The 56,159-nt window shown below is 70.4% G+C and carries 57 protein-coding genes and 1 tRNA gene (2 of these 58 running past the window's edge); 20 read left to right on the forward strand and 38 right to left on the reverse strand.

Annotated features, from left to right (window positions below):
• The 13 genes from OWR29_RS21020 to glyA form a co-directional block, all read right to left on the reverse strand.
• Positions 1–279, reverse strand: the 5' portion of a protein-coding gene (locus OWR29_RS21020; protein ID WP_267564718.1) for a DUF2550 domain-containing protein. It extends 189 nt beyond the left edge of the window; the window shows 279 of its 468 coding nt (coding positions 1–279); it begins with the start codon at positions 277–279; its stop codon lies off the left edge, out of view.
• Between the two features lie 8 nt (positions 280–287).
• Positions 288–569 carry a F0F1 ATP synthase subunit epsilon gene (locus tag OWR29_RS21025; protein WP_203381246.1) on the reverse strand — a complete coding sequence of 94 codons (282 nt, stop codon included), beginning with the start codon at positions 567–569 and terminating at the stop codon, positions 288–290.
• A 93-nt stretch (positions 570–662) separates the two neighbouring features.
• Positions 663–1,784 carry an LCP family protein gene (locus OWR29_RS21030; RefSeq protein WP_438872631.1) on the reverse strand — a complete coding sequence of 374 codons (1,122 nt, stop codon included), beginning with the start codon at positions 1,782–1,784 and terminating at the stop codon, positions 663–665.
• Between the two features lie 156 nt (positions 1,785–1,940).
• Complete coding sequence (gene atpD / locus OWR29_RS21035) at positions 1,941–3,383, reverse strand: F0F1 ATP synthase subunit beta (protein ID WP_267564721.1); 1,443 nt, start codon at positions 3,381–3,383, stop codon at positions 1,941–1,943.
• Entirely contained in the window at positions 3,383–4,312 is a 930-nt protein-coding gene (locus OWR29_RS21040) for a F0F1 ATP synthase subunit gamma (protein WP_267564723.1), read from the reverse strand. The genes atpD and OWR29_RS21040 overlap by 1 nt, the downstream gene beginning before the upstream one ends.
• A 2-nt stretch (positions 4,313–4,314) precedes the next feature.
• Complete coding sequence (atpA, locus tag OWR29_RS21045) at positions 4,315–5,964, reverse strand: F0F1 ATP synthase subunit alpha (protein ID WP_267564724.1); 1,650 nt, start codon at positions 5,962–5,964, stop codon at positions 4,315–4,317.
• Between the two features lie 89 nt (positions 5,965–6,053).
• Complete coding sequence (locus OWR29_RS21050) at positions 6,054–6,875, reverse strand: F0F1 ATP synthase subunit delta (protein ID WP_267564726.1); 822 nt, start codon at positions 6,873–6,875, stop codon at positions 6,054–6,056.
• Positions 6,875–7,438 (reverse strand): F0F1 ATP synthase subunit B, encoded by a 564-nt coding sequence (locus OWR29_RS21055; RefSeq protein ID WP_267564727.1) that lies wholly within the window; start codon positions 7,436–7,438, stop codon positions 6,875–6,877. Before OWR29_RS21055 ends, OWR29_RS21050 begins: the two co-directional genes overlap by 1 nt.
• A gap of 25 nt (positions 7,439–7,463) precedes the next feature.
• Positions 7,464–7,694 (reverse strand): ATP synthase F0 subunit C, encoded by a 231-nt coding sequence (locus OWR29_RS21060; RefSeq protein WP_221375849.1) that lies wholly within the window; start codon positions 7,692–7,694, stop codon positions 7,464–7,466.
• 80 nt (positions 7,695–7,774) lie between these two features.
• Positions 7,775–8,569 (reverse strand): F0F1 ATP synthase subunit A, encoded by a 795-nt coding sequence (gene atpB / locus OWR29_RS21065; RefSeq protein WP_267564730.1) that lies wholly within the window; start codon positions 8,567–8,569, stop codon positions 7,775–7,777.
• Positions 8,570–8,583: 14 nt separating this feature from the next.
• Positions 8,584–8,817 (reverse strand): AtpZ/AtpI family protein, encoded by a 234-nt coding sequence (locus tag OWR29_RS21070; RefSeq protein ID WP_267564732.1) that lies wholly within the window; start codon positions 8,815–8,817, stop codon positions 8,584–8,586.
• Positions 8,818–9,026: 209 nt separating this feature from the next.
• Entirely contained in the window at positions 9,027–9,428 is a 402-nt protein-coding gene (locus tag OWR29_RS21075; RefSeq protein WP_267565105.1) for a hypothetical protein, read from the reverse strand.
• A gap of 172 nt (positions 9,429–9,600) precedes the next feature.
• Positions 9,601–10,890, reverse strand: coding sequence for a serine hydroxymethyltransferase (gene glyA / locus OWR29_RS21080; protein WP_267564733.1), 1,290 nt, complete (start codon positions 10,888–10,890; stop codon positions 9,601–9,603).
• A gap of 80 nt (positions 10,891–10,970) precedes the next feature.
• On the opposite strand from glyA, the gene OWR29_RS21085 reads away from it, so the two are divergent.
• Entirely contained in the window at positions 10,971–12,425 is a 1,455-nt protein-coding gene (locus OWR29_RS21085) for an SDR family oxidoreductase (RefSeq protein WP_267564735.1), read from the forward strand.
• On the opposite strand, the gene OWR29_RS21090 is transcribed toward OWR29_RS21085, so the two are convergent.
• From OWR29_RS21090 to prmC, 4 genes are read right to left on the reverse strand one after another with little or no spacing between them, the layout of a single operon-like run.
• On the reverse strand, positions 12,418–13,365 hold the full coding sequence (locus OWR29_RS21090) for an L-threonylcarbamoyladenylate synthase (RefSeq protein ID WP_267564737.1): 948 nt from the start codon (positions 13,363–13,365) through the stop codon (positions 12,418–12,420). The genes OWR29_RS21085 and OWR29_RS21090 overlap by 8 nt on opposite strands.
• Complete coding sequence (locus tag OWR29_RS21095; protein WP_267564739.1) at positions 13,362–13,955, reverse strand: arsenate reductase/protein-tyrosine-phosphatase family protein; 594 nt, start codon at positions 13,953–13,955, stop codon at positions 13,362–13,364. The genes OWR29_RS21090 and OWR29_RS21095 overlap by 4 nt, the downstream gene beginning before the upstream one ends.
• Before the next feature lies 1 nt (position 13,956).
• On the reverse strand, positions 13,957–14,601 hold the full coding sequence (locus tag OWR29_RS21100) for an L-threonylcarbamoyladenylate synthase (protein ID WP_267565106.1): 645 nt from the start codon (positions 14,599–14,601) through the stop codon (positions 13,957–13,959).
• Positions 14,602–14,639: 38 nt separating this feature from the next.
• Positions 14,640–15,488: a peptide chain release factor N(5)-glutamine methyltransferase gene (gene prmC / locus OWR29_RS21105; protein ID WP_267565107.1), complete on the reverse strand. Its 849-nt coding sequence runs from the start codon at positions 15,486–15,488 to the stop codon at positions 14,640–14,642.
• 90 nt (positions 15,489–15,578) lie between these two features.
• Here prmC and OWR29_RS21110 point away from each other — a divergent pair, with 90 nt between their 5' ends.
• The gene (locus OWR29_RS21110; protein WP_267564741.1) at positions 15,579–17,102 is read left to right on the forward strand and encodes a GGDEF domain-containing protein; all 1,524 of its coding nucleotides are present in this window, start codon (positions 15,579–15,581) and stop codon (positions 17,100–17,102) included.
• A gap of 8 nt (positions 17,103–17,110) precedes the next feature.
• Positions 17,111–18,454 (forward strand): outer membrane protein assembly factor BamB family protein, encoded by a 1,344-nt coding sequence (locus OWR29_RS21115; RefSeq protein WP_267564743.1) that lies wholly within the window; start codon positions 17,111–17,113, stop codon positions 18,452–18,454.
• A 21-nt stretch (positions 18,455–18,475) separates the two neighbouring features.
• On the opposite strand, the gene prfA is transcribed toward OWR29_RS21115, so the two are convergent.
• Together prfA and rpmE are read right to left on the reverse strand one after the other, a co-directional pair.
• Positions 18,476–19,567: a peptide chain release factor 1 gene (prfA, locus tag OWR29_RS21120; protein WP_267564745.1), complete on the reverse strand. Its 1,092-nt coding sequence runs from the start codon at positions 19,565–19,567 to the stop codon at positions 18,476–18,478.
• 79 nt (positions 19,568–19,646) lie between these two features.
• A complete protein-coding gene (gene rpmE / locus OWR29_RS21125) occupies positions 19,647–19,871 on the reverse strand; it encodes a 50S ribosomal protein L31 (protein ID WP_267564747.1) in 225 nt (74 codons plus the stop codon).
• A 219-nt stretch (positions 19,872–20,090) separates the two neighbouring features.
• Here rpmE and OWR29_RS21130 point away from each other — a divergent pair, with 219 nt between their 5' ends.
• Positions 20,091–20,555 (forward strand): AAA family ATPase, encoded by a 465-nt coding sequence (locus tag OWR29_RS21130; protein ID WP_267564749.1) that lies wholly within the window; start codon positions 20,091–20,093, stop codon positions 20,553–20,555.
• On the forward strand, positions 20,552–21,154 hold the full coding sequence (locus OWR29_RS21135; protein ID WP_267564750.1) for an RNA ligase family protein: 603 nt from the start codon (positions 20,552–20,554) through the stop codon (positions 21,152–21,154). Before OWR29_RS21130 ends, OWR29_RS21135 begins: the two co-directional genes overlap by 4 nt.
• Here OWR29_RS21135 and OWR29_RS21140 read toward each other — a convergent pair.
• The 5 genes from OWR29_RS21140 to OWR29_RS21160 all read right to left on the reverse strand — a co-directional run bounded on the left by OWR29_RS21140 (position 21,138) and on the right by OWR29_RS21160 (position 30,224).
• Positions 21,138–22,304, reverse strand: coding sequence for a nitric oxide synthase oxygenase (locus OWR29_RS21140; protein WP_267564752.1), 1,167 nt, complete (start codon positions 22,302–22,304; stop codon positions 21,138–21,140). The two genes, OWR29_RS21135 and OWR29_RS21140, sit on opposite strands and share 17 nt — an antisense overlap.
• Before the next feature lie 134 nt (positions 22,305–22,438).
• Positions 22,439–24,472 (reverse strand): transcription termination factor Rho, encoded by a 2,034-nt coding sequence (rho, locus tag OWR29_RS21145; RefSeq protein WP_267564754.1) that lies wholly within the window; start codon positions 24,470–24,472, stop codon positions 22,439–22,441.
• Between the two features lie 329 nt (positions 24,473–24,801).
• The gene (gene thrB, locus OWR29_RS21150) at positions 24,802–25,704 is read right to left on the reverse strand and encodes a homoserine kinase (protein ID WP_267564756.1); all 903 of its coding nucleotides are present in this window, start codon (positions 25,702–25,704) and stop codon (positions 24,802–24,804) included.
• Between the two features lie 26 nt (positions 25,705–25,730).
• Complete coding sequence (locus OWR29_RS21155; protein WP_267564757.1) at positions 25,731–26,951, reverse strand: MFS transporter; 1,221 nt, start codon at positions 26,949–26,951, stop codon at positions 25,731–25,733.
• Between the two features lie 63 nt (positions 26,952–27,014).
• On the reverse strand, positions 27,015–30,224 hold the full coding sequence (locus OWR29_RS21160; protein WP_267564759.1) for an efflux RND transporter permease subunit: 3,210 nt from the start codon (positions 30,222–30,224) through the stop codon (positions 27,015–27,017).
• A gap of 146 nt (positions 30,225–30,370) precedes the next feature.
• Between OWR29_RS21160 and OWR29_RS21165 the strand changes: the two genes are divergently transcribed.
• The gene (locus OWR29_RS21165) at positions 30,371–30,808 is read left to right on the forward strand and encodes a MarR family winged helix-turn-helix transcriptional regulator (protein WP_267564761.1); all 438 of its coding nucleotides are present in this window, start codon (positions 30,371–30,373) and stop codon (positions 30,806–30,808) included.
• Here the strand turns inward: OWR29_RS21165 and thrC are convergent.
• The 4 genes from thrC to argS all read right to left on the reverse strand — a co-directional run bounded on the left by thrC (position 30,794) and on the right by argS (position 36,289).
• On the reverse strand, positions 30,794–31,843 hold the full coding sequence (thrC, locus tag OWR29_RS21170; RefSeq protein WP_267564763.1) for a threonine synthase: 1,050 nt from the start codon (positions 31,841–31,843) through the stop codon (positions 30,794–30,796). The genes OWR29_RS21165 and thrC overlap by 15 nt on opposite strands.
• Positions 31,844–31,929: 86 nt before the next feature.
• Positions 31,930–33,240, reverse strand: coding sequence for a homoserine dehydrogenase (locus OWR29_RS21175; RefSeq protein WP_267564764.1), 1,311 nt, complete (start codon positions 33,238–33,240; stop codon positions 31,930–31,932).
• Positions 33,237–34,622, reverse strand: a complete 1,386-nt coding sequence (gene lysA / locus OWR29_RS21180; RefSeq protein ID WP_267564766.1) for a diaminopimelate decarboxylase — start codon at positions 34,620–34,622, stop codon at positions 33,237–33,239. The genes OWR29_RS21175 and lysA overlap by 4 nt, the downstream gene beginning before the upstream one ends.
• 2 nt (positions 34,623–34,624) lie before the next feature.
• Positions 34,625–36,289: an arginine--tRNA ligase gene (argS, locus tag OWR29_RS21185; RefSeq protein WP_267564767.1), complete on the reverse strand. Its 1,665-nt coding sequence runs from the start codon at positions 36,287–36,289 to the stop codon at positions 34,625–34,627.
• Positions 36,290–36,374: 85 nt separating this feature from the next.
• On the opposite strand from argS, the gene OWR29_RS21190 reads away from it, so the two are divergent.
• From OWR29_RS21190 to OWR29_RS21205, 4 genes are all read left to right on the forward strand, one after another.
• Positions 36,375–37,184 carry a thioredoxin-like domain-containing protein gene (locus OWR29_RS21190; RefSeq protein WP_267564769.1) on the forward strand — a complete coding sequence of 270 codons (810 nt, stop codon included), beginning with the start codon at positions 36,375–36,377 and terminating at the stop codon, positions 37,182–37,184.
• Positions 37,181–37,843, forward strand: coding sequence for a DUF305 domain-containing protein (locus OWR29_RS21195; protein ID WP_267564770.1), 663 nt, complete (start codon positions 37,181–37,183; stop codon positions 37,841–37,843). The genes OWR29_RS21190 and OWR29_RS21195 overlap by 4 nt, the downstream gene beginning before the upstream one ends.
• Positions 37,844–37,904: 61 nt before the next feature.
• Positions 37,905–37,976: transfer RNA gene (locus OWR29_RS21200), tRNA-Arg, on the forward strand.
• Positions 37,977–38,025: 49 nt separating this feature from the next.
• The gene (locus OWR29_RS21205) at positions 38,026–39,273 is read left to right on the forward strand and encodes a restriction endonuclease (protein ID WP_267564771.1); all 1,248 of its coding nucleotides are present in this window, start codon (positions 38,026–38,028) and stop codon (positions 39,271–39,273) included.
• A gap of 77 nt (positions 39,274–39,350) precedes the next feature.
• Here OWR29_RS21205 and OWR29_RS21210 read toward each other — a convergent pair whose 3' ends face one another.
• Complete coding sequence (locus tag OWR29_RS21210) at positions 39,351–39,665, reverse strand: hypothetical protein (RefSeq protein WP_267564772.1); 315 nt, start codon at positions 39,663–39,665, stop codon at positions 39,351–39,353.
• Positions 39,666–39,827: 162 nt separating this feature from the next.
• Between OWR29_RS21210 and OWR29_RS21215 the strand changes: the two genes are divergently transcribed.
• Positions 39,828–40,799 (forward strand): AraC family transcriptional regulator, encoded by a 972-nt coding sequence (locus tag OWR29_RS21215; RefSeq protein WP_267564774.1) that lies wholly within the window; start codon positions 39,828–39,830, stop codon positions 40,797–40,799.
• 42 nt (positions 40,800–40,841) lie between these two features.
• Here OWR29_RS21215 and OWR29_RS21220 read toward each other — a convergent pair whose 3' ends face one another.
• Positions 40,842–42,494, reverse strand: coding sequence for a serine/threonine-protein kinase (locus OWR29_RS21220; RefSeq protein WP_267564775.1), 1,653 nt, complete (start codon positions 42,492–42,494; stop codon positions 40,842–40,844).
• Between the two features lie 118 nt (positions 42,495–42,612).
• On the opposite strand from OWR29_RS21220, the gene OWR29_RS21225 reads away from it, so the two are divergent.
• Positions 42,613–44,313, forward strand: coding sequence for a CocE/NonD family hydrolase (locus OWR29_RS21225; protein WP_267564776.1), 1,701 nt, complete (start codon positions 42,613–42,615; stop codon positions 44,311–44,313).
• On the opposite strand, the gene OWR29_RS21230 is transcribed toward OWR29_RS21225, so the two are convergent.
• Positions 44,314–44,676, reverse strand: coding sequence for a nuclear transport factor 2 family protein (locus OWR29_RS21230; protein ID WP_267564777.1), 363 nt, complete (start codon positions 44,674–44,676; stop codon positions 44,314–44,316).
• A 20-nt stretch (positions 44,677–44,696) separates the two neighbouring features.
• Positions 44,697–45,869 (reverse strand): serine hydrolase domain-containing protein, encoded by a 1,173-nt coding sequence (locus OWR29_RS21235; RefSeq protein WP_267564778.1) that lies wholly within the window; start codon positions 45,867–45,869, stop codon positions 44,697–44,699.
• Between the two features lie 34 nt (positions 45,870–45,903).
• Between OWR29_RS21235 and OWR29_RS21240 the strand changes: the two genes are divergently transcribed.
• The 5 genes from OWR29_RS21240 (at position 45,904) to OWR29_RS21260 (ending at position 49,743) form a co-directional block, all read left to right on the forward strand.
• The gene (locus OWR29_RS21240) at positions 45,904–46,368 is read left to right on the forward strand and encodes a hypothetical protein (RefSeq protein ID WP_267564780.1); all 465 of its coding nucleotides are present in this window, start codon (positions 45,904–45,906) and stop codon (positions 46,366–46,368) included.
• A gap of 48 nt (positions 46,369–46,416) precedes the next feature.
• Positions 46,417–46,785: a VOC family protein gene (locus tag OWR29_RS21245; protein ID WP_267564782.1), complete on the forward strand. Its 369-nt coding sequence runs from the start codon at positions 46,417–46,419 to the stop codon at positions 46,783–46,785.
• A gap of 25 nt (positions 46,786–46,810) precedes the next feature.
• A complete protein-coding gene (locus OWR29_RS21250) occupies positions 46,811–47,371 on the forward strand; it encodes a dienelactone hydrolase family protein (RefSeq protein WP_267564783.1) in 561 nt (186 codons plus the stop codon).
• Positions 47,372–47,440: 69 nt separating this feature from the next.
• A complete protein-coding gene (locus tag OWR29_RS21255) occupies positions 47,441–48,061 on the forward strand; it encodes an acyl-CoA-like ligand-binding transcription factor (protein WP_267564784.1) in 621 nt (206 codons plus the stop codon).
• Positions 48,058–49,743, forward strand: a complete 1,686-nt coding sequence (locus OWR29_RS21260) for an MDR family MFS transporter (RefSeq protein ID WP_267564785.1) — start codon at positions 48,058–48,060, stop codon at positions 49,741–49,743. The genes OWR29_RS21255 and OWR29_RS21260 overlap by 4 nt, the downstream gene beginning before the upstream one ends.
• 17 nt (positions 49,744–49,760) lie before the next feature.
• On the opposite strand, the gene OWR29_RS21265 is transcribed toward OWR29_RS21260, so the two are convergent.
• Positions 49,761–50,117, reverse strand: coding sequence for an STAS domain-containing protein (locus tag OWR29_RS21265; protein ID WP_127497678.1), 357 nt, complete (start codon positions 50,115–50,117; stop codon positions 49,761–49,763).
• Positions 50,118–50,404: 287 nt separating this feature from the next.
• On the opposite strand from OWR29_RS21265, the gene OWR29_RS21270 reads away from it, so the two are divergent.
• Entirely contained in the window at positions 50,405–51,409 is a 1,005-nt protein-coding gene (locus OWR29_RS21270) for an AraC family transcriptional regulator (RefSeq protein WP_267564786.1), read from the forward strand.
• 13 nt (positions 51,410–51,422) lie between these two features.
• Here the strand turns inward: OWR29_RS21270 and OWR29_RS21275 are convergent, their stop codons facing one another.
• Positions 51,423–51,788: a hypothetical protein gene (locus tag OWR29_RS21275; protein WP_267564787.1), complete on the reverse strand. Its 366-nt coding sequence runs from the start codon at positions 51,786–51,788 to the stop codon at positions 51,423–51,425.
• A gap of 363 nt (positions 51,789–52,151) precedes the next feature.
• Between OWR29_RS21275 and OWR29_RS21280 the strand changes: the two genes are divergently transcribed.
• Positions 52,152–52,442: a hypothetical protein gene (locus OWR29_RS21280; protein ID WP_267564788.1), complete on the forward strand. Its 291-nt coding sequence runs from the start codon at positions 52,152–52,154 to the stop codon at positions 52,440–52,442.
• Positions 52,443–52,448: 6 nt separating this feature from the next.
• Here the strand turns inward: OWR29_RS21280 and OWR29_RS21285 are convergent, their stop codons facing one another.
• The 4 genes from OWR29_RS21285 to OWR29_RS21300 form a co-directional block, all read right to left on the reverse strand.
• Positions 52,449–53,906, reverse strand: coding sequence for a molybdopterin-dependent oxidoreductase (locus tag OWR29_RS21285; RefSeq protein WP_267564790.1), 1,458 nt, complete (start codon positions 53,904–53,906; stop codon positions 52,449–52,451).
• A complete protein-coding gene (locus OWR29_RS21290) occupies positions 53,906–54,544 on the reverse strand; it encodes a fasciclin domain-containing protein (RefSeq protein WP_267564791.1) in 639 nt (212 codons plus the stop codon). Before OWR29_RS21290 ends, OWR29_RS21285 begins: the two co-directional genes overlap by 1 nt.
• Positions 54,545–54,619: 75 nt before the next feature.
• Complete coding sequence (locus OWR29_RS21295; RefSeq protein WP_267564793.1) at positions 54,620–55,357, reverse strand: anti-sigma factor; 738 nt, start codon at positions 55,355–55,357, stop codon at positions 54,620–54,622.
• Entirely contained in the window at positions 55,354–55,971 is a 618-nt protein-coding gene (locus tag OWR29_RS21300; protein ID WP_267564795.1) for a sigma-70 family RNA polymerase sigma factor, read from the reverse strand. Before OWR29_RS21300 ends, OWR29_RS21295 begins: the two co-directional genes overlap by 4 nt.
• Before the next feature lie 142 nt (positions 55,972–56,113).
• Here OWR29_RS21300 and OWR29_RS21305 point away from each other — a divergent pair, with 142 nt between their 5' ends.
• Positions 56,114–56,159, forward strand: the 5' end (the start) of a protein-coding gene (locus tag OWR29_RS21305; protein ID WP_267564796.1) for a SigE family RNA polymerase sigma factor. Its footprint extends 455 nt past the window's final position; the window shows 46 of its 501 coding nt (coding positions 1–46); it begins with the start codon at positions 56,114–56,116; its stop codon lies beyond the right edge, outside the window.

Below are 56,159 nucleotides of genomic sequence, written 5' to 3' on the forward strand. Positions count from 1 at the left end.
ACCCTCGGGCAGCCGGCGGCCCGCGACAGTGGTCGACGAGCGGTCGAGCGTGCGCTTGGGGCGGAAGGCGAAGCTGAACATGCGGTGGATCCGCAGCGTGCCGCCGGCGAACTGGCCGATCGCGGTGGACCAGCCCCGGCCCGGCACGAGCGTGCTGACCCGGATCTGCAGGCGAATGGTTCCGCCGCCGGCCATGAGCAGCCGGCGGCGGAAGAAGACCAGGAAAAGAAGCGCGAGCAGCGCGACGACGCAGATTCCGAAGACTTCCAGAATCCGCATCGCCGGAGTCAGTGGGACTCGGGGGTGGCGGGCGTGGCGCTCTCGGCCAGGACGGTCACGCCGTCGGCGTCGATCGAGAGGAAGCCGCCCGATACGTCGTAGGTGAGCTGCTCGCCGCCGGCGAGCTTGACGCGCACCTGAGACGGCTCTTTGAGCAGGCCCAGGAGCGGCGAGTGACCCGGCAGCACACCGATCTCACCCTCGGTGGTGCGCGCGACGAGCATCTCGGCCTCGCCGGACCAGACACGCTCCTCGACGGCGACGACCTTGACGGGCAGCTGGTTGGCCACGCTGTCTCCCTGTTCAGGCTGCTTCAACTATTGGGTGAAGTCTAAACGGCGCCCCCGGCCGCGGTGGTAGGGGGTGGCGACTACCACAAGTGATCAGCTGTTGGTGTTGATGTATTCGGGGTTGCGGAAGATGAAGTCACGCACCGTGTCCTGCCGGACGGAGGCGAAGAACTGCTTCGCGGTCGCGTCCAGTTCCTCGCCCCGGTACTTGCCGTTGTCGATGATCGAGCTGCCGGGCAGCTTGATCAGTGTCATGTCGTCGGAGCGGATGTTCTTCATCGCGAACGCCCAGTCGACCACGCTGTGGCCGTTGCCGTCGAAGATGAGCGCCTTGCCGGCCGCCTTGAGCACCTTGTCGAGCTTGGCCGGGTTGGTGACCACGTTCTTGCTGAGCGCCTGCTTGGCCATCGCCTTGATGAACTGCTGCTGGTGCCGCTGACGGTCGTAGTCGCCCCGGGGCAGGCCGTAGCGCTGCCGCACGAAGTCGAGGGCCTGCCACGCCTCGAGGTGATAGGTGCCCTTCTTGTATTCCGCCTGCGGGCCGTAGTACGGGTGCGCGCACGAGTTGTCGGCGCAGCGGGACAGGCGCGGGCGGGGCTTGCCGTTGGGCTGCAGGTGTTCCGACTTCACGTTCTGGTCGATGGTCATGGTGACGCCGCCCATGGCCTCGACGATGGCCTTGAAGCCGTTGAAGTTGATGATCGCGCCGGCGTCGAAGGTGGGGATGCCGGTGAGCTGGCCGACCGTCTTGGCCAGCAGGTCGAAGCCTTGGACGACGTCATGCTTGCCGTTGCCGACGGCGCTGCCGTAGCCCATGGCCGCGTTGATCTTGGAGCGGCCGCCCTTGAAGCCGGTCTTCTCGAACGGCGGGATGTCGACCACCAGGTCGCGCGGGATCGAGAACAGGTACGCCTGCTTCATGTCGGCCGGGATGTGGGCCACGATGATCGAGTCGGACAGCGGGGTCTGCTCGTCGGTGCGCGGGTCGATGCCGACCAGCAGGATGTTCAGCGGGCCCTTGATGTCTGACACCTTCTGCTCGGCGCCGGCCGCGGCCGCATTGCCGAACAGATCCTGCGTCTCAATGGCGCCGGCGTAGCGCGACACCAGCACCTGCTGGGCCACCAGGGCCCCGCCGGCCACGACCATGAGCACGCAGCCGAAGATGGCGCACAGACGGGCCCACAGGGGCGTCCGCTTCGAAGACTTCGCCACGTGCTCCCCTTCGATCCAGGCCGATGGTCAAGAGTAACCAGCACCGGCGACCCCCGCGCGCTACAACCACCACAAATCGGACATGGTTACGGCCGTAAACGCGAAACCGCGCCGACCATCACGGTCGGCGCGGTTCCGGTAACGCTGAGGCTGAGGTCAGCCCTTCATGAGCTCGTGCGCGTTGCGCTCGAGGTCCTCGAGGCCACCGCACATGAAGAAGGCCTGCTCGGGGAAGTTGTCGTACTCGCCCTCGCTGATCTTCTTGAACGCCTCGATGGTCTCCTTCAGCGGGACCGTCGAGCCGGCGACACCGGTGAACTGCTCGGCGGCGTACGTGTTCTGGGAGAGGAAACGCTCGATGCGGCGAGCCCGCTGCACCGTGACCTTGTCCTCTTCCGAGAGCTCGTCCATGCCGAGGATGGCGATGATGTCCTGCAGGTCCTTGTACTTCTGCAGGATGCGCTGCACCTCACGGGCGACCGCGTAGTGCTCGGCGCCGACAAACTCGGGCGCCAGGATCCGCGAGCTGGAGGCCAGCGGGTCCACGGCGGGGTAGATGCCCTTGTCGGAGATCGACCGCTCGAGGTTCGTGGTCGCGTCCAGGTGGGCGAACGTGGTGGCCGGCGCCGGGTCGGTGTAGTCGTCGGCGGGCACGTAGATCGCCTGGAGCGAGGTGATGGCCTTGCCCCGGACCGAGGTGATCCGCTCCTGCAGCTCGCCCATCTCGTCGGCCAGCGTGGGCTGGTAACCCACGGCCGACGGCATGCGGCCGAGCAGGGTGGAGACCTCGGAGCCGGCCTGGGTGAACCGGAAGATGTTGTCGATGAAGAGCAGCACCTCCTGGTTCTGGACGTCCCGGAAGTACTCCGCCATGGTCAGGGCGGACAGGGCGACCCGCAGGCGGGTGCCCGGCGGCTCGTCCATCTGGCCGAAGACGAGGGCGGTCTTGTCGAGAACGCCACCCTCCTCCATCTCCAGGATGAGGTCGTTGCCCTCGCGGGTGCGCTCACCCACGCCGGCGAACACCGACGTGCCACCGAAGTTGCGGGCAACCCGGATGATCATCTCTTGGATGAGCACCGTCTTGCCCACGCCCGCGCCGCCGAACAGGCCGATCTTGCCACCGCGCACGTACGGCGCGAGCAGGTCGAGCACCTTGATGCCGGTCTCCAGCATCTCGGTCTTCGGCTCGAGGTCGGCGAACGCCGGGGGCTTGCGGTGGATCGACCAGCGCTCCTGGATGTCCAGGGTCGACGCGTCGGCGTTGAGCACCTCGCCGAGGGCGTTGAACACGTGGCCCTTGGTCACGTCACCGACGGGCACCGAGATCGGCGAGCCGGTGTCGGAGACCTCGGCCCCACGGATCAGACCGTCGGTCGGCTGCATCGAGATGGCGCGGACGATGTTGTCACCCAGGTGCTGGGCGACCTCCAGCGTCAGCGTCTTGGTGCCCTCGGAGAGGGTCACCTGCACGTGCAGCGCGTTGAAGATGTCGGGCATGGCGTCGCGGGGGAACTCGGCGTCGACGACCGGGCCGATGACCCGGACGACGCGGCCGACACCGGTCTCCGCCTTGGTGGGCTCAGCTACAGCAGTCATCACGTATCACTTCCTGCCGAGGACAGCGCCTCGACGCCGCCAACGATCTCACTGATTTCCTGGGTGATCGCGGCCTGCCGCGCGGAGTTCATCTCGCGCGTGTACCGCTTGAGCAGGTCGTCCGCGTTGTCCGACGCGCTTTTCATCGCCCGCCGCCGGGATGCCGACTCGCTGGCCGCCGAGTCCAGCAACGCCGCGTAGATCCGCGTGTTGAGGTACTTCGGCAGCAGCGCGTCCAGCAGCTCGTCGGCGTCCGGCTCGAACTCGTAGGCCGGGCGCAGCCCGGGCTCGACCTCGCGCTCCTCGACCTGCATCGGCGCCAGGAAGTGCGCCTCGGCGCTCTGCGTCATCAGCGACTTGAACTGCGTGCTGACGATGTGCAGCTCGTCGACGCCCTGGATGCCGTCCGGGCCGTAGGTCGCGTCGGTGTCATCCGCGCCGGCGACGAACGCCTCCAGCAGGGCGTCACCGATCGTCTTGGCGTCGGAGAACGACGGCCGCTCGGAGAAACCCGTCCAGCTGGCCTCGATCGGCCGGTTGCGGAATCGGTAGTAGCCGACGCCCTTGCGGCCGACGACGTACAGAACCGGCTCCTTGCCGTCCGCCTTGAGCCGCTCGATCAGCTGCTCGGCGGTGCGGATGGCGTTGGCGTTGTAGGCGCCGGCCAGGCCGCGGTCGCTGGTGACGAGCAGGACACCCGCCCGCCGGACCCGCTCGCGCGGGACCAGCAGGGGGTTGTCGATCGACGCGTTGGACGCCAGGGCGGTCAGGACCTGGGTGATCGCCTCGGAGTACGGCTTGGAGGCGGCCACCCGCTCCTGCGCCTTGGCGATGCGGCTGGTGGCCACCAGCTCCTGCGCCTTCGCGATCTTCTTGGTCGACTTGACGGTGCGGATGCGCCGCCGGAGAGCCTGTACCTGACCGGCCATGACTACTTGTCTTCCGTCGCGCGGGGAACCTCGCGGGTCACCGTCTCGCGGGTCTGGCGGCCCTCTTCCAGCGGCTCGGCCGGGTTCTCGTTGACCGCGGAACCCGTCTCGCCGCGCTTGAAGAGCTCCTTGAACTCGTTCACGCCGCTCTGCAGGTTCTCGACGTCGTCGTCCGACAGCAGGCCGGTCGAGTCGATCGCCGTGTAGGTGTCGCTGCGGTGCCGCTTGATCCAGCCCAGGAAGTCCTGCTCGAAGCGCCGCACGTCGCCGACCGGGATGTCGTCGAGCTGGCCGGTGGTGCCGGCCCAGATCACGATGACCTCGTCGACCACCGAGTACGGCGAGTACTGCGGCTGCTTGAGCAGCTCGACCAGGCGGACGCCCTTTTCGAGCTGCGCCCGCGACGCCCGGTCGAGGTCGGAGGCGAAGGCGGAGAACGCCTCCAGCTCGCGGTACTGGGCCAGGTCGAGGCGGAGGCGGCCGGAGACCGAACGCATGGCCTTGACCTGCGCCGAGCCGCCGACGCGGGACACCGAGGTGCCGACGTTGATGGCCGGGCGGACACCCGAGGCGAACAGGTCGGTCTCGAGGAAGATCTGGCCGTCGGTGATCGAGATGACGTTGGTCGGGATGTAGGCCGAGATGTCGCTGGCCTTGGTCTCGATCAGCGGCAGACCGGTCATCGAGCCGCCACCCAGCTCGTCGGAGAGCTTGGCGCAGCGCTCGAGCAGACGCGAGTGCAGGTAGAAGACGTCGCCCGGGTAGGCCTCGCGGCCCGGCGGGCGGCGCAGCAGCAGCGACACCGCGCGGTAGGCCTCGGCCTGCTTGGTCAGGTCGTCGAAGACGATCAGGACGTGCTTGCCGTTGTACATCCAGTGCTGTCCGATGGACGAGCCGGTGTACGGGGCGATGTACTTGAAGCCGGCCGGGTCGGAGGCCGGGGCGGCGACGATCGTCGTGTACTCGAGCGCGCCGTTGTCCTCCAGCGTGCCGCGGATCGAGGCGATGGTGGTCGCCTTCTGGCCGATCGCGACGTAGATGCAGCGGACCTGCTTGTCCGGGTCGCCGGACTCCCAGTTGGCGCGCTGGTTGATGATCGTGTCGATCGCGACCGTCGTCTTGCCGGTCTTGCGGTCGCCGATGATCAGCTGGCGCTGGCCGCGGCCGATCGGCGTCATGGCGTCGATCGCCTTGATGCCGGTCTGCAGCGGCTGCTTCACCGGCTGCCGGGCCATCACGTTGGGGGCCTGGAGCTCGAGCTCGCGGAAGCCCTCGTTGGTGATCTCGCCACGGTCGTCGATCGGCCGGCCCAGCGGGTCGACCACACGACCGAGGAAGGCGTCGCCGACCGGGACCGAGAGAACACGGCCGGTCCGCTTGACCTGCTGGCCCTCCTCGATGCCGGCGAAGTCACCCAGGACCACGACGCCGATCTCACGGACGTCGAGGTTCAGGGCGACACCCAGCGTGCCGTCCTCGAACTCGAGCAGTTCGTTCGCCATCGTCGAGGGCAGACCCTCGACGTGCGCGATGCCGTCGCCCGCATCGGAGACGATGCCGACCTCTTCGCGGGTGACCTCATGCGTAGCGGACGAGACGTAGCGCTCTAGCGCCCCCCGGATCTCGTCCGAGGAGATGGTCAGCTCGGCCATCCTCTGCCTTCTCTGTCTAGCTCGGGACGTTCCCGCCACCGAGGGGCCTGCTCAACCGGGCTGCTTCCGCGACCGGCCGAGGGAAAAAACTACTTCGCGAATGCCTGCTTGGCGGCGTTGAGCCGGCGCAGGATCGTGCCGTCGTAGAGGTCGGAGCCGACCCGGACACTGACGCCGCCGATGATCGCGGGATCGACGTCGACCTTCAGCGAGACCGCACGGCCGTAGATGTCGGACAACTTGGCAGCCAGCGCCTGCTCGTCGGCGTCGGTGAGCGGCTTGGCGACCGTCACGTACGCGACCTCACGGTCGCGCTTGGCGGCGGTCAGCTCCACCAACCGGGTCAACGACGACTCGAAGCCACGGCCCCCGAAACCCTCGAGGGCGATCTCGGCGAGCCGCACCGTGGCCGGCTGGGCCTTGCCCTTGAGCAAGTCCTCCACCAGCTTAACGCGGCGTTCGATCGGCGCACCTGGATCGCTGAGCGTGACGGCGAGCTGGGAGTTGCCCGAGACGATCTGCCCGAAGCGGAACAGCTCGTCCTCGATGTCGGCCAGCTTGCCGTCCTTGCCGGCCGCGTCCAGCACGGCGTCGGCGCCGAGCCGCTCCACGCTGTCGAGCAGCTCGGCCGGCCGGGAGAACCGGCCCGCCACGAGGGTGCCCACCGTTTCGAGCACGACCTCGGAGACCTTGCCCGACAGCAGCGAGCGGACCAGCCCGGCCCGGTCGGCGCCCGGGCGCGACGGGTCGATCAGCGCCCGGCGCAGCCGAGGCTGGGCCCGGAGCAGGCCGGCCACCGACAGGATCTCGTCGGCGGCCGTCGCGACCTGCGCGGCCGTGGCCGAGGCGGTGCCGGCGGCGAACTTCGCGCTGGCCTCGGCCGTGGCCTGCTGGCTGACGCTCGACGCCATCAGCGCCGCCCGCCCGCCGAGCCGGCCGTGCCGAGCTCGTTGATGAACCGCTCCACGGTGCCCCGGCTGCGCGCCTCGTCGGCAAGGCTCTCGCCGACGATCTTGCCGGCCAGGTCGACCGCCAGCGATCCGACCTCGGAGCGGAGCTCACGCACGATGCTCTCGCGCTGCGCGGCGAGCTGCTCCTGGCCCGCGCCGATGATCCGGTCGGACTCTTCCCGCGCCTTGGCCAGGATGTCCTGCCGGATGCCCTCGGCGTCGGCCCGGGCCTCGTCGCGGATGCGCGCGGCCTCGGTGCGAGCCTCGGCCAACTGGGCCTTGTACTGCTCGAGGAGCTGGTTGGCCTCGGCCTGGGCGGCCTCGGCGCGCTTGATGCCGCCCTCGATCGCGTCCACCCGCGCCGCGAAGGTCTTCTCCATCATGGGGAAGACGAACTTCATCAGGACGAAGCAGAGGATGGCGAAGGCGATGGTGCCAACAACGATCTCCTGCCAGAGCGGGATGATCGGGTTGTGCTCCGTGGCGCCCTCTTCGGCGGCGACGGTCAGAACTTCGGTGATCATGGACACCTCCTAACGAGGCTGCACGTCAGACAGAGCCGGCCCAGATGAAGCCGAAGGCGATACCCAGCAGGGCGAGCGCCTCGATAACCGCGAAGCCGATCCAGACGTACGGCAGGGTCAGGCGGGACGACTCCGGCTGACGGGCAGTCGACTGGATGTAGGCCGAGAACACCAGACCCACACCGATGCCGGGGCCGATGGCGGCGAGGCCGTAACCGATGGCGGCGGTGCTACCGACAACTTCGGCGAGAAGCATTTCAGGATCCTCCTGGTATCTCGCGTGACGTGTTCACGCGGGACGACAAACGGGGTGTTGCGGGGTGAAGCGGGAACTGCTCAGTGCTCGTCGGCGAGCGCGCCCTGGACGTAGCTCGCGGTCAGCACCGTGAAGACGTAGGCCTGGAGGCAGATGACCAGGAACTCCAGGAAGGTCAGGGCGATGGTCATCGCCCACGAGACGATCGAGAACGGCGCGAACCAGACGTTGGCGTTCAGCATCGCGAAGCCGCCCAGCGTGAACACCAGCAGCAGCATGTGGCCGGCGAACATGTTGGCGAAGAGACGGACGGCGAGCGAGAACGGCCGCACGAGGAACGTCGAGAAGAACTCGATCGGGATCAGCAGCGGCAGGATGAACCACGGCGCCGGCGGGATCAGCGCGTGCTTGAAGTACTTCAAGCCGCCGTGGTGCTTCATGCCGACGTAGATGAACATGACGTAGCTGATGACCGCGAGGATGGCCGGGAACGCGATGTGCGAGTTCGGCGAGATCTGCGCGAGCGGCACGATGGCCCAGAAGTTCATCAGCAGGATGAACACGAACAGCGACGTGAGGTAAGGCGCGAAGTTGACGCCGCGCTTGCCCAGCATGTCGACCGCGATGTTATTGCGGACGAAGCCGTAGATGCTCTCGGCGAGCCACTGCTTCTTGGTCGGCACCAACTGCGGCTTCCGGTACGTGACCAGGAAGAAGATGATGATGGCGGCGACCGACACCCACATCAGCGCCGTGATCTTGGTGAACCAGTACGAGTTGTGCTCGTTCCACGGCAGGATGCTGGGCAGGTAGAAGTCCTCGACACTCGGCGGGAACGGAACATCCGCTGCGAGGACGATCGACTGACCGATCACCGTAGCCCTTCCTGTCAGGCGCCAAGACGGCGCACGATGAGGTAGACACCGCCGCCGACACCGAGGACAGCGCCGATACCGGCGAAGATGCCCGAAGTGCCGACCCAGTGATCAACCAGCCAACCGATCGCTCCCCACACCAACATGCCCGAGAGAAGGTAAGCGACCGCCGTCATTCCCATGCCCGTGTCGGGCGGGGGCTGGTCGTCGTCACCGCTGGGTTTCCTGGGAGGTTCTTGACCGGTCATGACGGCCCGAACGATATCAGCAGGAAAGACAAGGCTAAGCGGGACCCCCCGCACAACCGAAGCTGTCCAGGCGTCAGGGATCCCGCAACTGGAAGGACACGGTACTCCCCCTTCGCCATAACCCGACAAGCCATAAGCGTTCACGTCACCGTTTCGTGGTCAACAAACCACGAATGGTGCGCTGACGAGGCGAAACGCCCGCAAGACGATCAGTTCGGGCGACTCACTTTGTGGAACCACCACGCCTGGACCGCCGTCCAGACCACCACGCCCGCGACAATTCCCCACCCGAGCGCGTTCTTGCCCGGCCATTGGGCCGAAACCCCGAATGCCAGCACGACGCCCAGCGCGCTGTATTTGAGCACGTAGGTGAACAACGCCAGCGGCATCAGCAGGGCCGGTCGCACGGTGTCGGCCCACGCAATGACGAGCGTCGACATCGTAAAACTAACCGTCACAATCAGCACGCCGGCGGCGGCGCCCAGAGCCGCGGGCGCTCCCCCGGCGAAGAAGCCGGCCGACGCGGCGCACATCAGCAGAGCGAACGAGACGGCGCTGAGGAACGGCAGGTGGGCCACCCGCCAGCGCGGGTCGGCGGGCAGCGGCGGCAGGTCGGGCAGGGGGAGGTCGTCCTCCTCCTGCTGCTTCTTCGCCTGCTCACGCTGGAAGGCCAGCGCCCGCTGTCGTTCCAGCTCGAACTCGTCGATCTCGGTATTCACGCTGAGCCTCCTGCGGCATGCCCTCCTGGCCCGACAACCGCTTCGCTCATTCCGGTGCAGTCGCTCATGCCATCACCTCCTGCCGGCCGTACGCCGGGAACCGGCGCACCAGGCCGGCCACCTCGTCCGCGGCGTCGGCCAGCCGGGCGGCCCCGGCCGTCGTGTCCGGATCGCTGCGCACGGCGACGCCGATCAGACCGGCGATCTGCCGCATCTCGCCCTCGCGCATGCCCTGGGTGGTCACGCCGGCCGTGCCCACCCGGATGCCCGAGGCCACCGCGGGTCGCTCCGGATCGTACGGGATGGCATTTTTGTTGATGGTGATGCGGGCCAGCTCGCACCTCGCCTCGGCGTCCCGGCCGGACACGCCGAGGCCGCGCAGATCGGCCAGGGCCAGGTGGGTGTCGGTGCCGCCGGAGACGGGCCGCATGCCCTCGGCGGTCAGCCCGGCGGTGAGCGCCTGGGCGTTGCGGACGACCTGCTGGGCGTACGTGCGGAAACCCGGCAGCGACGCCTCGCGCAGGGCCACCGCCTTGGCCGCGACCACGTGCATCATCGGGCCGCCCTGGCTGAACGGGAAGACGGCCTTGTCGATCCGCTGGGCCAGCTCGGCCCGGCACAGGATCATCCCGCCGCGCGGGCCCCGCAGCACCTTGTGCGTGGTGCAGGTGACCACGTCGGCGTGCGGCACCGGCGACGGGACGGCCCGGCCGGCCACCAGGCCGATGAAGTGCGCGGCGTCGACCACCAGGTAGGCGCCCACCTCGTCGGCGATCTCGCGGAACCGGGCGAAGTCGATCAGGCGGGGGTACGCGGTGGCCCCGCACATGATGATCTTCGGGCGATGGGCCCGGGCGAGGTCGCGTACCTCGTCGTAGTCGATCTGCTCGGTGTCGGGGCAGACCCGGTAGCCGATGGGGTGGAACCACTTCCCGCTGAAGTTGACCCGGCTGCCGTGGGTCAGGTGGCCGCCGTGCGAGAGCTCCATGGCCAGCACCGGGTCGCCCGGCTCGGCCAGGGCCGCGTACGCCGCGAGGTTGGCCGCCGCCCCCGAGTGCGGCTGGACGTTGGCGTGCTCGGCGCCGAACAGCTCTTTCGCGCGCTCCACGGCCAGCCGTTCGGCGCGGTCGGCCTCGCCGCAACCGCCGTAGTAGCGCTCGCCCGGATAACCTTCGGCGTACTTGTCGGCCAGGGTCGAGCCGAGCGCGGCCAGCACGGCCGGGGAGGTGAAGTTCTCGCTGGCGATCAGCTGCAGCCCGCCGCGCTGACGGTCGACCTCGGCCAGCAGGACGTGGGCGATCTCCGGATCGGCACGCTCGAGCGCGGTGAAATCCGGCCCCCAGAAGGTGTCCACGTGCCCTCCCCGAGTAGGCAACGTCGCCGGTTTCGAGCATATGGCTTACCAGGGGCCTTTCGAGGGCACAGTCTGCGTTTATGCGGTGCTTGGTGACCGGTGCGACCGGATACATCGGCGGGCGGCTCGCGCCCCGCCTGCTCGAGGCCGGCCACGAGGTGCGATGTCTGACCCGGAGTGTGGGCCGCCTGCGCGACGTCCCGTGGGTGGGCCAGGTCGAGGTGGCGGAGGGCGATCTCAACAAGCCGGAGACGCTGACCGCGGCCATGGAGGGCGTCGACGTGGCGTACTTCCTGATGCATTCGCTGGGCCAGAAGAATTTCGAGGAGCTGGACCGGCAGGCGGCGGAGATCTTCGCGGCGGCGGCCAAGGCGGCCGGCGTCTCGCGCATCGTCTACCTGGGCGGTCCCGAGACGCCGCCGGACGAAAAACCTTCCCCGCACCTGCGGTCGCGGGCCGAGGTGGCGCGGATTCTGCTGGCCAGCGGGGTGCCGACGGCCGTGCTGCGGGCTCCGGTGATCATCGGCTCCGGCTCGGCGTCGTTCGAGATGCTGCGCCACCTCACCGAGCGCCTGCCGATCATGGTGACCCCGCGCTGGGTCAGCAACCGGATCCAGCCCGTCGCCGTCCGGGACGTGCTGCGCTACCTGATCGCCGCGGCCGGCCTGCCGCCCGAGGTCAACCGCGGCTTCGACGTCGGCGGCAAGGACGTGCTGACGTACGCCCAGATGATGCAGGGGTACGCCCATGTGGCCGGCCTGCGCAAGCGGGTGATCCTGCCGGTGCGCCCGCTGAGCCCGTGGCTGTCGGCCCACTGGGTCGGCGTGGTCACGCCGGTGCCCAACTCCATCGCCCGCCCGCTGGTGGCCAGCCTGATCCACGAGGCGGTGGCCCACGAGGACGACATCCGCGAGTACTCGCCGGAGGAGCCGCTCGGCTTCGAGCAGTCGGTCCGGGTCGCGCTCGGCAAGATCCGCGACGCCAACGTCGAGACCCGCTGGTCGAACGCGGCCGGCCGGGACTGGGCGGCCGAGCCGCTGCCCTCGGACCCGGCCTGGTCGGGCGGCAGCATCTACGTCGACGAGCGCTGCCGCGAGGTGAAGGCCCCGGTCGATGCGCTGTGGCGGGTCATCGAGGGGGTCGGCGGGGACAACGGCTGGTACTCGTTCCCGCTGGCCTGGTCGGTCCGCGGCTGGCTCGACCGGCTGGTCGGCGGGGTCGGGCTGCGCCGGGGGCGGCGCGACCGGCAGCACCTGCGGGTGGGCGAGGCGCTGGACTGGTGGCGGGTCGAGGAGGTCGAGCCGGGCAAGGTGCTGCGGCTGCGGGCCGAGATGAAGGTGCCGGGGCGGGCCTGGCTCGAGATGTGCGCGTCGCCCGACGGCAAAGGCGGCAGCGTCTATCGGCAGAAGGCCATCTTCCTGCCGCGAGGGCTGGCCGGGCACGCGTACTGGGCCTCGGTGCTGCCCTTCCACGGGTTCATCTTCAACGGCATGGCCCGCAACATCGCCCGGGGCGCCGAGTCCCCCGCTACTTAGCGGCGGCTCGGCCCAGGCGGTCGCGGACGGCCAGCCAGTCCTCGGTGCCGGGCGGCTGCTGAACCAGGATCGTCGTCACGCCGGCGTCGTCGAGGCGGTGCAGGGCGGCGTAGAGGTCGGCCGCGTACTCGCGCGGATCGCCGGAAAGAACCTCGGCGCCCTCGACCCCGGCCGTCTCATAGGTGAGGACACCGACCGATTCGTCGCGGGCTTCTTCCCGTACGTCATCAACCAGCACCAGCCGGGCCCGGGGCGCATAGTGCCGGCGGCTCATGCCCGGCGACGGGCGAACGGCCCCGTCCGACGGCCCGTCGTCCTCGGGCAGGATGATCGGCCCGGCGATGTCCCGCAGCTCCCGCAGCGGAATGGCGCCCGGCCGCAGCAGCCGCGGGTCGTCGCCGGTCACGTCGATCACCGTCGACTCGATGCCCCACGACGCCGGCCCGCCGTCGAGCACCAGCGGCACGTCGGGCAGGCTGCGCAGCACGTGCTCGGCCGTGGTGGGCGAGATGCCCTCGGACCGGTTGGCGCTGGGCGCGGCCAGCGCGAGCCCGGACTCTTCGAGCAGCCGCAGGGCCACCTCGTGGTCGGGGATGCGGATGGCGATCGTGTCGTTGCTCGCGCCGACGCCGGACAGGTGCCGGGCCCGGGGCAGCACCAGGGTGAGCGGGCCGGGCCAGAACTGCGCGGCCAGCTCGTTGGCCGAGCGCGGCCACGACTCGGCCAGCTCACGGGCGGCCTCGACGTTGGCCACGTGCACGATCAGCGGGTTCCAGGACGGCCGGTTCTTGAGCCGGTAGATCTCGCCCACCGCCTTCTCGGAGAACGCGTCGGCGCCCAGGCCGTAGACCGTCTCGGTGGGGAAGGCGACCACCGACTCGGCCCGCAGCACCTCGACGGCGCGCCGGAACCCGTCGGCGTCGGGCCGGACGATCGTCACGGCAGCAGGAGCACGGCGAACGGGACCGTCGTGTCCTCGATCTCGTCGCCGATGCGCTGGAAGGTGGAATCGCCCCGGCCCCACGGGTCGTCGAGGTCGTCGCCCGGGCGCGGACCGTCGTCGCCGCGCAGGACGCGCACGGCCTCGACGATGGCGACCCCGCGGGCGTGCACGGCGTCGGGCTTCGGCTCGGCCGCGGGCAGCGCGTTCGCGTCGACCCCGGCCAGCAGCCGGCCGAACTCGCCGGTGACGAACGTGCGGGCGGCCGCGTCGGGGCGCAGGGCGACCACGTAGTCGTACTGGTCGGCGGTGGCGGTGAGGATCAGGTCGGCCTCGTCGATGAAGTCGCCGCGCAGCTTGCGGGCCTCGAAGCCGTCGTCGGAGCCGCCCCGGGCCAGCACCTGCCGGGCCGCGGGCGGGTTCATCTCCTCACCCTCGTGCCAGCCACCGGTGCCCGCGCTGACGCTGCGGACCAGCTGTTCGCCCTGCTCACCGGCCCGGTCGCGGACGGCCCGGGCCAGCAGCCGCTCGGCCATGGGCGACCGGCAGATGTTGCCCATGCAGATGTGCAGGACGGTGAAGGGGGCCACCTCAGGCCTCCGGAGCCAGCAGCTCGGGCACGACGTCGCGCAGCTTCTCGATCGGGATCGCGCCCGCCCGCAGCACCTGCGGCGCCTCGCCGCTGACGTCGACGATCGTGCTCGGCGCCGGGTCGTGCGCGGGGCCCGCCTCGAGATAGACCCGGACCGCGTACTCGAGCTGGTCGCGCGCCGCCTCGGCGGTGGCCGGCGCGGGCGAGCCGACCTTGTTGGCCGTGGTGACCGCCATCGGGCCGACCGCGCGCAGCACCTCGAGCGCGACCGGGTGCAGCGGCATGCGCACGGCGATGCGGCCGCCGGTCTCGCCCAGGTCCCACTGCAGGCTGGGCGAATGCTCGACGTAGAGGGTCAGCGCGCCCGGCCAGAACGCGTCGGCCAGCTCACGGGCCGCCTTGGGCAGCGAGTAGACCAGGCCGTCGAGCGTGTGGCGGGAACCGACCAGCACGGGCGGCGGAACGAAGTCGGTGACGCTGCGCGCGTGGTGCAGCGCGGTGATCGCGTGCGGGGTGAACGCGTCCGCCCCGACGCCGTACACCGTGTCGGTCGGCATGACGACCAGCTCACCGCTCTTGACCGCCTCGACGGCGGCGGCGATGCCGCGATCCCGGTCCGCGGTGGTACGGCAGTCGTAGAGCATCACACCGTGCAGTCTGCCATGCGAAGAGAGCGCATCGATCAGGTGCGCCGGGCCGTCGCGTAGCGCGGCCGCCCGGTGAGGTCGTCATGGGCGGCCACCTCGGCGAACCGGCCGTCGGCGCGCAGCAGCGCGGGGACCGCCTCGCCGTGCACGTCGTCGTGCTCGATCCCGACCACGCCGCCCGGCTCCAGCAGGGCCGCGGCCAGCGCGATGACCGGCCGGATAACCTCGAGGCCGTCCCCGCCGCCGAAGACCGCCTCGGCCGGGTCGAGGCCGACCTCGGCCGGCACCTCGGTGGCCGAGGGAACGTAGGGCGGATTGCAGAGCACCACGTTCACGGCGCCGCGCAGCTCCGCCAGCACGCCCGGATCGGTCACGTCACCCTCGACCACCTCGACGACCGGATAGCCGGCCGCGTTGCGGCGCAGGTAGGCCAGCGCCGCCGGCGACCGCTCGACCGCGACCACCCGGGCCGGCCGGGCCTCGTCGGCCACGGCGAGCGCGATCGCTCCCGACCCGCTGCACAGGTCGGCCACCGTCGCGCCCGGCGCGGTGTGCTCGATCCCCCAGCCGGCGAGGAGTTCCGTCTCGGGTCGTGGGACGAAGACGCCGTCGCCCACCTGAAGTTCGAGATGCCGGAAGGCGGCCGTGCCGACCAGATGTTGCAGCGGGATCCGCTTGACCCGCTCGGCCACCAGGGCGGTGAACCGGCTCAGCTCGTCGGCCCGCAACGAGTCCATGAGCAGCAACCGCCCACGTGGGACGCCCAGCACGTGCGCGGCCAGCAGCTCGGCATCGACCCGGGGCGATGCGATCCCGGCGGCGGCGAGATCGGCCACCGCGCTTGCCAGGGCGGCGCTCAGCGAAGATCGGGAGATGTTTTCCAAGTCCGGCACGGCATAATCATCTCCACGTCACGTGCGACGCCGACCGGCCGGGTCGGCGACCTGACGCGCGGCACCGGTGGGAGGCGCCTGGTGAGTTGGTTGGACCGGCTCGCGGAAAACGTCGACGAGCTGCGCCGGGCCAACGGGCTGCAGCAGAACGGCCGCTCGGCCGAGGCGCTGCCGATCCTGGACGACGTGCTGGCCGTGGCCACCGACCCCATGACCCGGGCCTACGCGCTGGTCCAGCGGTTCGGCGCGCTCATCAACCTGGGCCGCATCGCCGATCTCGCGGCCGCCATGACCACTGCCGACAATGCCGTCCGCGAGCTCCCCGACCCGTATCTGCGCGGCCAGATGCACGCGTTCGCGGCGCTCGGCGCCCACCTCGAGCGCAATCTGGACCGTGGGGTGACCCATCTGGTGCAGGCGTCGCGCGCGCTCGCCGCCGTCCGCGAGAACGACTCCGAGACGGCCTGGGGCTGGCACGACCTGGCCATGGCGTATTCCTATCTGGGCTTTCACGGCCACGCGCTGACCGCCATCGAGCAGGCCCGCCAGGTCGGCGTGGCGGCCGGCATCGCCCCCGAAATCTTCGCGGCGCCCGGCATCCGGCTGCGCAACGCGGTCTCGCTCGACCATCAGGGCGACACCGACGGCTGCCTGCGGGTGCTGCGCGACATCGACGTCGAACTGGCCCGCTACGTGTCGATCGGGGCCGACCAGCTGCGTCCCGGCAGCCGCGCGGCCTACGGCTACTCGCTGGCCCGCCGGGCCGCCCTGGGCGAAGAGACCAGCGCCGACGCGGCCGCCTGGCTCACCGGCGGCGGCGACAGCATCCGCACCCGCGACCTGCGCCACCTCGGCCAGGTCTGCCTCACCCTGGCCGGCGGCAAACCGGAACTGGCTCTGTCCATGCTCGACTCGGTGCCCGTCTCGGCCGAGATCCTGGGCGCGGCCGAGCCGGCCCGGTTGCGCAGCATCTGCCACGCGGCGGCGGGCGACCACGCCGCCGCCCACGCCGCCGACCGGTACGCGTTCCGGCTCGCCGCCCAGCGCATCGACCGGCTGCGTGAGGGCTATCTGGACGGTGTCGCGGCCCGGCTCGACGCGCAGGAGACGCAGCGCGACGCCGGCCGCTACGGCGACGAGACCCTGACCGACCCGCTGACCGGCCTGCCCAACCGCCGCCAGCTCGAACGCTACGTGGCCACCATGCTGGCCCGGGGCGAGCGCGCGGCGATCGGCGTGTGCGACCTGGTCGGCTTCACCGAGGTCAACGCCCGGCACGGCCGGCACTGCGGCGACCTGGTGCTGCAGCGCATCGCCGGGGTGCTGAGCCGGGTCATGCGCCGGGGCGACTTCGTGGCCCGGTTCGCCGGCGACGAATTCGTGGTGGTGCTGCCGGGCGCGGGCACCACCCAGGCGGCCGAGGTGTCGCGCCGGATCGCCGCCGCCACCAACGCCGAGAACTGGCAGATCCTGGTGCCGGGCACGCCGATCAGCCTGGCTGCGGGCTGGTCCGAGGTGGGCGCCAACGGGCGTACGCTCAGCGCCGCCCTCGCCGCGGCCGCGGCGAACCGCCTGCCCAGCCGCCCGCTCAGCGAGATGACCTAGCTTCCGCCATGAGCACCATCGAGCTCGGCGAGATGCCCACGGCCGACGGCGACCGGCCGGAGCCCGCGGGTTCGCCCGGTCTCGACCGCCGGCTCGTCCGTCAGGTCGCGCTGGCCCTGGCCGTGGTGCTGTGCGCGGTCGTGCTGGCCGGTTCCGAGGTGCCGCGGGCCGAGGGCCTTCGTCCGTTGTGGAGTGTCTCGACGGCCGAGGCGCAGGGCACGGCGCTGGGCGCCGACGCCCTCTTCGTCTATCGCACGGCCGATGCCGTCACCACGATCACGGCACACGACCTGGCCACCGGCGCGGTCCGCTGGCAGCGCCGCGTCAACGGCGCCATCGGGTACATCCAACCGGCCGACGCGGCCGGGGTGCTGTTGATCCCGACCGAGAGTCAGGTGCTCAAGCTGCCGTCGGCCGGCGACGGCACGACGTTCGAGGCCGAGGTGCACGGCGCGACGATCGCCGTCTCGAGCCGCACCGGCGAAGAGCTGTGGCGGACCGGGGGCGAACCGTACACGGTGAACGGCGACACCGCCCTGATGACCGAGTTCAGTCCGACAGCCGCGCTCGGACGGCTGCGGCTGATCCGGCTGAGCGACCGCGCCACGATCTGGAGCCGCGACACCGTCGGCGTCCGGAGCTACGTCTCGCTGCCGATGACCGACCGCCCGGACAAGGTCGTGACGGCCACCGACCAGGGCGAGGTCAAGGTCTACTCGTACGCCTCGGGCGCGCTGATCACCTCGGCCCGCATCCCCTGGGTCACGCCGCGGCCCGACGAGGGCTACTTCAACGACCTCAGCGGCACCGGCGACGTCCTGGTGGTCAACCGATCGCAGGCCAACACGTTCGACATGAGCGTCTACCGCCTCGACACTATGGCCGAGCTGTGGCGCACCTCGCACACCGACGGCTACGCGTTCGCGTGCGGGGCCGCGCTCTGCCTCAACGGCGGCCAGGGCGTGGTGGCCTACGACCCGGTCACCGGGGTCGAGCGCTGGCGGCTGCCCGACGTCACCAACGCCTGGCAGCTGAGCGCCGACCGGATGGTGGCCGGCGAGGGCACCGAGAACGGCGAGATGCAGTTGCTTGACGCGACCACCGGCCGCCCGGTCGGTGCGCCGCTCGCGGGCACCCTGGCCTGGGACGGCATGACCGGGCGGACGGCCATCGTGCTGCGCCCCACGGTGTCGCCGCAGGGCCGCACCGCGGTCACCCGGTGGGACCTGGAAACCGGGCGGTCGTGGCTGCTGGGCACGATCGCCCCCGTGGGCGGGCCGCCCTGCGCGGTCCGGCCGGGCATCCTGGCCTGTAACCGGGGCGACAGCTACGAGGTCCTGGCCGTCCGGTGAGCCCGCTCACGGGCGGGTGCGTTACGGGCGGCGGCCGATCTCGGTCTCGCCGGCCAGCCGGGCCGCCCGGTCGGCCTCGGCCAGCGCGTCCAGCACGCCGTCGAGCTCGCCGCCGAGCACCAGGTCGAGGTTGTACGCGGTGTAGCCGATGCGGTGGTCGGTGATCCGGTTCTGCGGGAAGTTGTAGGTGCGGATCCGCTCCGAGCGGTCGACCGTGCGCACCTGGGCCTTGCGCGAGTCGGAGGCCGCCGCGTCCGCCTCCTCCTGCGCGATGGCCAGCAGCCGGGAGCGCAGGATGCGCATCGCCGACTCCTTGTTCTGCAGCTGGCTCTTCTCGTTCTGGCAGCTCACCACCGTGCCGGTGGGGATGTGCGTGATCCGCACGGCCGAGTCGGTGGTGTTGACCGACTGGCCACCGGGACCGGACGAGCGGAACACGTCGATCCGCAGGTCGTTGGGCGCGATCTCGAGCTCGACCTCCTCGGCCTCGGGCAGCACCAGCACGCCGGCGGCCGAGGTGTGGATGCGGCCCTGCGACTCGGTGACCGGAACGCGCTGCACCCGGTGCACGCCGCCCTCCCACTTCATGCGGGACCAGACGCCGTGACCGCCCTCGGGCACACCCTTGGTGCGGACGCCGATCGAGATGTCCTTGACCCCGCCGAGGTCCGACTCCTGCGAGTCGATCACCTCGATCGCCCAGCCCCGGCGCTCCGCGTAGCGGGTGTACATGCGCAGCAGGTCGCCGGCGAACAGCGCCGATTCCTGGCCGCCCTCGCCCGCCTTGATCTCGATGATCACGTCCTTGGCGTCGCTGGGGTCGCGCGGGATCAGCATCTCGCCCAGCTTCTCCTCCAGCGGCGGCAGCGCGGCCGCGACCGACTCGACCTCGGCCGCGAAGGCCGGGTCCTCGGCCGCCAGCTCCTTGGCCGCGGCCAGGTCGGCCCGGGCCGCCTCGAGCTCGGCGTGGGCGGCGTAGATGGGGGCCAGCTCGGCGAAGCGTCGGCCGACCCGGCGCACGAGGGCCTGGTCCGAGTGGATGGAGGGGTCTTCCATCCGCTGCTCGAGCGCGGCGTACTCGTCGAGAAGGCTGCTCAGCCGATCGTTGCTCACGGGTCTCTCCCTCACCGAATTCCGGCCGACATGCGAACGGCGCCCGCCCCCGGGTCGGGAACGGGCGCCGTTGAAGCAGTTACTTCTTCTTCGCGGCGTTGACCTTGGCGTACTTCGCCTGGAACTTCGCGACCCGGCCCGCGGTGTCGAGGACGCGCTGCTTGCCGGTGTAGAACGGGTGGCAGGCGCTGCAGGTCTCGACGCGGATCTCGTCGCCCTTGGCGGTGCTGCGGGTCGTGAAAGTGCTGCCGCAGGAGCAGATGACCTCGGTGGTCGTGTACTCCGGGTGAATGCCGCTCTTCATGTTTCTCGGTCCCTCTCGAAAAGTGGTCGCCGGGTCGCATCGAAGCGGGAACCGGAACCTTCTGGCCGATGTACCAGTCTGCCATGCCGCCGCGTCCAGGCGAAATCGGCGTGACTTGCGGTGTCAACGCCCACCCCGAACCGGGCATTCCCGTCCGTTTTGCCCGAATCTCTGGCGGGCGGCGGCCCAGGTAATCTCTTGCTCCGGGGGCGCGGAGACATGACGAAACTTCTGATCACGCGGGGCCTGCCGGCGTCGGGCAAGACGACGTTCGCCCGCGCCCTCCAGCCGGACGTGGTCCGGGTCAACCGCGACGACCTGCGCCGCATGCTGCACGGCCGGCGTCTCTACACCGACCGGGCCGAGCGCGAGGTCACCCTGGTTCAGCGGGCGTCGGTCGAGGCGCTGTTACGCAAGGGCGTCAGTGTGATCGTCGACGACACCAATCTCGGGGCCGAGGTCGTACGCCGATGGGCCACCCTGGCCGCCCGGCATCAGGCGACGTTCGAGGTGCACGACTTCACCGGCGTGCCGCTGGAGGAATGCATCCGCCGCGACGCCGGACGCGACCCGGCCGACCACGTCGGTGAGGCCGGCATCCGCCGCATGCATCAGCAGTACCTGGCCGGCCGTACTCTTCCGCTGCCACTCCCGTACGCCGAGACCGGAGAACCCGAGCGGTGACGCACCCGCGCACCCACCACCTGCCCGGCTCGTCCGGCGCCGCCGGCGACCTGACGCAGCCCGATCTGTCCTGGCTGGACGGTGAGCTGGTGGTGACCGAGAAGCTTGACGGCGGCCTCCTCACCTTCACCCGGGACGCCATCCACGGCCGCTCACCCGGCGACGACGCGCGGCCCTGGGACCGCCCGGCCAAGGCGCTGTGGGCCATGACGTCGCACCGGATCCCGGACGACTGGCGGGTCTGCGGCGAGTCGATGTGGGCCCGCCGGGGCATCGCGTACTCCGACCTGCCCGGCGTCTTCATCGTCTTCGGCATCTGGGACGAGACGGACACGCTGCTCGGCTGGGACGACACGGTCGACTGGGCGCGACGGCTGGAGCTGCCGGTGGTGCCGGTTCTCTATCGCGGCGGCAGCATCTCCGAGGCCCGGGCGGCCTGGGCCGGTTGCCGCACGCCGCGCAATTCCGAGGGGTACGTCGTCCGCGCGGCCGGCCGCATCCCGGCCGCCGAGTTCGCGGTGAAGGTGCTGGCCTGGGTGCACGCGGAGCACAAACGCGTTCCGGAACCGGACGACTTCGCCGTCAATGAGTTCGCCTGACCGGACACCCGTCCCGAGCCAGCGCCGACGCCTCCTCGTCGAGGTAGAAGGCGGGCCGCAGGTCCATCTCGTCGTAGTAGCGGTGGAAGACCGGGGTGATCCCGCCCGACATCGGCGGCACGATCCACGTCCAGTCGGCGGGCACGCGCCGCCCGGCCTTCTCCTCGTTGCTCAGGTGCTTGAGAAAGCGCCGCGACTCGGTGTGGTGGTCGCTCATCTTGATGCCGGCCTTCTCGAACGAGTGCAGCACGGCCACGTTGAGCTCGAGCAGGGCCCGGTCGCGCCACAGCGTCGACTCCCGGCTGGTGTCCAGGCCCAGCCGGGCCGCCACCACCGGCAGCATGTCGTAGCGGTCGGCGTCGGCCAGGTTGCGGGCGCCGATCTCGGTGCCCAGGTACCAGCCGTTGAACGGGGCCAGCGGGTAGTGCACGCCGCCGACGGTGAGCCGCATGTTCGAGATGGCCGGTACGGCATGCCAGCGCAGGCCGAGCTCGGCGAACCAGCCGTACTCGGGATGCGTCAGCGGGACCTCGCGGATGGCCCGTTCGGGCAGCTCGTAAAGGCGTACGCCCTCATTCGGGGTTTCGATCGCGAGCGGCAGCACGTCGAACTGCTCGCCCTTGCCGCGCCACCCGTAGCCCCGCATGGCCGCGGTGAACTGCTCCTGCCGCGAGTCACCCACCGGGCAACCGTCGGCGCCGCGATAACCCGCGTACCGGATGAGCTGTTCGTTCCAGACCCGGGCGTACGGCTGACCCGGTTGCGCCGGGGCGAAAACGCTGATGACCGGCCGGATCTGGCCCTCGCCGGCGGTCTGCAGATGGTTGACGAGCAGCGAGAAGATCTCGTCGGCGGTCCGCGCGCGGCGCCGGTCGAGCACGACGAGGCTGCGCCAGTAGAGACGGCCGATGCACCGGCTCGCGTTGCGCCAGGCCAGTTTCGCGCCGTAGGCGAGTTCCTCGGTGGTGTGCACGTAGGTTCCGGTGGCCGCGATCTGGGCCCGCACGATGGCCAGGCGGGGCTCGACCGGCCCCAGCCGCTGGTTCGCGGTGTAGCACTGCCGCAGAAAGTCCTCGGCCTCGCCCGGATCGGCCGGCGCGGACGGATCCCACGGTTCGGCCGGCTCGTCCCGGTAACCAGGCACTGTCATCGGGCCTCCCCCAACCGTCTGTGTTTTACAGCCCGAGGAGATTCGCACGGCTTTGCCCGGTGTCGCACACACAGTTTGTGCGACAAAAAGGGCGCGGCCCCTCGTTGCCGAGAGGCCGCGCCCTTTTCTGGCTTTTACTCGCCGGGCGTGGACTTCGCGATCTGCATCAGGAACTCCACGTTGGTCCGGGTCTGCTTGAGCCGGTCGAGCAGCAGGTCGAGCGCCGCACCGGAGTCGAGCGAGTGCAGCACCTTGCGCAGCTTGTGGATGATCGCCAGCTCTTCCTTGCCGAGCAGGATCTCTTCCTTGCGCGTGCCGGACGGGTCGATGTCGATGGCCGGGAAGACCCGCTTGTCGGCGATCTTGCGGTCGAGCTTGAGCTCGGCGTTACCCGTGCCCTTGAACTCCTCGAAGATCACCGTGTCCATCATCGAACCGGTCTCGACCAGCGCGGTCGCGAGAATGGTGAGCGAGCCACCGTTCTCGATGTTGCGCGCCGCGCCCAGGAACCGCTTCGGCGGGTAGAGCGCCGTCGAATCGATACCACCCGACATGATGCGGCCGGAGGCCGGCGCGGCCAGGTTGTACGACCGGCCGAGCCGGGTCACCGAGTCGAGCAGCACGACCACGTCGTGACCCAGCTCGACAAGGCGCTTGGCCCGCTCGATGGCCAGCTCGGCGACCGTGGTGTGGTCCTGCGGCGGCCGGTCGAACGTGGCCGCGACGACCTCGCCCTTGACCGAGCGCTGCATGTCGGTGACTTCTTCGGGCCGCTCGTCGACCAGCACGACCATCAGGTGGCACTCGGGGTTGTTGTGGGTGATCGCGTTGGCGATCGCCTGCAGCACCATCGTCTTACCGGCCTTGGGCGGCGAGACGATGAGCGCCCGCTGGCCCTTGCCGATCGGCATGACCAGGTCGATGACGCGGGTGGTCAGGATGTGCGGCTCGGTCTCGAGACGCAGCCTTTCCTGCGGGTAGAGCGGGGTGAGCTTGTAGAACTCCGGACGGCGCCGGGCCTCGTCGGGCTCCATCCCGTTGATGGTGTCCAGCCGCACCAGCGGGTTGTACTTGTCGCGCCGCTGGTCACCGCCGCCACCCTCGCGGGGCGTGGCCCGCACGGCGCCGGTGACCGCGTCACCGCGGCGCAGCCCGTGCTTCTTGACCTGCGACATCGACACGTACACGTCGTTCGGGCCGGAGAGGTAACCGGTCGTGCGGACGAAGGCGTAGTTGTCGAGCACGTCGAGAATGCCGGCCACGGGGACGAGCACGTCGTCCTCGCTGACGTGCGGCTCGCGGCCGCCGTCGCGCTGACCGCCACCCTCGTTGCCGTCGCGGTCGCGACCCCGCCGGCGGTCACGGAACCGGCTGCGGCGGCTGCGGCGGCCACCCTCGCCGTCGTTGTCGTCGTCGTCATCGCGGTTGTCGTTGCGGCCCTGGTCGTTGCGACCCTGGTCGTTCCGGTTGTCGCCGCGCTGACGGTCGTTGCGGTCCCGGTCGTTGCGGTCGCGGTCGCCCCGCTGACGGTCGTTGCGGTCGCGGTCGTTGCGGTCGCGGTTGCGCTCGCCCCGGTCCGGCCGCTCGGTGCGCTCGGCACGCTCGGTCGTCTCGGCCTCGACGGCGGTGGCGGCCGAATCGCGCGGCTCGCGGTCCGCCCGCGGCTCGCGGTCACGGTCGCGACCCCGGCTGCGGCGGCTGCCACCCTCGGCGGGCGCGGCCGGAGCCTCGGCCGCCTCGGGCGGCGCGGTCGCGACCACGGTCGGCGTCGTCTCGATCGGCCCGGTGGGCGCGTCCGAGGGCGCGGCGGCCGGCGGCTCGACCTTGGCCGCCGCGGCCACGGGGGCCGTGGCGACGACGGGCGCGGGGGCCTCGGCCTCGGCGGACGCCGGAGCCTGCTTGGCGGCCTGGCTGCTGCGCGGACGCGGCGCGCTCTCGGCGGGGGCTCCGCCGCTCTGACGCTCGGTGATCGCGGTGATCAGTTCGCCCTTACGCATCCGGGCGGTGCCCGAGATGCCGAGGGACGCGGCGAGGCTTTGCAGCTCGGGCAGCAGCATCGCGGACAGCCCGGTGCCGCCTCGGCGGCGCTTCGTGGCGGTCGCGGTGGTGCCGGCGCCGGCGTCAGCGACGTCAGAAACACCCGACGTCACGTCGGTGGTGTCGCTCAATGGATTCCTTCCGTCGGAAAAAGCCCGAGACGCCCGGTTCTGCAGCCTGATGGCCGGGTGTCGCGGTACCCGCCTCGCATGAGCAATGCGGGAGTTTTGTGCAGCACGGCAGCTCGACGGTGTCCCTGCTCGTCAAAGGTTTGACGAGTAGGTCTCGGCGAGTGCAGCGACCTTCTCGGTGCTGCTCGGCGTGTGCCTTTGAGGAGGTGAGACGGCCGAAAGGCCACAAAAGTCTCGGGGGTGCGCGCCGAACCGCAGAGATCGCTTAGCGGCTGTGTGCTTGGTCTTGAGCGTAGTCAACTCGTGCGACCTGCGGCAACAGGGCCCCGCTAGGCGAGTTCCACCATACTCCCTTTGACAAGAGCACCGGCGCCATCCACGCCCAACGACTCGGCGCGCCATGATGTTCCCGGATGGAAATCGCCCGGGACCTCGGTCAACGCGAGCACCGAGGGGCCCGCCCCACTGACCACAGCCGCCACACCGACCGAGCGCAGCGACGCGACGAGCGACGCCGTGCCGGGCATGGCCTCGGCCCGATAGCCCTGGTGCAGGCGGTCCTCGGTAGCCGGGAAGAGCAGTGCCGGGTCGCCGGTCAGCGCGTGGGTCAGCAGCGCGGCCCGGCCCGCGTTGAACGACGCGTCGGCGTGCGGCACGTCGGCGGGCAGGGCGGCGCGGGCCGACGAGGTGTAGCCGCGTTCGGACGGGATGAAGACTGTCGGATGCACGCCGCCGGCGACCGGCAGCTTCACCGCGCGCGCCCCGGAACCCTCGGTCCAGGCGATGGTGAAGCCGCCGAGCAGGCAGGGGGCCACGTTGTCGGGGTGGCCCTCGAGCCGGGCCGCGATGCGCAGCGCGTCGTTGTCGTCCAGATCGTTACGCACCAGGCCGCGGGCCAGCTGCACGCCACCGACGATCGCGGCCGAGGACGAGCCGAGGCCGCGCGCCTGCGGGATGCGGTTGACGCATTCCACGGCCAGGCCGGGCGGGCGCTCGCCGAGCTCGTCGAAGGTGGCCAGCATCGCGCGCAGCACCAGGTGCGACTCGTCACCGGGCAGCTCGCCGGCGCCCTCGCCGGTCACGGTCACCGTGAAACGGCCCGGGGTGACCCGGGCCGTGAGGTCGTCGTGCAGCGTGAGCGCGAGGCCCAGCGCGTCGAAGCCGGGACCGAGGTTGGCGCTGGTGGCGGGGGTGCGCACGGACACCGGCTCGGTGGCGAAGATCAGGGCCATCGCTTCATGTTAGGGCTTGATCACTTTCACGGAACTGTCGCACCCGTGGCCACCCGGCGGGTGGCGATCCGCCAGACGACCGCGTAGACCAGAGTGACCAGGCCGCAGCCGGCCAGGATCACCCGCTCGTCGACGATGTCGACCACTGCCGTCGCCCCCAGCTGACTGATCGCGATGGCCAGCGTGGCCAGCATGAGGTCGGTCGAGAAGACGCGCCCGCGCAGCCGGTCGGGCACCTCGCCCTGCAGCGCGAAGTTCGACAGCACCCAGTTGGCCCCGCCCGCCAGGTGAGCCACGAAAACCAGCAACAGCACCAGCGGGAACCAGGGAGTGACCGAGACGCCGAGATAACCGATGCCGTACAGCGCCATCGAAAGCGCCAATCCTGGGAAGAGCCACGAGCGGCGGCGGATCACCGGTCCCAGGACGAACGGCCCGGCCAGTGCGCCCGCCCCGCGTACGGCGAAAAGCAGGCCGGCCCCGAGCACGCCGGCGCCGTGCAGCCCGGCGATGAGCGGGAAGACGGTGAGCACGCCGTTGCCGAGCCCGGCCGCCATCTTGACGGTCACCAGGGCGCGGATGCGGGGATTCTCGCGCAGATAGCCGAACGACTCGCGCAACGCGTGCCGGGTGCGGGGCGCGGGAACGCTGTCGTCCCGGCCGGCCTGCATGGGGCGGCGGATGGTGGCGGTCAGCGCGGCCGCGAGCAGCAGCAGCGCGGCGGTCACCCCGAAACTGACGTACGGGCCGAAGGCCGCGCCGATCACGCCGCCGAGCGACGCCCCGACGATCGTCATCGTGCCCCAGGCCGAGCCGGAGACAGTGTTGGCCGCGGCCAGGTCTTCCGGGTCGACGACGTTGGGCAGCGCGGCCGAGGCGGCCGGCGAGTAGAAGGCCTTGGCCACCGCCATCGCGCCGATCGCGACCAGGGCCAGCGGCGCCGTCGCGGCCGACCGGACCGTGAACAACAGCAGAACAGCGGCGAACGCGGCGACGTTGGCGACAATGAGAATCTTGCGCCGGTCGAACCGGTCGGCCACCGTGCCGGTGTAGGGCAGCAGCAAGGCGTTGATGCCGGTGTCGGCCGCGAGCACCAGGCCGCCCCAGATGCCGCTGCCGGTGAGTTCCGGCAGCAGCACCAGCAGCGGAATCATGACAAACCAGTCGGCTCCGAAGACGACCAGCTCGGCCGCGAAGAGCCGCCGGAAGTCGCGGTTGCCGGTAACGACCGAGAACGCTGTGGCCACGTACAGGGACGTTACTGCCCGGTCCCGGGCGACCGGTGGCGGCCGGTCGCCCGGGGGCTCGGGCTACTCCTGGGCCGGCTTCGGGCCCTTGGGCATCTTCAGCACCTCGAACTGGTCGGTGTAGCCACGAAGGGCCCCGCTGGGCTGCGGCTCGGGCTCGGGCTCCTTGACCTCGCCCTGGCCCTCGTCCACCGGCTCCGGCGGCGTGCCCCGCTTGGCCAGGCGCTTCTGCCGGCGCTTCTCCTTGCTGTTCTCGACCATGGTGTAGAGCGTCGGCACCAGCACCAGGGTGAGCAGCGTCGAGCTGACCAGACCGCCGATGACCACAATGGCCAGTGGCTGCGAGATGAAGCCGCCCTCGCCGGTGAGGCCCAGCGCCATCGGGATCAGCGCGAAGATGGTCGCGATGGCGGTCATGAGGATCGGCCGCAGACGGTGCCGGCCGCCCTCGATCACCGCCTCCTGCACGCCCATGCCGGCCGCCCGGTAGTGGTTGATGAGGTCCATGAGCACGATGGCATTCGTCACCACGATGCCCACCAGCATCAGCACACCGATCAGGGCCGGCACGCCGAGCGGGGTCCCGGTGATCAGCAGCAGGGCGATCGCGCCGGTCGCCGCGAACGGGATGGAGACCAGCAGGATCACCGGCTGGATGAGGCTGCGGAACGTCGCCACCATGATGATGAAGACGATCGCGATGGCCGCCAGCACGGCCAGGCCCAGCTGCTGGAACGCCTCGGCCTGATCGGCGCTGGTGCCGCCGATGGTCGCCGTGGCGCCGCCCGGCAGGGTCAGCCCGTCCAGCCGCTTCTGCAGGTCACGGGTGGCCGCGCCCAGGTCGGAGCCGGAGTTCGTGCCGGTCACCGTGACCGTGCGGTCGCCGTCGACCCGGGTGACCTCCTCGGGGCCGTTGACCTCTTTGACGTCGGCCACGGTGCTCAGCGGCACCGGACCGCGGGCGGTGGTCAGCGGCAGCGCCCGCAGCGCGGCCGGGTCGGCCGGCGCCGAGCCGAACGAGATCACCACGTCCTGGCTGGCGCCGTCGACCGTGATCCGGCCGGCCGGGGCCGCCCGGAACGCACCCGCGACACTCTGCGCGATGGCGGCCTCGGTCAGCCCGGCCCGGGCCGCGGCCTCACGCTTCACCACGACGTCGAGGCGCGGGACGCTGGCCGCCAGCGAACTGTTCACCTCGAGCAGGCCCTGGTCGGTCATCGCCTTCTGCACCTGGTCCGAGGCGTTGCTCAACGCCTCGGCGTCGGCCGACTTGACCTGCACCGAGAGCTCGTTGCCGCCGCCCAGCCCGGAGGTGTCGGCGCCGATGCTGACCTCGCCGATGCCGTTCATGGCGGCGAACTTGTCACGCAGCTCGTCGGTGATCTTCACGGCGTCGGCGTCCTCGTCGAGGCCGACGTTGAAGCTGGCGGTGCTGGCGCCGCCGCCACCGGCGAACGGGTTGAAGTCGCCGCCGCTGCCCAGCGACACCTGGTAGGTCTTGACGCCCTCGGTGTCGGCCAGCACGCCCTCGACCTGCTTGGCCGCGGCGTTGGTGGCCTCGAGGTTGGTGCCGACCGGCAGTTCCTGGGTGATGTTCAGCGAGTCCTGGCCCGACTGGTCGAGGAAGTTGGTCTCGAGCCGGGTCGACAGGCCGAGCGTGCCGATCAGCACCACCAGGCCGATGGCCAGCGTGGTCCAGCGCCGCTTGGTCGCGAACCGGATCACCGGCAGATAGCCACGCTGCAGCGGGCTCCGCCGCTCCTTCTCCTCGGCGGCCCGGCGGATCGCCTCGGTGTCGGCGTCGGCCGGCGGGGGCTTGAGAAACCAGTACGCCAGCACGGGCACCACGGTCAGCGCCACGAACAGCGACGCCAGCAGGGCCACGGTGACGGTGATGGCGAACGACGAGAAGATCTGGCCGACGAAACCACCGACCAGGGCGATCGGGGCGAACACGGCCACGGTGGTCAGGGTCGAGGCGGTGACCGCGCCCGACACCTCCTTGACGGCCGAGATGATCGCGTGGACCTTCGGTTCGCCGTACTCCAGATGTCTCTTGATGTTCTCCAGGACGACGATCGAGTCGTCCACCACGCGGCCGACCGCGATGGTCAGCGCGCCCAGCGTGAGCAGGTTGAGCGTGTAGTCGCCGACCCAGAGCGCGATCAAGGCGATCAGCACCGAGAGCGGGATCGACACTGCCGTGACCAGCGTCGAGCGGATCGAGAGGAGGAAGACCAGGATGACGATCACGGCCATCACCAGGCCCAGCAGGCCCTCGGTGGTGAGGCTCTCGATCGAGCGCTCGACGAACGGCGCCTGGTCGACCACGACGGTCAGCTTGGCCCCGGAAGCCTTCTCGAGGTCGGCCAGCTGGTCCCGCACCTCGTGCGAGATGTCGACCGGGTTGCCGTCGGGCCGGGCCGTGACCGCGATGCCCAGGCTGTTGACGCCGTCGGTGCGCGTGTACGCCGTGGCGGCCGGCAGCTTGCTCTCGACCGTGGCCACCGAGCCGAGCTGAACCGGGCCCCGGGCGCCGGTGAGGTAGAGCTGCTTGAGCTGGTCGATCGAGGTGAGCGAGCTGCCCACCTGCACGGTGAGCGAGCGGCTGCCCTCGTTGACCGCGCCGGCCGGCACCGACACGCCGTTCTGCTGCAGAACCGTGGTGAGCGACTGCGGGCTGACCCCGGCCGCGGTGAGCTTGGGCAGGTTGGGGGTGATCACCACCTGGGCCGCGCGGGCGCCGGTGATCTGGGTGTCGCGCACGCCGTCGATCGCGTTGATCTCGGGCACGACCGTGTCGTTGAGCTTGTCCAGCAGCTCGCTCTCGTCGCCCCCGCCCGACGCGGCCAGCACGATGGCCGGGATGTCGTCGGTGCCGCCGGCGAAGATCGTCGGCGTCACGTCGTCCGGAAGCTGCGGCTGCACCCGGTTGACCGCGGTGGTGAGCTGGTTGACCGCCTGGTCGATGTCCGTGCCGAAGACGAAGGCGACGGTCACCGTGGCCAGGCCCTCACGGGTCGTCGAGGTGACGCTGTCGATGCCGTCGAGGCCCTTGGCCGCGTCCTCGAGCGGCTCGGTGATCTGGTCCTGGATCACTTCCGGGCCGGCGCCCGGCAGGGTCGCGGTCACGAAGGCCGCGGGGAACTCGATCGACGGGAACAGCTGCTGCTTCAGAGATGGGATGGCGAACAGCCCGAAGCCCGTGATCACCACCGCGATCAGGGCTACGAGACTTCGGTTGGCCAGGCTCAGCCGGGTCAGGAAGGACATGGTGGCTCCCCCGGTAAAAGTTCGTCCAGCATTAATAGTTTGCCCGACACGAACAAATGGTTTTCCGCCGGGGCGCACTGGTACCGTCCGTCACCAGATGGACTCGGAGTGGCCATCAGCGCGCAACGAAGGAGAGGCCCGCGGCGTTGGCCGACAAGGAACAGCTAATCGCGGACATCATGGGCGCGCAGCGGAAGCTGCAGGATGTGATCGCTGAGGACCGGGCCGATCCGCTGTTCTCGTCACATCTGACCCTGTCCCAGCTCAGAATCCTCATGCTGCTCGCCCGCCACGGCTCGGTGTCGGGCAGCGAGCTGGCCGGCATGGTCGGCATCGGCGCGGCCGCGCTGACCGGCATGATCGACCGGCTCGTGGTGCAGGACCTGGTCGCCCGCGCGGAGGATCCGCACGACCGGCGGGTACGCCGGATCGCGCTGACTCGCGCGGGCAAGCAACTCATCGCGAGCATCTTCAATGCCGGGGAGGAGAAGATGCGTACGCTCCTCAGCCGTCTCTCAGCCGAGGAGCTTGAAATCGTCGCTCAGGCGACGGCGCTCATCCTGAAGGCGTCAGGCGAGGCCTAGCTCGCGCGCGGCGATCAGGACGTCGTTCTGGATGGTGGTCGGCGACGGGGCGGTCGAGATCGCCCACTCCGGGTCCTTGAGGCCGTGCCCGGTGACCGTGCAGACCACCGTCGAACCGGCCGGGATCTTGCCCTCGGCCGCCTGCTGCAACAGACCGGCCACGCTGGCCGCGCTGCCGAGCTCGACGAAGACGCCCACCTCGCGGGCGAGCAGCCGGTAGGCCGAAAGGATCTCGCGGTCGGTGACGGCGTTGATCAGGCCGCCCGACGAGTCACGCGCGTCGAGCGCCTTGGTCCAGCTGGCCGGGTTGCCGATGCGGATGGCGGTGGCGATCGTCGACGGCTCCTCGACGACCTGGCCGGTGACGATCGGCGCCGCGCCCGAGGCCTGGAAGCCGAACATGCGCGGCAGGCGGCTGCTGTTGCCCGCCTCTTTGTCCTCCTGGTAACCCATCCAGTACGCCGAGATGTTGCCGGCGTTGCCGACCGGCAGGCAGTGGATGTCGGGCGCGTCGCCCAGCGCCTCGACGATCTCGAAGGCGGCCGTCTTCTGGCCGTGCAGGCGGAAGATGTTGACCGAGTTGACCAGCGACACCGGGAAGTCTTGCGAGAGCTTCGAGGCGAGCGCCAGGCAGTCGTCGAAGTTGCCGTTGACCTGCAACAGCTTGGCCCCGTGGACGAGCGCCTGGGCCAGCTTGCCGAGCGCGATCTTGCCCTGCGGCACGAGCACCGCGCAGGTGATGCCGGCCCGGGCCGCGTACGCCGCGGCCGAGGCGCTGGTGTTGCCGGTGGACGCGCAGATGATCGCCTTCGCGCCCTCCTCGACCGCCTTGGACACGGCCATGGTCATGCCGCGGTCCTTGAACGAGCCGGTCGGGTTGGCCCCCTCGACCTTGAGGTAGACGTCGGCCCCCGTGCGGGAGGAGAGCGCCGGGGCCGGCACGAGCGGCGTGTTGCCCTCGTGCAGCGTGACCACCGGGGTCTGGTCGGTGACCGGAAGACGGTCCCGATACGCCTCGATGAGTCCCCGATACATGGCAGCGCTCCTCTACGTTGACGCGACTCGGCCCAGCGTGCCGCAGTCAGCCGAATCTTGAGACCCGTTGTCCACCAATTGAGACTTCAGGCGCCGCCCTCGACCCGCAGCACGCTGGCGATCGAGCGGACGATGTCCAGCCCCGACAAGTCTTCGACGGTGGCGGCCAGATTCGCGTCCGGCGCGCCGTGGGTGACGATGACCAGCTTGGCGTCCTCGGCCCGGCCCGACTGCCGGACCGTCGCGATCGACACCTCGTGCTGGGCGAACACCCCGGCCACGGCGGCCAGCACGCCCGGGCGCTCGGCCACGTCGAGGCTGATGTGGTAGCGCGTCATGGCCGCGCCGATCGGGCGGATCGGCAGGTGGGCGTAGTTGCTCTCGCTCGGCGCGCGGGTGCCCGAGAGCCGGTTGCGGGCGGCCGCGACGATGTCGCCCAGCACCGCGCTGGCGGTCGGCATGCCGCCCGCGCCCCGGCCGTAGAACATGAGCTGCCCGGCCGCGTCGGCCTCGACGAAGACGGCGTTGAAGGCGTCGCCCACGCTGGCCAGCGGATGGCTCCGGGGAATCATCGCCGGGTGCACGCGTACGCTGACCGATTCCTGCCCGGTCTCGTCGGGGCCCCGCTCGGCGATGCACAGCAGCTTGATCGTGCAGCCCATCTCTTTCGCGCTGGCCATGTCGCCCGCGGTCACCCCGGTCATGCCCTCGCGGAACACGTCGGCCGCGGTGACCCGGCTGTGGAACGCGAGCGAGGCGAGGATGGCCGCCTTGGCCGCGGCGTCGAAGCCCTCGACGTCGGCGGTGGGATCGGCCTCGGCGTACCCCAGTTCGGTCGCCTCGTCGAGCGCCTCGCTGAAGCCGGCCCCCGTGGCGTCCATCGACGACAGGATGAAGTTGGTGGTGCCGTTCACGATGCCGGTGACCCGGGTGACCCGATCGCCGTGCAGCGACTCGCGCAGCGGGCGCAGCAGCGGGATGGCGCCGGCCACCGAGGCCTCGTAGTAGAGGTCGGCGTTGCCCTCGGCCGCCGCGTCGTGCAGGGCCGCGCCGTCCTCGGCCAGCAGCGCCTTGTTCGCGGTGACCACGCTCTTGCCCGCGCGCAGCGCCTCGACCAGCCAGCCGCGGGCCGGCTCGATGCCGCCCACCACCTCGATCACCACGTCGACATCGTCCCGCTTGACCAGGCCGAGCGCGTCGGTGGTGAACAGGCTCGGGTCGACCGGCAGGTCGCCGCGCTCGCGGCCCAGACGGCGGACCGCGATGCCGGCCAGCTCGAGCGGCGCGCCGATCCGGGCCGTCAGGTCGTCGGCCTGGTCGTGCAGCAGGCGCACCACTTCCGAACCGACCGTTCCGCAGCCGAGCAGGGCCAGGCGGACGGGTTTACTCACGCTCATCCAACATCCAATGCGAGCAGGTCGTCCTCGGTCTCCCGCCGCACGATCACGCGCGAGGCGCCGTCGCGCACCGCCACCACGGGCGGCCGAGGGACGTGGTTGTAGTTGCTGGCCATGCTCCGGCAGTAGGCGCCGGTGCCGGGCACGGCAAGAAGATCTCCGGGCTGCACGTCGGCGGGCAGGAATTCATCCTTCACGACGATGTCCCCGGATTCACAATGCTTTCCCACCACGCGGGCCAGGATCGGCTCGGCGTCACTCGACCGGCCGGCCACCGTGGCCGAGTAGGAAGCGTCGTAGAGCGCCGTACGAATGTTGTCGCTCATACCCCCGTCGACGCTCACGTACGTCCGGATGCCGTCGACGTCCTTGACCGTCCCCACCTCGTACAGCGTGAACACCGAGGGCCCGACGATGGCCCGGCCCGGCTCGATCGAGAGCTTGGGCTTGCGCAGCGAGGCCAGCTCGCACTCCGACTCGACGATCTTGTTGATCCGCTTGGCCAGGTCGCCGGCCGACGACGGGTCGTCCTGGGTGGTGTACGCGATGCCGAAGCCGCCGCCCAGGTCGAGCTCGGGCAGTTCGACCCCGCGGGCGTCGCGGATCTGCGCCTGCAGCTCGAGCACGCGGCGCGCCGCCACCTCGAACCCGCTGGTGTCGAAGATCTGCGAGCCGATGTGCGAGTGCAGGCCGCGCAGGTCGAGCACGTCCTCGTCCAGGATCTTGGTGGCGGCCTGGAACGCCGAGCCGCCGGCCAGCGAGAACCCGAACTTCTGGTCCTCGTGGGCGGTCGCGATGAACTCGTGGGTGTGTGCTTCGACACCCACGGTCACCCGGACGAGCACCTGCGGGCGCTGTTGCTTCTCGGCGGCCAGCGCGGTCAGGCGCTCGATCTCGTCGAACGAGTCGACCACGATGCGGCCCACCCCGGCGTCGAGGGCCCGGGTCAGCTCCGAGACCGACTTGTTGTTGCCATGGAAGCCGATCCGCTCGGCCGGGAAGCCGGCGGCCAGGGCCACGGCCAGCTCGCCTCCCGAGCAGACGTCGAGGAACAGCCCCTCCTCGTCGACGACCCGGACGACCGCCTTGCACAGGAACGACTTGCCCGCGTAATAGACGTCGGCCCCGGCGAACGCGGAGGCGAAGTCACGGCAGCGGGACCGCAGGTCGTCCTCGTCCAGCAGGTAGGCCGGGGTGCCGTGCTCGGCGGCCAGCTCGGCCACGCTCACGCCGCCGATCTCGAGGTGGCCGGCCTCGGCGCGGCTCACGGTGCGGGGCCAGAGCTGCGGCACGAGGGCGTTGACGTCGACCGGCGTCCGCAGCCAGGCCGGCCCGCGTTGTCCGAGGTCGCCGTGCAGCGCCCCGGCCTCATGAGCTCGCATCCCTACATCCTTTCGGGCGCCGAGACGCCGAGCAGGCCCAACCCGTTGGCGATCACCGTACGGGTGGCGTCGTTCAGCCAGAGCCGCGCGCGCTGCAGATCCGTGATCGGCTCGTCGCCCTGCGGCAGCACCCGGCAGTTGTCGTAGAACTTGTGGTACGCCGAGGCCAGGTCTTCCAGGTAGCGGGCCACGTGGTGCGGCTCGCGCAGCTCGGCCGACCGGGTCACCACGGCCGGGAACTCACCCAGGGCCTTGAGCAGGTCGTTCTCTTTCTCGTGGCTCAGCAGCTCGGGGTGGAAGGCGTCCGGCTCGCCGCGGGTCAGGCCGACCTCGGCGGCGTTGCGGGCGACACTCGCCGTACGCGCGGCCACGTACTGCACGTAGTAGACCTTGTTCTCTTTGGTGGCGCGCGTCCATTCCTCGATGTCGATGTCGATCGTCGAGTCGGACGAGTACCGGGCCAGGGCGTACCGGGTGGCGTCGACCCCGATCGCGTCGACGAAGTCCTCCAGGGTGATCACCGTTCCGGCGCGCTTGCTCATGCGTACGGGCTGCTTGTCCCGGACGAGATTGACCAGCTGCCCGATCAGGATCTCGAGATTGCGCGCCGGGTCGTCGCCGAAGCAGGCCGCCATGGCTTTCATGCGGCCGATGTAGCCGTGGTGGTCGGCGCCCAGCATGATCACGACCCGGTCGAAGCCACGCTTGCGCTTGTCCAGGTAGTAGGCGCAGTCGGCGGCGAAATAGGTCCAGTCGCCGTCCGACTTGCGCAGCACCCGGTCTTTGTCGTCGCCGAACTCGGTCGTGCGCAGCCAGGTGGCGCCGTCGGCCTCGAAGATGTGGCCCTGCTCGCGCAGCCGGTCGAGCGCTTCCTGCAACTCGCCCCGGTCGTGCAGGTCCTTCTCATTGAAGTACGTGTCGAACTCGACGCCGAACTCGGTCAGCGACTGCTTGATCTCGGCGAACATCAGCTCGACGCCGACCCGCCGGAACGTCTCGAGCGCGGCCGGCTCACCGATCTTCAGCACGTCGGGCGCCTCGGCCACCACGGCGGTGGCGATCTCGGCGATGTACGCGCCGCCGTAACCGTCCTCGGGCGCGGGCTCGCCCTTCGCGCTCGCGTAGAGAGAACGCGCGAACCGGTCGATCTGGGAGCCGGCGTCGTTGAAGTAGTACTCGGTGCCGACTGTGGCGCCCGACGCCCGCAGCAGCCGGGACAACGCGTCACCGACGGCGGCCCACCGGACGCCGCCGATGTGCACCGGACCGGTCGGGTTGGCCGAGACGAACTCGAGGTTGATCCGCTCGCCGGCCAGCGTGTCGGTGTGCCCGTAATCCGGACCGGCCAGCACGATGTCCCGCGCCAGGACGCCGGCCGCGGCCGCGTCGAGCCGGATGTTCAGGAAGCCCGGGCCGGCGATCTCGACCGACTTGATGCCCGGGCGGGCGCCCAGCTCCTCGGCCAGGGCGGCGGCCAGCTCACGCGGCGCCACACCGGCCTTCTTGCCCAGCTGCAAGGCCAGCGTGGAAGCGTAGTCACCGTGCTCGGGGCTGCGGGGCCGCTCGACCGTCGTCGCCTCGGGCAGCGCCGAGACATCGAGACCGCGGGTCTCGAACACGGCACGAGCAGCTGAGAGAACGGTGGAAGCAAGCTTGGCGGGAGTCACCCAACCATGCTATCGGGGGTAGACTTCGACGCTCGGCGGCCACCCGAGCCCCGCCTTCCTTCTTCCAAAGAATCGACGAGGCACGATGAGCATGAGCACGCCGGGTCCCGAACGGGTCCCGCAGTCCGTCAAGGTCGACAAGACCTCCGGCCAGGGCAAGCCCCCCACCGCCGCCAAAAAGGCCGCGGGCGGCAAGGGCCCGGCCGGCAAGGGTCCCGCGGGCAAGGGCGGCGGCAAGGGCCGCAAGCCGGTCGCCCCGGTCAAGGTCGCCGGCAGCCGCAACTGGGGCCCCATCGCGGTGGCCGGTGTGGTCGTGCTGATCGCCGTCGGCATCATCGGCTACGGCGTCTTCGCCGCCGTCCAGGGCTCCCGCAGCTGGGAAGACAAGGTCTCCGAGATCGCGGGCGTGACCAACTACCGCGAGCAGAAGAACCCGGCGATCGACGCCCGCGACCACAAGCAGGGCACCCAGACGTACGTGACCAGCCCGCCCGTCGGCGGCACCCACAACAGCACGTGGCAGAACTGCATGGGCGACGTCTACGACCAGCCCATCGCCAACGAGCACGCGGTGCACAGCCTCGAGCACGGCGCCGTCTGGATCACGTACAAGCAGGGCCTGCCGGCCGACCAGGTCGCCAAGCTCGCCGAAAAGGTCCAGGGCAAGGAATACATGCTCATGTCGCCCTACGCGGGCCTCGACAAGAACGTGTCGGTCCAGGTCTGGGGCTACCAGCTCAAGGTCGACGACGTCAACGACAGCCGCATCGACCAGTTCATCCAGGACACGCGTCTGGTCGCCACCATGGAGCCCAACGCCGCCTGCTCCAGCGGCAACACCACCACCGGCCCGCTGCAGGCGGCGGCCGGCGGCGCCACCATGGGCAACGGATGACCGTCTCCACCGATCCGGGAGCGGCGGCCACGGTCGCCGCTCCCGGCGGGGGAAACCCGGGCCGCAACTCGCAGTCCTGGCTGGCCGTGGCCGCCCTGATCCTCGGCCTGGCCCTGGGCGTGGCGGCCGGGCTGCTGATCCCCCGCTTCACCCACCCCGGCACCGACTCGGTCGAAGCCGGCTTCCTGCGCGACATGTCGACCCACCACGCCCAGGCCGTGGAAATGTCGATGATCGCCCACGCGAACTCGACAAACCCGCGCATCGTCACCCTCGCCAGTGACATCGCCCTGACCCAGCACGGCCAGATCGGCTACATGCAGGCCTGGCTGCGCGACTGGGACCTGAGCCCCACCGGCACCGAGGCCCCCATGGCCTGGATGCCCGACTCGGCCGGCTCCGTGGTCAACGGCCTCATGCCCGGCATGGCCACCCCCGAGCAGATGGACAGTCTGCGCAAAGCCACCGGCAAACAGGTCGACGTGCAGTTCCTGACCCTCATGAGGGCCCACCACCTGGGCGGCATCCACATGGCCCAAGAGGCGATCGACCTCTCCGACAACGAGAACGTCGACTGGCTCGCCACCACGATGGTCTCCGGCCAGCAGAGCGAACTCGCCCTCATCGACACCCTCCTCAAAGAGGTCCAAGCCTCCTGACCGCCCGCCGATACCGATTGGCGGGCGGTCTTGGGGGCCTGCTAGGCTCTGAAACCACTGAGCCCCCGTAGCTCAGGGGATAGAGCGTCGCCCTCCGGAGGCGAAAGCGCAGGTTCGAATCCTGCCGGGGGCACAAGACAAGATGACCCGCGCCAAGATCAGCACAGTTTTACTGTCACTTGGTGACCCGGGCGCGCACTCTCTACTCCTTCACCGACTTGGCCCGCGCCGATCTGGTGCTGGATGCTGAGTACGCTGGCGGCACGGTAGGCACAGTCGCGGACGACCCTCTCAATCGACTCTTGCCGGTCGGCAATCAGGGCGGTTTCCGCTACCGGAAGCCGAAGGGCGAAGACGTCCGGCTCGTTGTTCTCTACACGTCCGGTGAAAATCCCGACTGGCCCGACGTTCTGGACGAGAAAACCGGCCTCTTCACCTACTACGGCGACAATCGCTCGCCCGGTGGCCTCCTGCACGAGACCCCGCGCTCTGGCAACGTCATCTTGCGGGATTCATTTGCGGCGGCCCATGCAGATGCGGACGCGCGACGTCGTGTGCCGCCCTTCTTGCTCTTCGCACGGGCGAAGGCGACCGGGCGGAGCGTGCTGTTTCGCGGGTTGCTCGCACCTGGCGCCGACACGCTCGGCGCCGACGACGACCTGCAAGCCATCTGGCGCAGCACTGATGGGCGACGCTTCCAGAACTATCGAGCTAAGTTCACCGTTCTCAACACTCCTGTCGTCACTCGCGCCTGGATCGAGCAGATTCTGGACGGCAATCCGCTTGGCAGTGAGTGCCCCGAGGCTTGGATCGAGTGGGTCCGGGGACGCGCGTACGACACGCTCACCGCACCGGCGACAAAGGTTGTCCGTAGCCGGAGCGAGCAGATGCCGGATGACGCTGCCGGACGGATGATCCTGAGCACGATCCACCAGCATTTCGCCGGCCGCTGGCACGACTTCGAGGCATGCGCTGTCGAACTGTGGCGAATGCTGTCACCGAATACGGGCGCCACCACAGTCACCCGAGCGAGTCGTGACTATGGTCGCGACGCTGTCGGCATCTATCAGCTCGGACCAGCCGCCGATCGTGTCTCGCTCGATTTCGTCCTCGAGGCCAAGTGCTACGCGCCTGACAGGTCAGTCGGCGTCGAAGATACGTCGAGGCTCATCTCTCGAATTCGTCATCGCATGTTCGGTGTACTGGTCACTACGGCGTCGGTTCATAGCCAGGCCTACAGCGAGGTCAGGGAGGATCAGCATCCCATCGTGATCATCTGCGGGCGCGACATCGTAGACATTCTGCGCAGCAAGGGTTACATCACCCCCGAAGCCGTTGCCGCCTGGCTCAACTCTGCTTTTCCTCCACAGGCGGAGACGTCGCCAACGCCCACCACAGGCACCGACATGGTGTGGTTCCCGAACAAGTAACCCCGCCGAGGCGGCGTACGCGGTGGTGCGTCACCGAGTGCCCATGGAGCAGGCACGCACGCCGCCTTCGGGCCGGCTCAGGACTCGGCGTAGCGGGTGGGTGGGAAGGGGTTGTCGGGGGTGAGGGGGGTGGTTTCGCCTTCGGATTCTTGGCGGGCTGTGACGCTTTCGATGTCCTGCTCGTCGTTGTCGGCGGCCGGGTCGAAGGGGACGGGGTCGTCGGTGGCGGGCGGGACGTCGTCCGGGTTGTAGTCGGTGACGCCGGCGTCGGCTCGTTCCTCGGCGGTTCGGCGTGCCAGTTCGTCGTCGTCCAAGTGGGCGGGGGTGCCGCCGTGAAAGCGGCGGTCGCGGTGGCCCTCGGCCGCCTCGGTGTTGAAGTTTTCGCTAGCCATGTCGTTTTCCCTTCCCTCCGCGATCGTGCGTTAACCGAAGCGTGCCCTGGATCGCAGCGTCACACCAGAGGCGACAATCGCCGTGCCGACTTGCCATGCGGAGCGTTACGCCGTAGGCATTCTGGGTAGTCGTGCCGCCCCTGCGGCGGTGAAAGGGAAGCCATGGCACTCACAGCTAAGCCGGAACGGTTCGACGTGCGGACCCAGGATCGCCACGTCGCCGCCGAGGCTCTTAACCGCATCGCCCAGCACCGGGCCCGCGTCTCGTTCGACGACCCGGATGCGGTCGACCTGCGTCTGCACGAAAGTCGTTACGGCGACACCCACAGCGCGCTGATCCGGTTCGGCGGGGTGCGCTACCGGTCGGAGGCCGAGCCGATGCCGTTCCTGCTGGCCGGTTTCCTGGCCGAGGGCGGCGCCACCTTGGAACGGCCGGGCGAGTCGGTCACCTTGTCGCGCATGCAGGCGATGCTTTTCCCGCCGGACATTCCGATCACCGGCGAGTACGAGAACGCCGTGCTCGTCATTCTGCGGATGCCGGTGGAGATCGCCGGGCAGCTGGCCGAGTCGACGACCGGCCTGCCGTCGGAGAAGCTGGAGTTCACCGGGATGACGCCGGTCTCGGAGGACGCGCGCCGGCTCTGGGTGCAGACCGCCGATTTCGTGTGGCGGCAGTTGAGCACGCCCGGCGCCGAGCCGCCGCCGCTGGTCACCGATCAACTCGTACGCCTGGTCGCGTCCACTTTGATCACGGTGTTCCCGAATACGTCCATGATCGACGCACCGCGCTACGACGCCGGTTTCGTGGCGCCGGCCGTGCTGCGCCGGGCGACCGCGTTCATCGAGGATCATCCGGAGAGCCCGCTGACCGTCGCCGAGATCGCCGACGCGGCGGGCGTGGGCATCCGCGCGTTGCAGAGCGCCTTCCGCCGGCATCTCGAGGTCACCCCGATGACCTATCTGCGGCGCGTACGCCTGGACCGGGTGCATCGGGAGCTGCGGGCCGGCGCCCCGCACAGCGGCGTGACAGTGCAGGATTCGGCCCGGCGCTGGGGTTTCGCCAACCTGGGCCGGTTCGCCGCCGAGTACCGCGCCGAGTACGGCGAGACCCCCAGCCAAACCCTGCGTGGATAAAACGCTCTGACAAAGCGGCCGAAACGCCCTCAAACCAAGAAGCTAAAGCGGCAGCACAACCGGCGTCGGGGTGCTCCCCACGCAGGTCACCGCCATCCGGTACTTCGCCTTGGCCCCCGTGAACAACACCCGGGCCGTGATGGCCGGCCCCACCTCGATCACCTGGGCCGTGAAGCCGTCGGCCGGATCCGCCTCGGTCAGCGTCGCCTTCCCCCGTTCGCAGACCGCGTACGCGGCGCCGCCCGGCGACTCGAGCCGCTTGCCCTCAGGCGGCGGAGCAACCGCCGACGGTGACGACGACGGGTCACTGGACGTGCTCGGCGCGGGCGGCCTGCTGACGGCTGGCGAGCCCGGCAGTTCCGGCTGGGTGACCGACGGTGCGACCGTCGGCGCCGGACCACTACCGGCGATCACGCCCGGGCCGGGCCGCTCGGTGGCCGCAGGGGCCACGCCGCCGCCCGGGGCGACCGCGCCGGCCGAGGGGCGCACGGAAGCCACTGAGGGGGCGGTGGGCACAACCGGCACCGGGGCGCCGGCGGTCTGCGGCCGGCTCTTCGAAGGTGAGTCGGCGACGAGCCAGACAGTCAGCGCAGCGGCCGCCACAGCCGCGACAGCCCCGCCGGCCAGCAGATACTTCTTGCGTACGGATGAAGCCTCCGGCCGGGCGCCGCGCGCGGGCCGATCGGCCGCTCCGGCCGGCCAGGCCGAATTGTGCGGGTTCTCGAACCGGGCCGGCTCCCCCAGGTTGCCCTTCGGGGCCGGCACCCCCGCCACGGCCGGCCGGTCGTTGGGGCGCGCCACGACGGTGGGCTGGGCCGCATAACGCGGGGGCGCCTGCCGCGGCACCCGGACCGAGGTTGGTTCGTCGTCATCGCGTACGGAATCGGCCGCCGCGGCCTCGACCGCATCACCCAGCGTGGCCGACACCTCGCTCGCGGTGGGCCGTTCGGCCGGATCCTTGCGCAGGCAGCGGTCGATCAGCTCGGCCACCGCGACCGGCACACCCGGCAGCTGCGGCAGCGGAGCCGGATCGACGTACACGTGGGCCTCGAGCATCTGCGTCGTGCTCTCGACGCTCCACGGCGACTCGTGGGCCAGCAGCCGATACAGCAGCACCCCGAGCGCGTAGACGTCGGAGGCGGGCTCGACCGCGTCGCCGGTCAGGCGTTCGGGGGCCAGGTAGGCCGGGGTGCCGACCAGCCTGTCCTCGGGCGAGGCGGGGCCGACGGCGGCCGCGATGCCGAAGTCGACCACCTTCACGCCGGCCGGGGTGACCATGATGTTGGCCATCTTGATGTCGCGATGGGCCAGGCCGTCCTCGTGCGCGGCGGCCAGCGCCGCGGCCACCTCGCCACAGATGCGGAAGACCGTGCGGGGCGGCAGCGGGCCGGACGACACCCGCTGCTGCAGGGTCGGCCCGTTGACGAGTTCCATCACCACGTACGGAAGGGAGTCGGCCTCGCCGTAGTCGTAGACCTGGGCGATGTTGGGATGCGACAACGTGGCCGCCGCGCGGGCCTCGTCACGGATGCGGGCGCGCGACTGCGGATCACCGGCGTACCGGCCCGCGAGCACCTTGACGGCGACCGGGCGGCCCAGCACCTCGTCGCGGGCGCGCCACACCACGGCCATGCCACCGCGGCCGAGTTCACTCAGCAATGTGTAGCGGCCGCCCAGAGCCTGCCGAACTTCCACCGTGGCAGTCTGCCCTTCCGGCCGCGAAATCGCACATCCGAACAAGGTTCGAATAGCGCTCGCTTTCGCATTACGCCTATGGTTTTCCCGGCACCGGAAGAATTGATCAAGGAGCGACATGGCGAACTCGATCCGGCAGCGATTCGCGGATGCCACTCTGGGCCGCTTGTTGCGGCAGGGCCCGGCGGCGAACGACTACGTGGTGGCGGCGGTGCGGACGCCCATGCGCGACGGGGTGGTGCTGCTGGGCGACCACTTCGCCCCGGTCACCGCGCGTCCGCGGGGAACGGTTCTCATCCGTACGCCGTACGGTCGCGGTTTCCCCTCGTCGGCGCTCAACGGCCGGATGTTCGCCGCCCGCGGCTACCACGTGATCATCCAGAGCGTCCGCGGCACGTTCGGGTCGGGCGGCCGCTTCGAGCCGATGGCCCAGGAGGCCGCGGACGGCCAGGACACGGTGGTCTGGCTGCGCGAACAGCCGTGGTTCGACGGCCGGCTGGCCACCCTGGGCGCGTCGTACCTGGGCTGGGCCCAGTGGACGCTGCTGCAGGATCCGCCGCCGGAATTGCGGGCCGCCGTGGTTTATGTCGGTCCTCACGATTTCCGCGAGGCGGTCTTCGGGACGGGCGCGTTCACGGTCGGCGACTTCCTCGGCTGGAGCGACATGATCGCCCATCAGGAGGACGGCGGCCTGCTGCGCCGGGGTGTCAGCGGGGTGTCGGCGTCGCGGCGGCTGCGGCCGGCGCTGCAGGGCGTGCCGCTGCCCGACGCGGCCGACCCGGTGCTGCGGGGCCGCGCGCCCTGGTACCGCGAGTGGCTGTCGCATCCCGACGGCGACGATCCCTGGTGGCAGCCGTACCGGGCGGGCGAGGCGCTGGACAAGGTCGAGGCGCCGGTGCTGCTGGTCGGCGGCTGGCAGGACCTCTTTCTCGATCAAACCCTTCAGCAGTACGAGGCCCTGCGCGCCCGCGGCGTCGACGTGGCCCTGACCGTCGGCCCCTGGACCCATTTCCAGCTGGGCCTTCAGGGCGCCGCCACGGTGGCCCGGGAAAGCCTCGCGTGGCTCGACCAGCACCTGGCCGAGGGGCCGCGGGCCCGGCGCTCGGCGGTCCACGTGTTCCGTACCGGAGAAAGGCGCTGGCACGGCCTGGCCGCGTGGCCGCCGCCGTCGGACCCGGCCGTGTTCCAGCTGCACGGCGACGGCACCCTGACACTCTCGGCGACGCCGCCGCCGGCCGCGGGTGAGTCGCCGGTTCCGGTCGCTGTGCCGCCCGGGGCCGAGTCACCGGCGGGCGAGACCGTGAGCTTCCGCTACGACCCGGCCGACCCGACGCCGACGGTGGGCGGGCGTACGCTCACCGGCTCGATGGGGGTCAAGGACAACCGTACGGTGGAAGCCCGCCCCGACGTGCTCACCTTCACCACCGACCCGCTGCCGACGGCGGTCGACGTGATCGGCTCGCCCGCGCTCGAGCTGGCCGTAGCGGTCGAGCCGGCGCACGCTGACGTCTTCGTCCGGCTGTGCGACGTCGACCAGCGCGGCCATTCCCGCAACTTCGCCGACGCCATGCTGCGGCTCGACCCCGGCGTGCCGGCCGGCCAGGTGCAGCGCCTGTCGCTCCGGCTCGACCCGTGCTTCCACCGCCTCGCGGCCGGCCACCGTCTGCGCCTGCAGGTCTCGGGCGGCTCTTTCCCGCGCTTCGCCCGCAATCTCGGCACGCCGGGCGCACCGGCCGACGCGCACACATTCCGGCCGCAGGAGCACACCGTCCACTGCGCACAATCGCGGGTGACATTGCCGGTCGCCGCGACCGAATGATCATTTACCGCGTGGGTGTTTCATCCACCACTCGGTGAATTGGCGGGCCTGGCCCAAATTGTCGAGCCGGAGCACCCACAAATTGCTGTACGTGTCCTTCGGATAAGTCGCCGTCGCTTCGATGATCGTGACGTCCTCGGTCACGAGCACGGGGTGCCACTCGAAGGTCGTGCTGCCCGGTTCGTCCTTGATCTTCAACCATTGCCGGACGATGGCCTCGCGGCCGAGCCACGGTTTCGCGTACGGCTCGGTGAAGTAGGCGGCGTCCTCGGTGAACAGGTCGCCGATGTGCCGGGGATCGTTGGACTCCCACGCCTTGCGGTAGTTGGCGACCCACGCCGTCACCGCGTCGAGACTGGTCATCGAGCCTCCCCAGGCCACCGTCACCGCTTCTCGTAGGCCAGCTTAATGAACTCGGGCAGGGCCCCGCCCCACAGCAGATCGCTGACCTGGCTCAGGACGATGAAGATCAGCCCCTCGGAGGGGTCGGTCATCCAGTCGGTGCCGTAGCCGCCGGACCAGCCGTAGCGCCCGGGACCGCCGGTCTCGTCCTCCTTGACGGTCACCCCCATCCCGTAGCCCCAGCCCTGGCCGCCCAGCAGGAAGCCGCCGCCGGCGATCTGCTCGTCGGTGAGGTGGTTGCTGGTCATCGCGGCCACCGACTTCTCGGTGAGCAGCCGGGTGCCGCCGTGGACGCCGCCGTCGAGCAGCAGGCGGGCGAACGCCAGGTAGTCGTCGGCCGTGGACAGCAACCCGGCCGAGCCGTTGGGGAACGCCGGCGGCCTGCTCCACACCTCGAGCGGCTCGATCTCGGACCGGCTCAGCCGGCCGGTCGTGCCGTCGGTCTGGTAGTGGACCGGCAGGTTCTCGAGCCGATCGGCGGGCAGCCAGAACCCGGTGTCGCGCATGCCCAGCGGGGCGAACAGGCGGTCGCGCAGCAACTCACCCAGATCCTGGCCGGAGGCGCGGGCCAGCAGCACGCCGAGCACCATGGTGCCGGCGTTGTACATCCACTGCTCCCCCGGCTGGTGGATCAGCGGCAGCGAGCCGAAGCGACGGATCCACTCGTCGGCGTCGAGCCGGGTGCGCGGCTCGGGCTCGGCCATCCGCAGGTCGAGCTCGCGCCAGGCCTCGACGATCGGGTACGGCGGGTCGAACTCTCCCTCTTCGCCGAGCACGAAGCCGAAGCCGAGCGTGAAGGTCAGCAGGTCCTCCACAGTGACCGGCCGCTCGGGCGGAACCGTGGCGTCGAGCGGGGCGTCCGGGCGTACGAGCACCTGCTGGCCGGCCAGTTCGGGCAGGAACCGGGCCACCGGCTGCTCGAGGTCGAGCACGTCGTCCTCGGCCAGCATCATCGTGGCGGCGGCCAGCACCGGCTTGGTCATCGAGGTGATCCGGAAGATGGTGTCGCGGCGCATCGGCACGGCGCCGCCGAACTCGGTGACGCCGACCGTGTCGACCCGGACGTCGTCGTCCCGGGCCACCAGGGCCACGAGACCGGGGAAGTCGCCGCGCTCGACCCGCGCGGCCATGGCTTGCTCGAGCTGACTGGGCATGGGTCACACCCTGCCAGGTCGTTAAGGTTCTGGCATGGACAACTGGCGGCATCTGCCGGCGCCGGCCCGCCCCATCGCCGCCGCGGCCTCCACAGCAGTGGCGGCGGCTCGAGCCCAGGACGGCGAGGCGTTCGCGGCCGCGGCGGTCGAGCTGGCCGCGCTCGATCCGGCGCAGACCGGTCTCATCCTCGGCACGGCCACCCGCCTGCTGCTCGAACAGGCCCGCCCGGACGGTCTCGACAGCGACGCCGTACGCGAGGTGCTGGCCCAGTGCGTCCGGTGGGCCGCCGCCTGGCATCCCGCGACCGACCCCATGGTGGTGCTGTACCTGCTGGCCGGCGCGCTCGGCGTGCTGGACGAGGAGACCACGCCGCCCAAGCCGGACGAGCTGACCCGGCACGCCGCCCTGCTGCTGGCCCACCTGCTGGGCCCGCGCTCGCCGCGCGACATCCTCACCGCCGCCCTCACCGAGATCGAGCACACCCAGCTGAACGACTGACTCGTTGATCCCCGGCCAGCTGTTTCGGGCATAAGGGAGGAAGCGGTCATGACGACAACCGATCCGGGTCTGCTGCTGCGCCCGATGCTGCACGTGGACGATCTGGCCGCGTCGGTCGCGTTCTACCGGCAACTGGGCGGCGAGGTCATCCACGGCGGCGAGGACAGCGACTGGGTGCTCATGCAGCTCGGGACGGTCCAGATCGGCCTGCTCAACCGCCCGCCCGACCGCGAGCGCGGCGAGGACACGGTCGAGCTGACCTTCGACGCCTCGATGCCGCTGCCCCAGCTCGAGTCGCGACTGCACCAGGCCGGCATCCCGGTCGGCGACGGCACCGACCACCACTACGGCGAGCAGCTTCACGTCCGCACACCGGAAGGCCTGCTGCTCAAGATCAGCCGCCGCGAGCCGGGCTGACGAGGTGTCCGGCACCATTGGCGGTATGGCGTCGGTCGCGATCTTTCATTCCCTGTACGGGTTGCGGCCGTCCGTGCTCTCCGCCGCCGAGCGTCTGCGGGCGGCCGGCCACACCGTCGTGACCCCCGATCTGTACGGGTTGCCCTGCGCCGATTCGATCGACGCGGGCGCGGCGCTGGCCGACAAGGTGGGCTGGGACGAGATCGTCGCGCGGGGACGGGCCGCGTTGTCCGCGATGCCGCCGCGCACCGTCCTGGTCGGCCTTTCCCTGGGTACGGGCGTGGTCGAGGCGTTGCTGCCGGAGCGCCCGCACACCGCGGGCCTGCTGCTGCTGGCCGGCGCACCGGCGGCGGCACTCCCCGGCCTGCGCGCCCAACTGCACGTCGCTGACCCCGACCACGAATACGTGCCGGCCCCGGCCATCGCCCGCTGGACCGACGCCATGGAGGTGGCGGGCGCCATCTTCGAGGTCTACCGGTACCCGGCCGTGGGCCACCTGTGGATGGACGAGGGCCTGCCCGACCACGACCATCTGGCCGCCGAGCTGCTGTGGTCCCGCTGCGCCGAGTTCCTTCGCCTCTCGTGAGCCGTAACGCGCATCACTGCAGTCGGTAAAAGTTTGCAGCCTCTGCAAGTTCGGTCCTAGCCTGCTGGTGTGGCCGAGACAGAAGCCGCGGCGCCGACCCGCCGCGATCGCAAGAAGCAGCAGACCCGGGCCGCCCTGATGGCGGCCGCCCTGCGTCTGGTCGACGAGCGCGGCCTCGAGCACGTCACGGTCGAGGACATCAGCGAGGCGGCCGACGTCTCCCCGCGCACGTTCTTCAACTACTTCGCCACCAAGGACGACGCCGTGCTGGGCGGGCCGCTGCCGAACGGGCCGTCGATGCACGACCGCCTGCTCGCCGTGCCGGCCGACGTCCCGCTGGTGCCGGCGATCCTGCAGGCGATGAGCGCCGACATCGCCGAGATCCAGTCCGAGCGCGACTTCTGGCTGACCCGGCTCCGGGTGATCCGGAACAACTCGTCACTGCTGCCGCTGCTGATCGCTCGCGGCGAGTGCGCCGAGCAAGAAACGGTGACCGCCGTCGCGGCCCGCACCGGCCTGCCCGCCGACAGCCTGTTCCCGCAGCTGGCGGCCACTTTGACCGGCGCCGCCTTCCGCACCGCGATGATGCGCTGGGCCACCGCCGGCGACAACCTGTACGACCTGGTCCGCGAGACCTTCCAGGTTCTCGAGACCGGCTTGGCACCTACTCACCAGGAAGTCATGCGATGACACTCACCAGTCCGCCCGATCGACCGGACCCGTCCCTCCGCGCGGAGGCGACGGTCGCCGAGGACGCGGTCGCCCTCGGCGGCGTGCCGGTCGCGGAGGACGCGGTCGACCAGGCCGCCACCGCCGACGGGGTCGCCGGCCGGATGTCGCGCGGGCAGGTCGTCCAGGCCCTGTCCGGCCTCATGCTCGGCATGTTCGTCGCGATCCTGGCCTCGACCGTCGTCTCCAACGCGCTGCCCCGGATCATCGCCGACCTCAACGGCAGCCAGTCCGTCTACACCTGGATCGTCACCGCCGAGCTGCTGGCGATGACGGCCACCGTCCCGCTGTGGGGCAAGCTCGCCGACATCTACAACAAGAAGCTGCTGGTCCAGCTGTCGCTGCTGCTGTTCGTGGCGGGCTCGCTGATCGCCGGCTTCACGCCCGATGTCGAGATTCTGGTCGTCAGCCGCGTGGTGCAGGGCATCGGCGCCGGCGGCATGACCGCACTGGCCACGATCGTCCTCGCCGCGATCATCCCGCCGCGCGAGATGGGCCGCTACGCCGGCATGTTCGGCGCGGTCTTCGGTGTCGCGACGATCGCCGGGCCGCTGATCGGCGGCGTCATGGTCGACACGTCGTGGCTGGGCTGGCGCTGGTGCTTCTTCATCGGCGTGCCGTTCTCGATCGCCGCCATCGCGCTCCTGCAGAAGACCCTTCACCTTCCCTCCGTACGCCGGAAGGGTGTCAAAATCGACTGGCTGGGCGCCTTCCTGATCACCGCCGGTGTCAGCACGCTCCTGATCTGGTCGACGCTCGCCGGTCAGCACTTCGACTGGGCCTCGTGGCAGACGGCGGCCTTCGTGGCCGGCGGTGTCGTGCTGCTGGCGCTCGCGGTGTGGGTCGAGTCCCGCGCCGAGGAGCCGATCATCCCGCTGGGCATCTTCCGCAACCGCACCGTCACCCTGACGATCATCGCCAGCGTGCTGGTCGGCGTGGCCATGTTCGGCGGCACGGTCTTCCTGTCGCAGTACTTCCAGGTCGCGCTGGGTAAGTCCCCGACCGTGGCCGGCCTGATGAGCCTGCCGATGATTTTCGGTCTGCTGGTGTCCTCGGTGGTGGCCGGAGCGCTCATCACGAAGACCGGCAAGTGGAAGATCTACCTGGTCGCCGGGGCCGTCATCATGACCGTCGGCATGCTGCTGCTGAGCACCATCGGCGCCAACACGAGCGTCCTGGTCATCTCGGTGCACATGGCGGTGCTGGGCATCGGCGTCGGCATGCTCATGCAGAACCTGGTGCTGGCCGCGCAGAACGACGTTCCCGCGGCCGAGCTGGGCGCCGCCACCTCGACCCTGACGTTCTTCCGCAGCATGGGCGGCGCGATCGGCGTCAGCGCCCTGGGCGCCGTCCTGGCCAGCAAGGTGACGTCGGGCTTCGCCGAGAAGTTCGGCGGCGCGGCGGCCACCGGCGGCGGCACGGCCGAGGTGCCGGACGTGAGCGCCCTGCCGCCGCAGGTGCTCGCCATCGTCAAGGACATCTACGGCACGGCGACGGCGGAGCTGTTCCTGATCGGCGCGCCGATCGCCGCGCTGGCGGTGATCGCGGTGCTCTTCATCAAGGAGAAGCCGCTGTCGACGCTGAGCGGCGACGAGCGACGAGCCCAGGAGGAAGCGGCCGCCACCGGAATCCCGCTGCACTGAGCGGGGGGCCCGGGCGGTCAGGAAGGGCGCAGGCCCACCGACGTGCGAGGTGAGGGCGGCTCGGCGCAGCCGAGCAGCCCCACCAGCCCGGACACCCAGAGCTGGCGGTAGACGGTCGGGCTGGGGTGGCTCACCACGAGCTTGATGCCGCTGGCGGCGGCGGTGTGGAAGCAGGCCACCAGGATGCCGATGCCGATGCTGTCGATCAGCATCACCCGCTGGAGGTCGAGGCAGATCTTGCCCGGCGTGGAACTGGTCAGCACGTCGTTGACGGCGTCCCGCATCACGTGAGCGTTGTCGAGGTCGATCTCACCGCTGGGCGCGATCTCGACGGTGCCATCGGCCAACTGGCGCGTGGTGATCGGCAGATACACGGCTGCCCTCTTCCTGGCATCGAGCGGGCCGACGCCGACTTCCGCGAGGAGGACACTCCACAGGCCGGGAATGACCTGGACGGGCGTCGGACACCACGCCCGGGTGCCGCTCTCCAAACGCGTTCCTACAACAATCCGCTGGTCTGCAAGTTACGCCACGTAGGCGCGGAACGCCAGAGTAGTTCATATGGCCTGAATGTGCGGGAACGGTCAGGCGCGTGGCGGGAACGTTGACGTTCCGGGAGCCGGGTCGAATACTCACCGTATGCAATGGGACTCGCTTCGGCATGGTTGAGATCAGCCCGAGGTCTGCCCACGTTTTCCCCGAAACGCCAGAAGTAGCCCACTTCAACGGGGCAGATATCGATGAGGCACGGTTGTTGCTAAATCGTTTTTACTATCCCGTGGCGGTCGGCTTGCCGGAAGACGTGGCCGGCTTCCAGCTCGGTGTTGGGGTGATCCAACTCGGACCCCTAACGGTCGGACAATTGAGTTTCACCAGCCCGGTGACGCTGCTGGTGGCCGAATTGGACGCCTACCACATCACCATGCCGACACTCGGCCACCTCCATGCCCGGCACGCCGGCCGCGAGGTCTTCGCCGGCCCGTCGACCGGCGTGATCTTCGGGCCGGGCAGCCCGGTCTACACCTCCCGCGAGGCCAACTCCGTCGAACTGGCCGTCAAGGTCGAGCGGAAAGCCCTCGAGGAGGAATTGTCTGGACTGTTGGGACACCCGATCGAGGGACCCCTGCGGCTCCCCCCTGAGGTGGACCTTTCCACCGGTCCGGGGTACAGCTGGCGCCGGTTGATCCGCATGCTGTGCGACGAGCTCGAGTACGAGTCGAGCCTGTTCTACGAGCCGTTGATCGCCGAGCAACTGCGGTGCACGGTCCTCAGCGGCCTGCTGCTGGCCCTGCCCCACCGCTACCACGACGAGCTGACCGGACCGGTCAGCGCCGGGCCGCCCCGGGCCCTGCGCCGGGTGGTCGACGCCATCCAGCACGAGCCCGAGCGGCCGTTCACGGTGACCGAACTGGCCCGGGTGGCCAACATGAGCGTGCGCTCGCTGCAGGAGGGCTTCCGCCGCCATCTGGGGCAGGCGCCGATGTCCTATCTGCAGCAGGTGCGACTGGGACGGGCCCACGAGGATCTGCGGCGGGCCGATCCGGCCCGGGTGACCGTCGCGGCCGTGGCCCATCGGTGGGGGTTCGCCCACCTGGGCCGGTTCGCCTCGGCCTATCGGGGCCGGTTCGGCGAGACACCGTCGGAAACGCTGCGCTCCTCCGGATAGGGAGAAGCGCCGGTCATTCGCCGGGGTCGCTGCGACGAGGCTGCGGAACCTCGTTCGCGGTCGGGCGCGCGGGAGCGAGGCCGAAGATGTGGCCGCGCGGGGGCACCCACTCGCGCCACGGGCCCAGCCGCATCGGAACGGCCGCCAGATCGCCGTCGCCGGCCCCGCGCTGGGTGCGCAGATAGGCCAGCACCCGGGCGGCCGCCTCACCACCGTCCTCGGCCAGGTTCAGCAGAAGGCGGCGGGCGTCGTCGGCCGCGGGATCGCCCGGGTCGAGACCCGGCACGTCGGCGGCGGGGCGGCGCAGCAGCGCGGCCAGACCCGCCAGGGCCTGCATCACGTCGCACGCGTCCCGTTCGGCATCGGGCAGGCTGGTCACGACCGCCCACCCCGACTCTCGGTCATGCGTTTCCCCCTCACCACGCCCGTTCGACAGCGGCCTGGCGCATTCCCACCGGACCCCGCGAACGAACGTCAGAGCGAAAATGTATTCGGCCCACTACTAAGCGTCCATCCGTAACGCGCAGGTCCTGTCCAGTTAGCGCTCAGTTTGACCGTCCGACGGCATGATCGTCCCTTTCGGCACGCCACCCGACATGCGACAACAGCGACAGCCTGTCCACATCGCGCATCTCCTGGCCACGACACGCAAAGCGACCGCCGGCCGGGACGCGCGCCACACAATCGGTCAGAACAAGCATCGACGGGGTATAGATCGATCAGAGGCGAGTGGGAGGACATCATGAGCGACGAGATTCGTCAGCCCCTGGAAGAGACGCCGGAGGTCGCCGACGCCATCGAGGACGACGTCGCGGTCGACGCGTTCATCACCGGCGGCGGCGCCGACAGCGACAGCCCCGAGTTCCTGCAGCCGGGTGAGGAGCCGGTCGTGCGCACCGGCGCCGACCAGCCCTGGGACCCGGAGGACCTGGCCGTCGCCGAGGGCCGCGACCCGACCCCGGCCAACGTCGAGCGGGCCCGCGAGGAACTGGAACGCGACGGCGCCGCGGCCATCGAGCGCACCGTCCCCTGACCGGGGCTAGGAAACCGTCACGCTGATCGTGTGCCACCCCGTGGCTCCACTGGGGAACGGGGTGGCCCTTTCCTGCGCCTGCACGGCGCCGGTCCGGTCGGTGGCCCGCACCGCGATCGAGTGCGGCCCGGCCGTCGCCCGCCACGAATACCGCCACTGCACCCAGGTGTCCACCGACGGCGCCGGCAACAGTTCGGCGGGCGCCCACTCCCCGTCGTCGATCCGCACCTCCACGGCTTCGATCCCCCGGCGCTGCGCCCAGGCCACACCGGCGACCGTCACGACACCGGCGTCGAGCCGCGCGAAGGGCCGGGGGCGGTCGACCCGGGAGCCGGTTTTGACGGGCGCCTGGGCCGCCCATCCGCGCGAGACCCAGTACGGGTCGAACTGGTCGAAGGTGGTCAGCTCGAGCGAGCTCAGCCACTTGCAGGAGCCCGCGTAGCCGTACACGCCCGGGGTCAGCATGCGCACCGGGAACCCGTGTTCGAGCGGCAGCGGCTCGCCGTTCATGCCGATGGCGAGCATCGCGTCCCGCCCGTCCAGCAGCGTCGCCACCGGGGTGCCGATCGTCATGCCCTCGACCGAGCGCGCCACCACCTGCTCGGCGCCGGCTCTGATCCCGAGGGAGCGCAGAAGCGGCGCCAGCGGCACCCCGAGCCACTTCGCCGTTCCCATGTACGGGCCGCCGACCTCGTTGGAGACGCAGTTCATCGTGACCGGCCGCTCGATCAGCGGCATGGCGAGCAGATCCTCGAAGGTGACTCGCAGCTCGCGGCCGAGCATCCCGTGCACCCGCAGCGACCAGTCGCCGAGGTCGATCCGCGGCACGGTGAGCGCCGTGTCGACGCGATAGAAGTCCTTGTTCGAGGTCAGGAGCCCGGCCGGTACGGGCGGTCCGGGATCAGCCGCGGCCGGCAACCGCACCGACTCGCGAGCCCGGCCCGGCGCCCCACCGGCGAGACCCCGTAGCGCCACCGCCCCGCCCGACGCCGCGACCAGGGCCGCGGCCTGCAGGAAGACCCGGCGATCAACCCGTACGCCGGAAGGGCGGGACCGCAGCAGCAGCCACAGCACCACCCCCGCCAGCGCCGCCCCGGTCAAGGACGGCACCACGTCGTACGGCTGGAAAGCCGGCCGCGAAAGCGCCGCACCCGCCCCGGCCAGGCCGAGCAGCGCGGGCCCGGCGACGGCGACGAGACGCCGCCGCCGGCCCACCGCCCCGGTGACCGCGGCCAGGGCCGCCACCACCAGCCCGATCACACCGAGAAGGAATGGCTTGTCGTTGGTGCCGAGCTCGCGAACCGCGAACTCCTTGACTGCCGTCGGCGTCGCGTCGATGACCGCGCCACCCACCGCGATCAGCGGCCCGGCCGCCGGCCGGGTGACGGCGGCCAGCAGTTCGGCCACCGCCACCCCGAGGCTCGCGGCAGCCAGACCGGCCGCCACCCCCGCCCAGGCCCGCATCAGCTCTTCGGCATCAGGACGGAGTCGATGATGTAGACGGTCGCGTTGGCCGTCTGCACGTTGCCGCAGACCACCGAAGCGGCGCCGTTCACCTTGAAGTCCTCGCCGCTGCCGCTGACCGTCAGCTCGTCACCCTGCAGGGTCTTGTGCGAGCCGGCCAGCGCCTCCGGAGCGAGCTTCCCGGGCACCACGTGGTAGGTCAGGATGCTGGTCAATGTCTTCTTGTCGGCCAGCACCTTGTCCAGGTCGGCCTTCGGAATCTTGCCGAACGCGTCGTTGGTGGGCGCGAAGACGGTGATGCCGTCGGCCGAGTTGAGCGAGTCGACCAGGCCGGCCTTCTTGACCGCGGTCACCAGCGTCGAGAGGAGCGGGTTGCCCGAGGCGGCGGTGGCCACCGGCACCTGGGCCATGGCCTGGAAGCTGCCCGGGTTCGACGCGTCCGCCGGCACGGCCGAGCAGCCGGCGCCGAAGGTGGCCATCATGTCCGACGGCGCCGAGCTGGCCATGGTGGTCGGTGCGGCCATCGGGCTCTCGCCGCCGGAGGACGTGGTCGAGGAGGAGGAATCACTTCCGCAGGCGGCCAGCGAGATCGAGAACAGGGTGGCCGCCGCGAGCGCCGTGAGCTTCGTTGCACGCATGATTCGTCCCTAACGTTGGAGTTTGTTACCTTCACTCCGTATTCGGGGCGAACCATGCGGCGGATGGGCGCGATCTCAGGCGAGTTTGACGTCGGCCACCAGCGGCAGCGTCGGCGTCGCCGATCCCTTCGGAGGTTCGATCGTGACGCCCACGTCGGTCGCTCCGGGCAGCCCCTCGAGCACCACGACGTCGGCCGCCTGGCCCTCGTTGAGCACCCCGGCCGACTGCGGGGCGCCGCCGGGCCGGATGGTCCACAGCTGATAGACCCGGCCGGTCGGCGCGGCCTCGGCGGCCAGCATCACGACACCCGCGTTGTGCAGGCGCGAGGTCGCCACGGTGACCCGGCCGCCGGTCGACACGTCCTGCCGGCTCAGCACCACGTCGGGGGCGGCCAGAATCGTCCGGACCCGCGCCTGCTCGGCCCGCGCCGCCTCGGCGACCTGCCGCTGGTCGCGTACGCGCTGGTCCTGCACCGCATAGACGGCCGAACCGGCGCCGACCGCGGCCACCACCGCGGCGGCCGCGGCCGCGAAACGGCGCCGGCGCGGAGCCGTACGGGTCACCGGAGCGGCCTCGACGGCGGGCGGCGCCTGACGGGTGCGCCCGATCTCGGTCATGACGTTCTCGCGCAACCAGGGCGGCGGCACCGACCAGGTGTTGTCGGCCAGCCGCGCCGCCGTCTCGCCCAACTCGGTCACCTCGATCCGGCACGCGTCGCACTCGCGCAGGTGGCGCTCGAACGCGGCCCGCTCGATGTCGTCCACCGCGTCGAGCACATAGGCGCCGACCAGGGTGTGGATGTCTATGGTCACGCCGAGGCCCCCGCTCCCATGCAGTCGCGCAGGCGGATCAGCCCGTCGCGCATTCTCGTCTTCACCGTCGGCAGCGGTGTGCCGAGCAGTTCGGCCACCCGCGGATACGAATGACCCTGGTAGTAGGCCAGCGTCACGGCCTGCCGCTGCAGCTCGGTCAGATCGTCGAGGCAGCGGCGCACCTGCTGGCGTTCGAGCCGCCCGTTGACCTCGTCGGCCACCGCGTCGTACGGGGTGTCGACCGAGGCCACCCCGGCTCGGATGGTCCGCTCGCCGGCCGCCTGCTCGGAGCGCACCCGGTCGACGGCCCGCCGGTGGGCGATCGTGAAGATCCAGGACGTGGCCGAGCCACGCTCCGGGTCGAAGCGGGCCGCCATCCGCCACACCTCGACCAGCGCCTCCTGGGCCACCTCCTCGGCCTGGGCCGGATCGCGCAGCACCCGCCGGATCAGTCCGTACACGCGGGGCGCGACCAGGTCGTAGAGCTTGCCGAAGGCCTTCTCGTCACCCCGGGCAACCTCCCGCAGCAGGTCACCCGCGTCCGCCGGGGGCGGACCCACCGCCGGGACCGCCGCCAGATGGTCCGGGCGACGGCCGGCACCGCGCTCCGCCATGGGATCCGCCTTTCGCTGTTCCAGCCATTCAAACCCCGATTCGGCACACGGGGACGCCCGGACGGGTCAGGCGGCGAGAATTTCCTTACAACCTCGATCGGGACGTCCCCGTCTATTGGTGGACGACAGGACGGGAGCGGGGATGAACGACGAGTCGGACGCGGGGTACCTCGAGTACGTCTCCGGCC

The sequence above is a fragment of the Paractinoplanes pyxinae genome (assembly GCF_026626335.1).
Classification (GTDB): Bacteria; Actinomycetota; Actinomycetes; order Mycobacteriales; family Micromonosporaceae; genus Actinoplanes; species Actinoplanes pyxinae.

Excerpts from the sequence above, each read along its gene's own strand:
- atpD (WP_267564721.1), bottom strand. The coding sequence starts at position 3,383 with ATGACTGCTGTAGCTGAGCCCACCAAGGCGGAGACCGGTGTCGGCCGC.
- OWR29_RS21040 (WP_267564723.1), bottom strand. The coding sequence starts at position 4,312 with ATGGCCGGTCAGGTACAGGCTCTCCGGCGGCGCATCCGCACCGTCAAG.
- atpA (WP_267564724.1), bottom strand. The coding sequence starts at position 5,964 with ATGGCCGAGCTGACCATCTCCTCGGACGAGATCCGGGGGGCGCTAGAG.
- OWR29_RS21050 (WP_267564726.1), bottom strand. The coding sequence starts at position 6,875 with ATGGCGTCGAGCGTCAGCCAGCAGGCCACGGCCGAGGCCAGCGCGAAG.
- OWR29_RS21055 (WP_267564727.1), bottom strand. The coding sequence starts at position 7,438 with ATGATCACCGAAGTTCTGACCGTCGCCGCCGAAGAGGGCGCCACGGAG.
- OWR29_RS21060 (WP_221375849.1), bottom strand. The coding sequence starts at position 7,694 with ATGCTTCTCGCCGAAGTTGTCGGTAGCACCGCCGCCATCGGTTACGGC.
- OWR29_RS21070 (WP_267564732.1), bottom strand. The coding sequence starts at position 8,817 with ATGACCGGTCAAGAACCTCCCAGGAAACCCAGCGGTGACGACGACCAG.
- OWR29_RS21085 (WP_267564735.1), top strand. The coding sequence starts at position 10,971 with ATGCGGTGCTTGGTGACCGGTGCGACCGGATACATCGGCGGGCGGCTC.
- OWR29_RS21100 (WP_267565106.1), bottom strand. The coding sequence starts at position 14,601 with ATGCTCTACGACTGCCGTACCACCGCGGACCGGGATCGCGGCATCGCC.
- OWR29_RS21115 (WP_267564743.1), top strand. The coding sequence starts at position 17,111 with ATGAGCACCATCGAGCTCGGCGAGATGCCCACGGCCGACGGCGACCGG.
- rpmE (WP_267564747.1), bottom strand. The coding sequence starts at position 19,871 with ATGAAGAGCGGCATTCACCCGGAGTACACGACCACCGAGGTCATCTGC.
- OWR29_RS21130 (WP_267564749.1), top strand. The coding sequence starts at position 20,091 with ATGACGAAACTTCTGATCACGCGGGGCCTGCCGGCGTCGGGCAAGACG.
- OWR29_RS21140 (WP_267564752.1), bottom strand. The coding sequence starts at position 22,304 with ATGACAGTGCCTGGTTACCGGGACGAGCCGGCCGAACCGTGGGATCCG.
- thrB (WP_267564756.1), bottom strand. The coding sequence starts at position 25,704 with ATGGCCCTGATCTTCGCCACCGAGCCGGTGTCCGTGCGCACCCCCGCC.
- OWR29_RS21160 (WP_267564759.1), bottom strand. The coding sequence starts at position 30,224 with ATGTCCTTCCTGACCCGGCTGAGCCTGGCCAACCGAAGTCTCGTAGCC.
- thrC (WP_267564763.1), bottom strand. The coding sequence starts at position 31,843 with ATGTATCGGGGACTCATCGAGGCGTATCGGGACCGTCTTCCGGTCACC.
- OWR29_RS21175 (WP_267564764.1), bottom strand. The coding sequence starts at position 33,240 with ATGAGCGTGAGTAAACCCGTCCGCCTGGCCCTGCTCGGCTGCGGAACG.
- lysA (WP_267564766.1), bottom strand. The coding sequence starts at position 34,622 with ATGCGAGCTCATGAGGCCGGGGCGCTGCACGGCGACCTCGGACAACGC.
- OWR29_RS21190 (WP_267564769.1), top strand. The coding sequence starts at position 36,375 with ATGAGCATGAGCACGCCGGGTCCCGAACGGGTCCCGCAGTCCGTCAAG.
- OWR29_RS21195 (WP_267564770.1), top strand. The coding sequence starts at position 37,181 with ATGACCGTCTCCACCGATCCGGGAGCGGCGGCCACGGTCGCCGCTCCC.
- OWR29_RS21210 (WP_267564772.1), bottom strand. The coding sequence starts at position 39,665 with ATGGCTAGCGAAAACTTCAACACCGAGGCGGCCGAGGGCCACCGCGAC.
- OWR29_RS21215 (WP_267564774.1), top strand. The coding sequence starts at position 39,828 with ATGGCACTCACAGCTAAGCCGGAACGGTTCGACGTGCGGACCCAGGAT.
- OWR29_RS21225 (WP_267564776.1), top strand. The coding sequence starts at position 42,613 with ATGGCGAACTCGATCCGGCAGCGATTCGCGGATGCCACTCTGGGCCGC.
- OWR29_RS21230 (WP_267564777.1), bottom strand. The coding sequence starts at position 44,676 with ATGACCAGTCTCGACGCGGTGACGGCGTGGGTCGCCAACTACCGCAAG.
- OWR29_RS21235 (WP_267564778.1), bottom strand. The coding sequence starts at position 45,869 with ATGCCCAGTCAGCTCGAGCAAGCCATGGCCGCGCGGGTCGAGCGCGGC.
- OWR29_RS21240 (WP_267564780.1), top strand. The coding sequence starts at position 45,904 with ATGGACAACTGGCGGCATCTGCCGGCGCCGGCCCGCCCCATCGCCGCC.
- OWR29_RS21245 (WP_267564782.1), top strand. The coding sequence starts at position 46,417 with ATGACGACAACCGATCCGGGTCTGCTGCTGCGCCCGATGCTGCACGTG.
- OWR29_RS21250 (WP_267564783.1), top strand. The coding sequence starts at position 46,811 with ATGGCGTCGGTCGCGATCTTTCATTCCCTGTACGGGTTGCGGCCGTCC.
- OWR29_RS21260 (WP_267564785.1), top strand. The coding sequence starts at position 48,058 with ATGACACTCACCAGTCCGCCCGATCGACCGGACCCGTCCCTCCGCGCG.
- OWR29_RS21270 (WP_267564786.1), top strand. The coding sequence starts at position 50,405 with ATGGTTGAGATCAGCCCGAGGTCTGCCCACGTTTTCCCCGAAACGCCA.
- OWR29_RS21280 (WP_267564788.1), top strand. The coding sequence starts at position 52,152 with ATGAGCGACGAGATTCGTCAGCCCCTGGAAGAGACGCCGGAGGTCGCC.
- OWR29_RS21285 (WP_267564790.1), bottom strand. The coding sequence starts at position 53,906 with ATGCGGGCCTGGGCGGGGGTGGCGGCCGGTCTGGCTGCCGCGAGCCTC.
- OWR29_RS21290 (WP_267564791.1), bottom strand. The coding sequence starts at position 54,544 with ATGCGTGCAACGAAGCTCACGGCGCTCGCGGCGGCCACCCTGTTCTCG.
- OWR29_RS21300 (WP_267564795.1), bottom strand. The coding sequence starts at position 55,971 with ATGGCGGAGCGCGGTGCCGGCCGTCGCCCGGACCATCTGGCGGCGGTC.